Raw genomic sequence first — 57,671 nt, 5'->3', positions numbered from 1 at the left:
GAGGGATACACGCTGCTGATGACGGATAATGCCAACGTGCCGGTATCCCGCCAGAAGAAGGATATGGTCAAAGAAGAATTGCTGAAGAACTGATACGCCCCCTTATTTTTCGCCGTTTTTTTCCTTATCTTTAGAAACCGCCTCCCCAGTCATACACCATAAACATACCAGCCAAATCGTCGTATACCTGTTACTATAAACATGCTAAAACCTTGTATTTATGAGCAAACAAATCGTTTTCGTGACGGGCGCCTTTGTGATCAACAAATGCTGGGATGAATGGGAAGCGTATTTCCGGAACAAAGGCTACCAGACCATCGCCCCGCCCTGGCCTTACAAAGATGCCTCCTCCGCGGCAGAGCTCCGCAACCGCCAACCGAACGACACAGACCTGGCGCATTTAACGCTCGAGCAAGTCGTCAATCATTACGCGAACGTCGTCAAAAGTTTCCCTGAAAAGCCCATCATCATCGGTCATTCCCTGGGCGGACTGATGACCCAAATCCTCATCAACCGCGATCTCGGGGCCGCCGGCGTGGCCATTCATTCCGTTCCCCCGCAGGGCGTATTCCCCTACGAATTTTCTTTCCTCAAGGCAGGCTGGAAGGCGCTCGGGTTATTTACTTCCCTCCGGAAAACTTACCTGATGTCGCTGAAAGACTGGCAGTATGCCTTCGTGAACGATATGCCCCTGGAAGAGCAGAAAGCTTCCTGGGAAAAATTCACCATCCCCGAATCCAAAACGGTGGCCCGCGGTGGCCTGACCAGCGCGGCCCGGGTAGACTTCAACAAACCGCATGCACCGCTTTTACTGACGGCCGGCAGTACAGACAACATCATTCCCGCTCACCTCAATCGCCGTAACTTCAGGGCGTACCATCAAAACGGCTCCGTGCTGGAGTACAAGGAGTTCGAAGGGCGCAACCACTTTGTGCTGGGGCAGCCAGGCTGGGAAGGGGACGCTGATTTTGTGTACGATTGGCTGGTGAAACAGGGGCTGCAGGCGTAGTGGCGTGCAGGCTGCGCTGAAATGAATGCGCATTCGAAAGAAGCGATCGTGCCGGTAGTATTGGCGCCGGTATAGGAAGAAGCCGGGTGTGAGCCCGGCTTCTGTTGATTCCGCCTGTCCTATAAAAATATCCCGCCTGATGCTTCTATGCGTTGGGCATTCACCCATTTCGATTCGTCGCTGCAGAGGAACGCCACCACGCTGCCGATGTCGTTGGCCTGTCCCACGCGGCCCAGCGCGGTTTGCCCGGCCAGGAAGCCGTTCATCTCCTTGTTGTCCCTTACCGCTCCTCCGCCGAAGTCCGTTTCGATAGGCCCGGGCGCTACCACATTCGCACGGATGCCTCGGGCGCCCAGCTCTTTCGCCATGTAGCGGGTGAGGGTTTCTATCGCGCCTTTCATGGCCCCATATGCGGAGTAACCGGGTATGCTGAAGCGGGCCAGGCCGGAGGACAAATTGATGATCCCGCCGCCGTCCGCCATGAGGGGCAGCATTTTTTGCGTGAAGAAAAAGGTGCCTTTCAGGTGGATGTCCATCAGCTCGTCGAACTGGGCTTCCGTGGTATCTGTGAACGGCACATGGATACCGATGCCCGCATTGTTGACGAGGTAGTCTATCTTATCCGCACCCAGTTGCCGCAATGCGGCATGCAGCCGGCTACTGAAATCATCGAAGCTTTTTACATCCCCCACGTTTAATTGCAGCGTTGCCGCTTTGCGGCCCGTGTTGGCGATGGCCGCCGCTACATCCTGCGCGTCCTGCGCGTTGTGATGGTAGGTGAAAATCACATCCAGGCCTTTTTCAGCCAGCGCCAGCGCCATGTTTTTTCCCAGCCCGCGGCTGCCGCCGGTTACCAGCGCTATTTTTCTTTGATCGTTGCTCATGATTACATTGTTTTGAAGTAACGGTACAAAGGTCGGCACACGGCGGCTGGTAAAATTGTCAGCATCACACCAATAATGGTATAATTCCAATAATTGCCCGGCGTTATGTTTTTGTTTTCCGGTACGGCATCCCCGGAGCGTTATCGGGCGCAGGAAGGGCGCCACGCCAGTTGTGCGCCAGAAGGGCTTCCGCCGCGAATAAACGCCGGGGAATGGCCTAAAATGGCTAACTTGCGCGAAATTAGTGTTCCCGATGCCACTGAAGAAAGGAAAATTGGCGGGCTGGGGCAATTACCCCGTTGCCGAGTCTTATATCTTAACCCCCCGCAGCGAAAACGATTCCAGGGATGCTTTAAAAGACGGCCCCGTGATTGCCCGCGGACTGGGCAGGAGCTACGGCGACCAGGCGGTGAATGAAAACCGCAACGTGGTGCTTTGCACCCATCTCAACTATTTCATCGCCTGGGACGACACCACCGGCGTGCTGGAATGCCAGGCCGGCGCCAGCCTCGATGAGATCATCTCGGTATTCGCCCCGAAAGGCTGGTTCCCGATGATCTGCCCCGGTACGAAGTTCGTCACCCTCGGCGGCGCCATTGCCAACGACATCCACGGCAAAGCCCACCACACCGACGGTTCCTTCGTGAATTGCGTGCTTTCCTTTACCATCCTGCTGGCCGACGGCAGCATCGTTACCGCGTCGCGCACGGAAAATGCGGACCTTTTCTGGGCCAACTTCGGCGGGCTGGGCCTGCTCGGCATCATCCTCACCGTAAAAATGCAGCTGCGCAAAATAGAAACCACGTATTTCCGGCAGAAATCCGTGCGCATCAAAAACCTCGATCATATGCTGGCAGCGCTGGAGGAATATGATCACACGTACAACTATTCCGTTGCCTGGATCGACGCGCTGGCGAAAGGCAGCAAGCTGGGCAGCGGCGTACTCACCCTCGGCAACGGCGCTGCATTGCATGAATTACCGGAGAAGCTGAGACAGGAGCCGCTGAAACTGCACCGCTCCGGGAAACTGAGCGTTCCTTTCTTCCTTCCCGGTTTTGCCCTTAACGGCCTCACGGTGCGTATCCTCAACAAAGTGATCGCCTTCGTGCAGAACTCCCCGAAAGCGTTTGTGCATTACGATAAATTTTTCTTCCCCCTCGATGCCATCAACAACTGGAACAAAGGCTACGGTAAACGCGGATTTGTACAGTACCAGTTTGTGATACCGGAAGAGAACGGCAAACGGCATCTCACCGAAATCCTCAACATGATCGCCGATAGCGGTTGCATGCCGTTTTTGAACGTATTCAAGAAAATGGGCGACGGCCAGGGTATCCTGTCGTTCCCGTTCCGTGGCTACACGCTGGCGATCGATTTCCCCGTAACTCCTCAACTGCTGGCCTTTACCCCGAAACTGGATGCGAAAGTGCTGGAATACGGCGGCCGCCTGTACCTCGGCAAAGATGCGCTGCTCGATGAAAAAACGTTCAAGGCCATGTATCCCCGGTACACCGAATGGCTGGCCGTGAAACGGAAATACGATCCGCAGAACAAATTCAGTTCCGATATTTCAAGACGATTAGGGCTGGAATCATAGGGCTTTTCCAAGAAGTCGCAAACCGCCCCACAAATGTCGTGATAGCACACCATCGAATCCGGTGGACGGGCTTATGTTTGCATTGTTAAACCTGACTAAAACCAGAAAACAATGAAAAAGCTTTTTGCACTGCTGTTATCTCTTTGCACGTTCGCCGCCGTGAACGCCCAGACGCAACAACCCCTCGCCACTTTAAAATCGTCCGGTTATGCACCGGTGAACGGCCTCAAGCTGTATTATGAAATCCACGGCGAAGGCGAGCCCATCGTATTGCTGCACGGCAGCTTCATGACCATTAACCTGAACTGGAGCCAGCTGATCCCGGAACTGGCGAAAACCCGTAAAGTGATCGCGCTGGAAATGCAGGGGCACGGGCACACGGGCGACATCGACCGCAAGCCCACCTACCCCGCGCTGGCGGATGATGTGGCCGGCCTTCTCAAACACCTGAAAATTGACAGCGCCGATGTGCTCGGTTACAGCCTCGGCGGTACCGTTGCATTCCAGCTGGCCATCGCACATCCGAAAATGGTGAAAAAACTCGTGGCGCTTTCCACCGTATACAAAATGAACGGCTGGCGGCCGGAAGCGGTGGAGGCTTTCAAGACCTTCACACCCGATATGTTCGACGGCTCGCCGCTGAAAGCCGTATATGAGAGTGTTGCGCCCAAACCGGGCGACTGGAAAAAGTTCGTCACGAAGTACATGCAGCTGGACCAGGTAGATTTTAACCTCGGCGAAAACAATATCAAAGGCATCAAAGCCCCGGTATTACTGATCATGGGCGATAACGACGGGGTGGACATGACGCACAAAACCGACATGTACCGGCTGCTGGGTGGGGACATCTTCGCAGACATGGCCGGCGGTGTGCCGAAATCGCGCCTCGCCATTTTTCCCGCCACAGGCCACGTAACGCTCATGATGGAAACGGAAAAGATCATGAACGTCACCACGCCGTTCCTGAATAATACGCCACCTGCGGAAATCAAATTCTAAAAAAAAGAAACGCCCGGTACTGCCGGGCGTTTTTTATTGCTTTTGAAAATGCGGTGGTGGCCGGTGTGTTTTCCCGTTTACCAGGAACCGGTGAATATTGCCGGTTGTTCATTTTTTATATGCCAGCAGCCGCAGGGCATTGAACACCACTACGAGGGTGGAGCCTTCGTGGGCCATCACGGCCGGGCCGATAGACGCTACGCCGAAGATGGTGAGCGGCACCAGCATGGCTACTACGCCCAGGCTGATCACGAGGTTTTGCCGGATGATCTTTTTCGCTTTGCGGCTGAGGCCGATGGCGAAGGGCAGCAGGGTGAGCTGGTCGCCCATCAGCGCAATGTCGGCCGTTTCCAGCGCCACATCGCTGCCGGCCGCGCCCATGGCAATGCCTACGGTGCTTTTGGCCATGGCGGGCGCATCGTTCACGCCGTCGCCGATCATGGCGACTTTGTTTTCCTGTGCGGCCAGTTTCTGAATGGCGGCTACCTTCTGTTCCGGCAACAGGTTGCCCCAGGCTTCGGTGATGCCGGTTTGCGCGGCGATCGCTTCCGCCACCTGCTGGTTGTCGCCCGTGAGCATCACCATTTTGCGGATGCCTGTTTGCTGCAGTTTTTGGAGGGCTTCTTTGGCTTCCGGGCGGGGAGTGTCCATGACGGCGATGATGCCGGTGAACGTCCGGTTTTGCCGTATCACCATGGTGGTATTGCCGGCTGCTTCCAGTTTCTTCACGGCCTCCTGCAAGCTGTCCGGCAGGGGCACGTCTCCGAGGGAAGTGAACAGCGCGATGTTGCCGATGAAGATGTCGTCGTTGCCCAGCCTGGCTTTGATGCCTTTGCCGAGTACGGCTTCCATGCCGTGCGCGGGCGGGATGATTTCATTGCCCAGCCTGGTTTTCCCGTCGCGCACGATGGCTTTGGCCAGCGGGTGGTCGCTGAGGGCTTCCACGGCTACGACGGTTTTCAGCAGTTCGTTTTCCGTCAGGCCCGTGAGCGGCACGATGCTGGTGAGTTTCGGTTTGCCTTCCGTGAGGGTGCCGGTTTTATCGAATGCGAGGGCGGTGAGGGTGCCGAGGTCTTCCAGCGGCCGGCCTCCCTTGATCAGCACACCCGCGCGGGCGGCCCGCGCCACGCCGCTCAATACCGCGCTGGGCGTGGAGATGGCCAGCGCACACGGGCTTGCGGCTACCAGTACCGCCATTGCCCGGTAGAAGCTGACTTTGAAAGGCTCGTCGATCACCACAAAAGCAAAACACAATAACGCCACGAGTATCAATACGGCCGGTACAAAATACTTTTCGAATCTGTCGGTGAACTGCTGGGTGGGGGATTTTTGCGTCTGCGCTTCATTCACCATTTTGACGAGGCGGGAAAGCGTGGAGTCGCCGGCTGTTTTGGTGACTTTTATTTCAAGTAGTCCGTTGCCATTGATGGTGCCTGCGAATACCCTGTACTGTGCGTCGAGCTGCGCGGCGGCTTCGATACCGATGCCGGCGTCCGCTACCGCCACTTTATCGACAGGGATGCTTTCACCCGTGATGGGCGCCTGGTTCACGCTGCTGCTGCCGTTCACCACAACGCCGTCTGCCGCGATTTTGGTGTTCGGGCGTACGATGATGATATCACCTTGCCCGAGCGCTTCTATTTTAACTTCTTCCGGTTGCCCGTTCGTTTTCCGCAAGGCCGTTTTAGGGGCCAGTTCCGTGAGCGCGGCGATGGACTTCCGCGCTTTCTCCATCGCAAAATGTTCCAGTGCATGCCCCAGGCTGAACAAAAACAGCAGGAGCGCCCCTTCCGCCCAGCTGCCGAGGATAGCCGCGCCGATAGCCGCCACCAGCATCAGGAAGTCGATCTCAAAACCGCCCTTCCGGATAGTTTCCACCGCTTCTTTCGCTGTGAAAAAGCCGCCGAAAAAATAGGCGGCGATATAACAGACCAGCGGAACAAGGGCGGGCATGGCGGGGATGCGGGAAAGGGCAAACCCGATACCCAGTAACGCGCCGCAGGAAATACTGAATATCAGTTCCGTGTTCTTTCCGAAAATGCCGCCGTGTGCATGTTCGTGCCCGGGTTCCCCGTGATCGTGATTGTGGCCATGGGCATGGCGGTGGTCCGTTATCCGGAGCCCTTCTTTTTCAAGGAGGGTATATACTTTTTCTTCGCTGACCTGTTCCGTGTCGAATTCGATCATTACCTGTCCCGCCGCAGATACGGCAATGGAGAGAATGCCCGGCGTGCCGCTGATGGCGGCTTCGATGAGGCGCGTCTGCCGCTGATGGCGGATGCCTTCCACGGATGCCAGGATGTGGCCGTAGCGTTGCGAGATGCCGGCCCCTGCCTGCCGGGCCATGTTTTCCACCCGGTCTACCGTAATGATGTCAGGATTGTAGTGAAAGCACAGCTGCGGTTTGTCGCCCGGTATGATGTGCGCTTTTTCGATGCCCTGCCTGCCTTCCATGATGGCGATGATGCGTTGCACGCAGGCGTCTTTTTCGTCGGGGATGTCGGGGAGGATGAGGTCTATGTTGATTTTTAGTTTTTCCATAGCAGCAGATGGGTGGGTTCGTTGAAAATATATCCATGGCCGGTATGCCGCTAAAGTAAGACAATCGGCGCATTGGCTTCCCCGAAATCTTTGTATCACAGTTGCAAAGTAACCGCTACGGGTGGTTCTTCCGGGGCGGGGGATGCAGTGTTTCCTGTCGATGTAAGGGAACGGCGATGACATTGTTCTGGCGGATCTGCTTTGACGCAGGGGGACAGTGAAGTGACGGCCTCCTTTCATTGAACCGGGCGGCTTGCATACATCGAATCTTTGCACTATATTTAATAAGACCCTTTTGTTAGGCCCGTGCTTAAGACAACCCTGCGTTTTTTTTCACCCTAAATACAATTCCACTATGAAACGATTCACACTTGTTTTTGCATTGCTGGTATGCGGCCTGCTGATGCTGCCCGGAGCGGCCAATTGCATCTCTAAGAAAAAGTCCCTGAAAATTGCGAGGAACATCAAAACGGCGACCGGCACCATTACTTTTTTCGAGCTGATGTACGACCCTGCTTTTAATGAGGTATGGGTGTACTATTACTATGTGGGCACACCCTCGGCGGTCACCTACAATGTATGGGGCAACGGCCTGATCAACGGTTTCGCCACTTACAGCGACTACATCAATTACAGCGACGTGTACATCTCGCACCGCTTCGCGGACGATGACCTGTATTGTGCCGGCGACCTGGAGGGCGAAGTGGTATGCGACAATGGCGCGTACGCGTACGCCACCACGTCGTTTGAATGGCCCGACTGCTGTCCGGAATGCGTGACGGAATAGTTTTTACAGAGGCGCTCAACCGGGCGCCTCTTTTTATTGGTACCGATGCGGCACTTTAGTCCGGTATTCAAACCCCTGCACTTCAACGCAGTATCAGAACAGATTTTATAGCTGGCGGCGGATCACTTTGCCAAGCCCTGTGTTTTTGATCGTTCCTTGTATCCGATAATGCCTTAACCCGCAACTGATATGGTCAAATTTCATAAAACTGCATCTGTGCACCGAATTATATTTTGCCGAATTTTAAGCTGCACGAATATTGATAGCCATGAACGATCTGCAAAATATCTACATCATTGGCGCCGGTGCGATCGGCAAAACGCTCGCGGTAGCGCTGCGGCTGGAAAACAGGAAGGTGTACCTGCTGCGGGGCAGTGTGGACGACGGGTTGACGGAAACGCGTACCCTGCAGGTGATACCGGAAACCGGTGACACAATTGAAGCAGCGGTTGAAGTGAGCTCGTTCAGCCAGTTTTCCGAATTGAATGGTGTAATTGTGCTGACCAATAAATCTTACGGTAACCGGCGGCTGGCGGAAACGCTGCGGCAGAAAGCCGGCAATTCCCCGCTTGTTTTATTGCAAAACGGTTTGGAGGTAGAACAGCCCTTCATTGAGCTCGACTACCCGGCGGTTTACCGGTGTGTGCTGTTTGTGACGGCGCAGACGGTGAGTGAGAATGCGGTGCGGTTCAAGCCGGTGTCCGTATCTCCCATTGGAATCGTACGGGGAACAGTGGCGGGCCTCCATGAAGTGGTGTCGCTCCTCGATAGCGCCCGTTTCCAGTTCAAAGCGGACAATGACATTGAAACGATCGTCTGGAAAAAAGCGATCATCAATTGTGCATTCAATTCCGTATGCCCCTTGCTGGATATCGATAACGGCATATTCCACCGCAACGAAGCAGCGCTGGGCATAGCAAACCGCATCATCACAGAGTGTATGGCCATTGCCCGTGAAAAAGGAATTCACCTCGATGCCGGCGAAGTGGAGCAAAACCTGTTGCGCATCAGCCGCTCATCTGACGGGCAGCTGATTTCCACCTTGCAGGACATTAAGAACGGCCGCGAAACGGAGATCGATACGCTGAACCTGGCGATCGCCCGGATGGCGAAGGGGTTGGGGATGGAGGAGGCGGTGAGGGAAACGGCATTGCTGGGGGAACTGACGAAAATAAAATCAGGGTTGTGACAGCGGTGCTGATCACGTTGATATGCTCAACACCTCCATGCGTTGAAGGGATGTATTGCGCATTGATCGGGAGTTGAACAGGGGCAGTGCGTCTGTTTATTTCCTGAGCATCTTATCCACCCACTTATTGGTTGCATCCACCAGTAACGACATCACATCCGTTTTGCCCGCCTTAAAAGAATGGTCCGCTCCTTCAAATTTGACCAGTGTGGCTTTGCGCAGCGATTTGCACACGTTTTCTATCAGGTCCCATGTAGCCAGGGTGTCTTTGGAGCCCTGAAGAAAAAGCATCGGTATTTTCAGCGCTTTCAGATGGCCTGCCCGATCGATGGACGGTTTGCCTGCGGCATGCAACGGAAATCCGTAAAAGATGATGCCTTTTGCCGGACTTTCCGGGCGTTCTGACAGGTATTGGGAGCTCATTCTTCCCCCGAAAGATTTGCCGGACGCAAACAACGGCAGGCCGGGATTGAGCTCTTGCGCCTTTTTGATGGCGGCCTCAATGGTCGCATGTGCTACAACCGGTGAATCGGGCCTGCCTTTTTTATTTTCGGCGAAGGGGAAGTTGAACCGCAGGGTGGCGATGCCGACGGCTGAAAGGGCATTGGAAAGGGTTTCCATAAAGGAATGGTCCATCCCGGCGCCTGCCCCATGGGCCAGCGTAAAGATGCATTTAGCATTCGCCGGGGCGATGTACCGGGCTGAAACGGAGCCGATTACCGGAGAGACTTTTATTTTGAGAGATTTTGTGCTCATAGTGAGGGCGAATTTAATGCAAAGTACACATTAAATGGGTGTAGAAGGTGCATTGAAATGACCGGGCTTTTGTGTAAATTCATTGAACGGCGCAGTGTCCGGATTGTATCTGTCTTGCCCGTATGCTGTATAAAGTATGTGTGCAACATCAATATCTCTATCATGAAACCGACACTATCCCTTCCAGTCATCATGCGAAGGCTCATCATGGTTCTGCCGGCCCTGTTCAGCTGCTTGTTTTGTTACGGGCAGGCGGAGCTCAGGCCGGATTTCGAAAAGGCCGTGAAGTTATTGCGGGAAGAGAATTTCCGGGAGGCCGAAGGGGCTTTTTCGGATGTTCTGGGCAAAGCCACCGCAGATAAACTAAAAAAACACTGTTTTATCTACCGTGCATTTTGCTATAACGGGCTGGGAGAGTACAAGAAGGCCGTTTCGGATTTAGATCGGGCCATAGCACTGGATGCTTCAGATCTGGCTTCGTATATAGACAGAGGGAAATCCAAAGCATATGCAGACGATTTGGAAGGCGCTCAAAAGGATTTTCAATACGTATTGACTAAAGACAGTACTGAGAAACAAGGGCAGGCTGCCTTGTTTTACCTCGCCAGGATTTGCGGCCAGCAGCAGCAATTTGTACAGGCGGTGCGGTATTACGACAGGTGTTTGTCGCTCGATGCAAACGATGCCGAACCTTACTTCAACCGGGGCGCGTCAAAAAACATGTTGATGGACCTTGCAGGCGAAATTAAGGACTACGACGCTGCTATCCGGCTAAACCCGGACTACAAAGAAGCCTATGCAAACAGAGGCGTTGCGAAAATCAATCTGCTGACGGGGAAAGGGAATCTTAAACCCACCAAAAAACAAACTAAAGAGGCCTGTGAGGATTTACGGAAGGCAAAACAACTTGGCGATAACGCGGTCGATGATATGCTTTTCCTTTATTGTGACAAAGAATAGGATGGCGTTTGGATGGCAGAAACCAATGCCGGATAAAACAGCCGGTTGTTTGCCGCGAAGTTTAAGCAAGCACAAAAGAACATCAATATGCCCCGATCGGTGGAACTGAAAAACATTGAAAATGAATATCTGGCAGCAGTCAAACAGTTGATCGGGGCAGGCTCCGTATTAACGCCCGACGATGTTATCGGACTTTCAAAAACACTGTACGATGAAATCAAGGTCAAAAGTATTTCAAACGGGAAAAATCCGCATGATGACATGCTGCTGTTTCAATATGGTACTTACGATTGGGGTGACGAAACAGGCGAGCATTTCAGCTTTGATATCACCCGCCAGTTTTCGAAGCGGGACGATATGTATCAGCTCGCACTGACCTTAATTTTTGAACCGGGGCCCTTTAAGGGACTGAATAGTTACAATTCCTGGATCATTGATTTTGGCGGTACGGATGAGTGGATTGCCAATATCAGAACCACCCGGGGGTATCGCCTGGCCCAACTGCAAATTCCGAAAACGTATAAAGTCCACTTCACGGAAGTGTAACACGAACTAACCTTTGATATAGGTATTCACCACAATCCCGCTCCTGTAGACCACTGATTTTGCCAGTTTCAGGTATTTTTTCCCTTTGAAAATACTTAAACCATTACCCAGACTGATTGGGTTGATAAACAAATTGTATTCGTCAATGAGGTCATGTTCAATCAACGCGCTGACGAACTGCGCGCCACCATACACAATGATGTCTTTTCCATCCTCATTTTTGAGCTGGTTTACGGCAGAAACAATATCCCCATTTTCAACAGTTACATTTTTGCCGCTGATTGTTGATTGACGCTTGCTGAAAGCAATCTTGCGCATCCGGACCATTTTTTGGGCAACCGGCTGTTCCGGGCTGTCGGGTTCGTTTTCTGCTACATTTTCCCAATAGCTGACAATTTCATTAGTTGTTTTGCTGCCCAATATCATGGTGTCGCTTGTTTCGAGGAGATTGCCCATGAATTCGCCCAATGGCAGATCCGAACCAATTGTGCCGATCCAACCAGCTGTCCTTCGGGCCCTGCAACGAAGCCATCGAGGCTCATGTGCATCTGTAGTTTGAGTTTTCGCATAACGTGCTGTTTTGTGTATGGTAAAGATAGGTTCGTTCAATCAGGTAAACAGGGTATGATTCCGACATTATAGGGGACGTTTGCGTAATTATGCCTGAGACGTGCCGGGGCTGGGATATGCCTATTTCACCGGTTCTCTTAAAATGGTCTTCAATTTACCGGGCTCGGTTTTCCTGAAGTCCGATAAATAAATTTCGTGATGAAGCCCGTTCCGCGATAATTTGTGTGTTTCGATGAAGGCCCCTATTTGTTGCAGTGACTGAGGTTCCGTGGAAAAAGGCCCGACATGCAGCATTTGCACTGATTTTCCCTCACTCATCGTAAAGTATTCAACTTTCCCGGCAAGCGCCGTTTTCTTTTTAGCAAGAACGGTTTCTTTGGCTTTTTCAAGGTCATGTTCCGCAACAAAGTCCGGCAATCTTATCAACAGGCGGTATTCCCATTCGCTTCTCGGGACTTCTACGGACGAACTGGCAATGGTCTTGTTGCAGAATTTTTCTTCGTCAAACCACCAGAGCCCTTCCAGTTTCGAAACAACGAAGTCTTTTTCCTTTGCTTTGTAAATGAATTTTAAGGCATAGGCAACTGTATAAAGTGCTTCAATGTTGTCAGTGAATTGTTGGCCGGAGGGATCTCCTTTGCCGCATATTGATATGAATTGGGCATTTTCGATTTCCACCAGTTCCGGCTTGGGTTTAGCGGTAAAATATGACTTGTGCTTTTTTGCGAGATCGAGCTTTTCCATTTTGAGTGATTTTACATTACACAGTAAAGCTAAAATCGGGCTGTGACAACCCTATGTCAGGAGGGGAATATTCTCTCCGGAGCTCATTCTGCTATCGCCGGGCAAAGAAGTCTCCGGGATGTCAATTATTGGCGGCACAAAAAAACCGGAAGCTCTTTTTGAAAAAGCTTCCGGGTTTTAAATGCAGTCCCCCAAAAGTCTCAGGCTCGAATCTGATCTTTCCGGACTTGGGGGAATTAAGCGTATTGTCGGATAGTTCAGGTCTATGGAAAATACGGGATTACAGCAGCCTGCTTTTATATTTCCCGCGATGTTGGTGTGAATTCGCACCCTGGTTTTTGGGTCTGTTGAACCGAATGGTTGTTATCGCTTCAGGGTATATCAATACCGATGCGTTAACCGGTACACAAACCGTTCAGGCTCGCCTATTACCCCTGCTGCCACCATCCGGTTTTTGCGTACATCCGAATTCCAATAGGCATTGGCTTTGGCAGTATCGGTCTGGGCGGTAACCACTACTACTTTATGATTATCGTCCACATCATGACCGTAGGCTCTTACAATGATGCCATTGTCCAATCTGTTCTGCTTGCCTTCCTCAAATGCTTTCAGCCAGGTATCCCAGTCCTTGACTTGAAATGTTACCCTTGACCGGATGTCTGTATCGACAGGAGAGGTATCCTGGAAGGTGATCGTAATAAAACTGAATGAGGGAGTGCCTGTTACTCCGCCTTTTTGCATGGCCATTTTCAGACTGGCGTCTTTGGCAAAAGCTTTGGCTTTATCCATATCTCCTACTTTCACAACTACCAGTACCATATTGGAATCCTGTACGCCGCGGCCGATTATATAACTGTGTATCTGATTGGCCAACCGCATTGAATCGTGCGCATCGTAAGAGGCTTTCCACTTTGCAAAGTTGGCCACTTTATGTACTGCTGTCATCATACTTTGCGGTGTGTTAATGATGGTATTTGAGGCGGGCTCGACGTTAACGCCAGCATTGTCTGCTTCCATCGCAGTGTCTTTATCAGTTTTTTTTCCGCCTCCGTTACAGGAGGTCAGGAAAACTGCTGCTGCTGAAAAAAGCATCCAGGTAAATCGGAACTGTTTCATGATTTTGGTTTTAACAATTGAAAAATACGGGGATAGGAAGGGGTTGCCTGGGAGAGGAAGACCTAACAAAGGTAGCGTATATTACCGTGTTGGCCGCGATTTTGAATAAAAAAGGTGCCCGGATGGACACCTTGGGATGGTGAGGTTGTAGCCCGGACAAGAATCGAACTTGTATCTAAAGTTTAGGAAACTTCTATTCTATCCATTGAACTACCGGGCCATACCGCTGTTAGCGGGAGGGCAAAAATAAGCGTTTTTACCAATTTTCCTCAAATTTTATGCATAAATCCGCTCAATCGCGTCCCTGTACTTTTCCTGGATCACCTTTCGCTTGAGTTTAAGGGTAGGGGTCATTTCACCTCCATCCACCGTCCATTCGTGGGGCATCAGCTCGAATTTTTTCACCTGCTCGATGTGGTTGAAGAACTGGTTATACTGCTCCACCGACTGCCGGTACAGCTGCTGCACTTTGGTGTCGTGAAGGGCCTTTTCCGGGCCGGGATAGCTGTTGCCCTGTTGGGCGTACCAGTCTTCCAGGTTGCGGAAATTGGGCACGATGAGGGCGCCGGTGAACTTGCGGTCGGAACCAACCACCATGATCTGTTCGATTAACGGCGATTCCCGGAATTTGTTTTCGATGGGCTGCGGCGCCACGAATTTGCCCCCGGATGTTTTGAACAGTTCTTTTTTGCGATCGGTGATTTTGAGGAATTTGCCGTCGGCCAGCACCCCGATGTCGCCGGTATGGAACCATCCGTCGGTGATGGCATCTGCCGTGAGGTCGGGGCGTTTATAGTATCCCATCGTAATGTTGGGGCCTTTACAGAGAATTTCCCCGTCGTCCGCCAGTTTCACTTCTACATTGCTGATCACGGGCCCCACCGTACCGAACATCCTGTCTTTTTCAGGCATACGGTTTACGGCGATCACGGGCGAGGTTTCGGTGAGCCCGTACCCCTCCAGGATGGGAATGCGTGCGGCGGTGAAGACGCGCAGCAGCCGCACCTGGCAGGCGGCTGCACCGGTTACGATGCATTGCAGCTCGCCCCCGAGGGCTTCCCGCCATTTGCGGTACACTAGCCGGTCGGCCAGCGTCAGTTGTATCCTGTACCAGGGGGTGAGGGGTTTGTTGATCTCGAATTGCCTGGCCAGGTCGAGCGCCCAGAAAAAAATCGACCGGCTCATGCCGCTTAGCGCCATGCCGCGGGCATTGAGCTTTTCGTAGATTTTTTCGAGGAGGCGGGGCACGGTGGTGAAAATGGAGGGTTTTATTTCCTTCAGGTTTTCGGAGATCGTGTCCATGCTCTCCGCATAGTAAACGGACACGCCGGCGGTGAGGTACAGATAGGTGACCATCCTTTCGAAAATATGATTGAGGGGCAGAAAGCTCAATGCCCGGCCGTTGCTGCTGACGGGCAGCAGGGGCAGGCAGCTTTCCACGTTGCTCATGATATTGCGGTGGGAGAGCATCACGCCCTTGGGTACGCCGGTAGTGCCGGAAGTATAGATGATGGTGACGAGCTGTTCCGGCTCAATTGCCTCCCTGATGGCGATTATACGGTCTTTGTCGGCCTCCTGCGCGAGGGCGGTGAGGGCGGACCAGTGCTGCACATCCGGGATACGATCGTAGGAACAGATCTCGCGGAGCTGGGGGAGTTTGCTGCGCAACGCCTGCACTTTCCCGAACAGGTCTTTGTTGTTCACGAACAGCACACTGGCGCCAGAGTCGTTGAGCACAAATTCAAGTTCGGGCTCGCTGATGGTGGGGTAGATGGGCACCAGCACGGCGCCGATCTGCTGGCAGGCCATGTCGGTCAGGATCCATTCGGGGCGGTTGAAGCTGATGAGGGCGATTCTGTCGCCTGCTTTTACGCCCGCGTGCAGAAGGCCGGCGCTGAAACGCCAGGTGATATCGGCCACTTCAGCGGTGCTGTACAATTTCCAGGCGCCATCCTGTTTGGCGGCCATCATATCGGATTTGGAATAGTGGGTCAATTGATGCGTAATCACATCAAAAAGGCGGGTGGGGAGGTGCATGATGAAAAGGTTGAATTAAATGCCACGCTGTTGTTTTTCCTGCTGCAGTTTTTCGTATTCACGGGTTGCATCGCCAAACGGGTCCCGGTGAAAGGCGTTGTAATACGCAAACGCCAGGCCCAGTCCCCATCCAGCCATCGGCCATACCGGCCAGGGCACACCGTCGTGCTGGTCGCTGGTCAGAAACCATATGGCCCACAAAAACGCGTTAATGATAAGGTAGGTCATCAGGTGGGTGCGGAATCCGGCCCGGGCTTTGGCGATGCGCCACAGGCGTTCATCTCTTTTTTGATTCGTTTCCATAGTCGTGTATTTAGGATCGGAGATCTTACTAAATATACTGAAAAAAAAGGAGCGGGACAGCTAAAATGCCGCCCCGCCCGCTATTTTGTAACGATTTCGAAACGGATGTTGACGATGGAGTTGATCAGCTTATCCTGTACCGATTTGTCGGCCCGGTAGGTCATACCCCACTGGGTGCGATCGATGTTAAAATCGGCGGTGGCCATCACCTTGCCATCTTTCCGCACGATTTTGGCCGGGAAACTGATGTTTTTGCTCACGTCTTTGATGGTGAGGTTTCCCTTGATGGTATAATTGGCGTCTTTCAGCAACACATCTTTGCCGGCTGTGGCGGGATTGAATTCCTGTACCTCGGTGATCTCGAACCGGGCCGCCGGGAATTGCGCGGCATCAAAGAAATTGGGGCCGAGCAGTTCGGTTTCCAGCTTCTTTTTCATGTCGGGCTGCGTAGCCAGGTCGATATTGCTGAGGCTGCGGATGTCTATCACGAATTGCCCACTGGTCAGCACACTGTCTTTCATATGCAGTTCCCCGCTGCTGAACCTGAAGGAGCCCTTGTGTTCGCCGGTAGGTTTGGTGCCTATCCAGAACAGGTGGCTGGCGGCGGTATCGAGCCGGTGGTGATGTCCGTTTTCGTCGGGCTGTTTGACGGCCTGTACGTCGGTCACTTCCGCCTTGTCGGCTTTCGGAGCCTGCTGGCAGGCCGCAGCCAGGATTGCCATGAAAAAAAGTAGCCTGATGTGTGTGCGCATAATGTGGTTTTTATTCCATGTATGTTCTGTTGCCCACCCAAACAAATCGCTTCACAATAAATTCCTGGTTCGTAAAACTGGCATTGCCGGCCGGGTTGCCACCCGTAACGTGAAAATCGGAAAACGCGGCATGCTGGTTGACCCATATGAAGCCGGTAAAGTTGAAAGACACGGGCGTGAACACGCTGTTCATCGCATCGGCGATCCTGTCTTTTGCCGTTTCATCGGTTGTGTAAGCCGCGCAGGTAATGGCGCCGTGTTTGGCGGCCATTTGCCGGGCCAGCTGAATCGAGTGGTCGGTATCCCTGGTTTTGATCAGGAGGATGACCGGGCCGAACAGTTCCCTTTCGTAAATGCTGTTATCTGCCGAGCTGACCTCCACGATGGTGGGGGAGAAAGTGCGGGCGTTTTTATATTCTTCGTTCACAACCGGCGTGCCGCTCAGCACCACTTTCCCGCCGATGTTATGGGCTTCTTTGGCGCGCTGCACGGTGGCCTCATTCTGCAATGCGCCGAGCGTGCCGGCACCCATTTTCGGATTATTGACGAGGGCCGTTACGGCGTCTTTGAGCCGGGTTGCCACTTCATTAAACGGAATGTTCCCATTGGGCGTGCGGATGCCTGATTCGGGGATGAAGAAGTTCTGCGGCGCGGTGCACATCTGGCCGGAGTAAAGGCTCACGGAGAAGGCGAGGTTTTGTACCACGGCGTCGATGTCTTTCGCGGAATCGAGTATCACGGAGTTGACGCCGGCTTTTTCGGTGAACACGGTTTTGCCGTGAGCTGTGAGGGATTCGACGTAGTTACCGAAGCCGCTGCTGCCGGTGTAGTCGATCAACGCCACATCGGGGTGCTCGCAAAGCTCTTTGGTGATGAGGTGTTCGCTGGTGTCCGTTGCGAGCTGGCAGGTGTACGGGTCCTGCCCGTTTTCTTCCAGCACCTGCTGAATCACCGCCACCACGATGGCGATCGGCAATACGGCCCTGGGATGCGGTTTTACGAGCACGGCGTTACCGGTTATGAGGTCGGCATAAATACCGGGCAAAGAGTTCCATATCGGGAAAGTGGAGCAGCCGATCACCAGGCCCAGCCCTTTAGGCACGGCACGGAATGACTTTTCGAGGCGGATGCTGATTTTGCCCATAGGTTTTTCCCAGGTCTGTTTTTCAGGATAGGCCTGCAACTGCTGGTAGCCCATGGCGATGGCTTCAAGCGCGCGGTCGTTCGCATGCGGGCCGCTGGCCTGGAAGCTCATCATAAAACTCTGGCCGGTGGTGTGCATGGTGGCATGGGCGATCTCGAAGAAGTGATGCTGTATCTTCTCCAGCGTTTCGGTAAGGATGCCCGCTCTGTCTGCGACGCTCAGCTGCGCCCAGCGCTGGCCGGCACGTTTACCGGCTTTCACCAGTTCTTCCACGTCGACGAGCGGGTAGGTGATGCCCAGGGCTTCGCCGGTGTAAGGGGATACTTCTTCGCCCGCCCAGCCGGCAACGATCTTTTGCTTCAAACGTGGAAACGGCTGCTGCAGCAGGCTTTTGAAGGAGGCTTCGCCCTGCGGGGGCGCTTCTTCTCCATACGCTTTCGGGTGCTCGGGGTACTGGGCGTAAAAAGTTCTGTCGTGGTTGGCTTTAACCGCGTTGTCAATAATGTTTTGGTGTTTTGCGATCAGCATAAGCTCTATGTTTAGATGGTTGTTGTAATTAAACGCGGCCCTCTATGCTGTTCCTTTCGCCCGTGCTACTTGATCACCGCCAGTTTGCCGGTGTTGTAGAACTCATCTTCCCGCAGTTTCAGCGGGTGGTTGCGCTGCCATGTGGAGAAGGCGTCGTAGTTGGTTTTGTTCAGGGTGGTCCAGGCTTTGTATTCGGCCTGGTTCGCTACGGGACCGAACAGCCATTGGTTGTATGACTCGAACATACCTTCTTTCAGCAGGTTGCGCTGAAAATCAAAGAGGGCGTAAGGATAGCGCATCGCGTGAAAATTATACCAGTCGAGCAGGAAACGGGTGCGCAGCATGATGAGCGACTGTGGCTCGATGCCGTTGGCAATCACGCTCACCTGTTTGGCGATGGTGCTTTTGAAAGCATCCATGAACCCGCTTTCGGAACCGCTCTTTTTGGATTTTTTATCGTTTTCGGCCGGCACACTGTCGAAAATGGCCGGGTCGTCGAACAGTTTTTTATAGCACTCCACCACCACTTCCCTGATCTCGGCGGTCCTGGTGGTGTAACTTTCCAGGTTGACGAAGGTTTCGCCGTAGAGGATGGCCCAGATGGGCTCTTTGGTCCACAGATAGCTCCGCGCGGCATGGTAATAGTTGCCGGGGAAATTGGGGTCGGTTTCAATGCCCTTTACCCATTGCTTCAGCGCGCCGTCGAAGTTTTTCATGTTCTGCAGCAGGTCCCCGTAGTCGTTGTACAGCTCGCCGCTTTTCGGGAACTTTTTGAGACCGCGGATGTAGAGCTTTTCCGCTCCTTTCCAGTCCTGCTTGCTCTGGTAAATGTTACCGGCAATCTGGAACAGGTGGATGTCCGCGTCTTTTTTATCGACCAGCGGCGACACCACGGTGTAAGCGCGATTATAATCGCCCTTCAGGTAGTAGGCAAAAGCGAGGTTCTTTTTCAGCTGGATATCGTCCGGGGAGTTCTGGATAGCCTGGTTCAGTACCAATATCGCATTGGCATAATCTCCCGTCCGCAGGAAAGAATTGGCGGTTTGCTGGAGCTCGGCATTGTCCTGCGCCATGCTCCATTGTACCGTTAATATCCCTGCGAGCACAAGGGTCCACTTTTTAGCAACCTTTTGCCATTCCATCATTCAGTGCGTTTTATGTAAATGTAAGAAAAAAGCGCCGACCCCGGATCAAGGCGGGGCCAACGTTTCAGATGATAATCAGATCAAATGTGTTAAGAGGCCGTCGCGCAGCTTGGGCTCGAACCAGGTTGACTTCGGGGGCATTACGTTACCGCTGTCGGCGATATCGAAAAGCTGCCCGATCGTAACGGGGTAGAGGGCGAAAGCGACCTGCATCTCGCCGCTGTTGACCCTTTTCACCAGTTCGCCGAGGCCGCGGATGCCGCCCACAAAATCGATGCGTTTGTCGGTGCGGGGATCTTTGATGCCCAGCAGTTTGTCGAGCACGTTGTTTTGCAGGATGGTCACGTCCAGGATGCCGATCGGGTCTGTCGTGTAGGTGCCTTCCTGGGCCACGAGGCGGTACCAGGTGCCGTCGAGGTACATGCTGAACTCATGCAGCATGCTGGGTTTCTGCTCGTGGTGACCGATGGGCTCCACGATGAAGTCGTACTCGAGCTGCGAGAGGAAATCTGCCTTGCTGTGACCGTTCAGGTCTTTGACGAGGCGGTTGTAGTCGAGTATCGCCAGCTGGCTGGCGGGGAATATGGTGGTGAGGAAATAATTCAGGTTGGCGCTGCTGTGAATGTTTTCGTTGGTCGCTTTTTGCACCAGCGCGGCGGAAGCGGCACGGTGATGCCCGTCGGCAATGTACGTGGCGGGCACCTTGGTGGCGAACAGTTCGGTGATCTGCTCGCCGGTGGCAGCCTCGTCCACCACCCAGATGGTGTGGGCAATGCCGTCGTCGGCGATGAAATCATATACCGGCGCATGCCGTTGCTGCCAGTGATCGATGATGGTGTTCAGTTCGGGCACATCGTCGTACGCAAGAAACACGTTACCGGTCTGGGCGCGGGTGTAGGTAATGTGGTTGATACGGTCCAGTTCCTTGTCCGGGCGGGTGAATTCGTGTTTTTTGATGATGCCGTTGTTATAGTCGTCGATGGACGATACGCATACCAGCCCCGTCTGGGCCCGGCCGTCCATCACCAGTTTATAGATATAATAGCAGGGTTGGTCTTCATGGAAGAGTGTTCCCGCATCCCGGAGGGCCTGCAGGTTTTCGGCGGCTTTCAGGTATACAGCCTCGCTGTGCACGTCTGTGCCGTCGGGGAGGTCGATTTCGGATTTGGATACGTGGTAGAATGAGTTCGGGTTACCGGCAGCTTCGGCTGCCGCTTCTGCGGAATTCAATACATCATATGGCCGTGCGGCTACTTCTTTCGCCAGGGCTGGTTGTGGACGCAGCGCCCGGAAGGGTTTGATAATTGCCATGATCTTGTATTTGCGGTTAGAAGGGGTAAAAATAAGAAAAGCAGGTATAAAAAAGACTGCCACGGGAAAGTGGCAGTCTTCATATAATGAAATATTTTACTACTAAGCCTTTTTCAGTGAGAAGAATTTCATGGCTTCCACCATTACTTCCACACTTTCGATGGGCAGTGCATTGTACAGGGATGCGCGGAAGCCGCCGGACAAGCGGTGGCCTTTGATGCCCACGATGTCTTCTTTTTTGCAGAATTTCAGGAATTCTTCTTCCAGTTCGGGTTTGTCGATGGTGAAGGTCACGTTCATTTTGCTGCGGTCTTCTTTCACGACGTTGCCGCGGAACAGGGGGTTGTGGTCGATCTCGTCGTACAGGAGGGCAGCCTTTTTGTTATTGAGTTTTTCAATAGCGGCGAGGCCTCCCTGGCCTTTGAGCCAGCGCAGGGTGAGCATGGAGATGTATACGGCAAATACGGGCGGGGTATTGAGCATGGAGGCATTTTCAATATGCAGCCTGTAATCGAGTATGCTGGGTATTTTGCGGGTGATCTTGCCGAGAATGCTTTTGCGCACGGCTACCATGGTGGTGCCTGCGGCGCCCATGTTTTTCTGTGCGCCGGCATAGATCAGGGCGTATTTATTAAAATCCATCTGGCGGCTGAGAATGTCGCTGCTCATGTCCGCTATCAGGGGAACATCCGTTTCAGGCGTGGATTGCCACTGTGTACCGTAAATGGTATTGTTGGTGGTAATGTGCAGGTATTTGGCTTGCTGGGGTACCGTAAACTGCCTGGGGATGTGATTGTAGTTAGTTTCTTTGGAGCTGGCGATAACATCTACATAACCAAACAGCTTGGCTTCTTTAATGGCTTTATTGGACCATACGCCGGTATCGATATATGCCGCGGTATCCCCACTGTCGAGCAGGTTCATGGGCACCTGCATGAACTGCGTGGTGGCCCCTCCCTGGAGGTACAGGATTTCGTAGTCGTCCTCCAGCTGCATCAGCTCTTTGGCAAGACTGCGTGCTTCCTCCATTACGGCGATAAACGGTTCCGTGCGGTGTCCTATTTCCAGTATAGACATACCTGTCCCGTCAAAGTCAATAAGGGCTTTACTGGCTTTGTACAGTACTTCGTTTGGTAATACAGAAGGACCTGCATTAAAATTGTGCACCTTCATGTTGCGATCTAAGTTGAATACGTTTTCTTGTTCCACGTTCTATGGTTTTTCGAAGGAATTGGTAAAAAATCGCGGTCGAGTAATAAACCGGAAGGATTGGTCAGTGAGGACAGGTTAAAAATGATAGAAGGCCAAAGATAAGTTTTCTTTTGTTAATTCTCAGTGGTCCCTCCCAAATATTTTACCCGCCCGCCAGAGGCTGTCCAGCCGTCTTGCCGCCGCGTGTTCTTCGTCTGAAATGCCCGTTGCCCTTAGCTTTCCCAGGGACGGTTGGCCTGCGTTCACCCAGGCCGTGTACCAGCAGGCCGCTACGGCCTGAATGGATGCGCGCATCCGCCGTTCCACCATACCGCCTAACGCCTTGTGGTAGGCTTTCGTGTAATCAGTGGAGTAATTGTGTACCAGCCGGCCTTTCCGCAGCTCGTATGCAAACCGCCGGTCGGCCGGGAACCGCTGGCTGAGCTGCTTCTCGAACCGGAGCACCGTATCGGCCGCCGCGGCGCTCCCGGAAATGGCCTGCCAGAAAAGGCTGCGCACATCTTTGATATAGCCGGTGGCGCCCACCCAGTAATCGAACCCGGCATCGGCGACCAGTTCGGGAATGCGCGATTCCCACAGACCGTGAATCCCTTCCTGTCCCGTCTGCTGCCCGTTATGGTTGGAGCAGGCGTGGAGGGGAACATGCGCATCGCTCAGGTAATGGCCCAGCTCGGCAGACAGCCGCAGGATGCGCGAGGCGTCTCCCGCTTCGAATGCCGCCGTGAGCCAGCGCATTACCCGCTCCAGGTGCCAGGGCAATACCCCGTAACGTTCCAGGGTATCGGCGCTGTACCGGTGTACGGCCGCCTGCCAGTTGCGCGGCAGGCTGTCGAACGCCAGCGGGCCGTAATGGTCCGCATCCAGGTAATGGCGCGCGCCCTCCCCGGGTATCATATACCGTCGTTTATCCGGCGCCGTGGACTGCTGAACGATATATTCGATGTGAGGCTTGTAAAAGAGCAACATGTCCGGCGGCAGCGCAAACACCGCCAGGCGGTTGATGCGTTCGTGAGCGAAAAAGCCCCAGGCCTTTGCCCCGGAATAAGGTAACAATACCAGCAGCAGTGGAACTGCCGTGCGAAACAATGGATGCATGTGTGTGAATTTGAAGAAAACCGAATGTCGGGATAATGCCCGGTTCAATTTCCCTTGTTATTCACAGGTGGGTAAAATTTATTTCGCCGGTTGGGGGGCATGGCTTTCCGTGATGTGGGTCACCCCGCCGCTCACCGCGAACTTCATCGCTTCCCCGGCCGATATATTGTCCAAAGCCCGCACCTTCTCCTGCCGTACGATAAAAACCTTCCCCGTAATGGCGTAGGCGTGCGGGACGTACACCGCCATATATCCTTCCAGCCCCAAACTCCTTACATTTTCCTGCGTGATGAAACCCATCTCCCACACGTCTTCCCCATACACATTCACCAGCACCGGATGGTCGAACTTCTTCTTTTCCCCCACAAAAGCGTCGAACACGTCTTTCACGGAAGAGTAGATATATTTAATAAAAGGGGTGCGCTCCAGGATATGGTCAAACATGTCGATCAGCCGCCCCACAATGAACGAAGAGCTCAGGTAACCCACAAACACTATGAGTATCAATACAATAGCAAACCCTACGCCCTTGTACTTCAGGAAGTTCATCGGGTGGTCCACCGGCAGCAAATCCCGGGGCAGCAGGTTGTCTATCGTGATAAACCCCCAGTACAACGTGAAGGCCGTGATGCCAATCGGCGCCAGGATGAGCAACCCCTGGAAAAAATAGCGCAGCAGGCGCGATAACAATACCCGGAACCTCAGTTTTGGAGACATGTGCTTGCAGTGTTGAAAGGGCAAAGTTACTGCATTCAGGGGCATTCCTCCCACCGGAAAATGATAAATCCCATTCATGGACGGCTGTTTGGCCGGACAAACCCCGTTCGTCATAAAATCTAAAAAAATCGTACTGGAAACTTTGGCGGTTTAAATAGTTTCCATAGTTTTGTTCCAGTAATCAAGCAACACCCCTGTTTCAAAACCGATGGAAGTACAAGAACGAATATTGGATACGGCGTTCAACCTGTTCCGGCAATACGGCACTCGCTCCATTACGATGGACGATATCGCCCTTAAAATGGGGATTTCCAAAAAGACCCTGTATGCCCACTTTGCCGATAAAAGCGACCTGGTAGTGAACGTGATGAGCCGGCATCTGAAACTGATGCAGGACGAGTGCAATGAAAGCCGCATCAAGAGCAAAGACGCGATTGAAGAACTGTTCATGGTGATGAAAATGCTGGAGAACAAGCTGCGGAACATGAACCCCGTGGCCATGATGGACCTCCAGAAGTTCCACGCCAAGGCATTCCAGCTGTTTGAAAACCACCGGACCGTGTTTATGCTGGAGACCATCCGTGAAAACCTGGAACGCGGCATACGGGAAGGGCTCTACCGCGACGACCTGGACCTGGAGATTCTCAGCCACTTCCGCGCCGCATCGGCCATGTTCTGCTTCCAGCCCGAGCTGTTCCCGATGAACGGCTACGATATGAGCCGGGTGCAGCGGGTACTGCTGGAGCACTTCGTTTACGGGGTGGCCAGTCCCAAAGGGTACAGTGAAATCGAAAAATACAAGACCAAGGATTATTCGAAATAAACACACGAACTATGCAGTTTAAATGGAAGCTCGTCGCCCTCACGGGGTTGATGTTGCAATTATTAACCTACGCTAATGCCCAGCAGCCCGCCGTTTCTTCGGAAACGCTCCGGTTTTCGGTAACCGACGCGGTGGAGTATGCCAAGAAAAACCAATATGCCGTGAAAACGGCACAGCTGGCTGAGTTGCAGCAGATCGCAAAGAATAAGGAGGTGAGTGGTCTCGCCCTTCCGCAGGTTTCCGCGGCGGGCCTGTACCAGGATAACCCCATCATTCAAAAGCAGTTGATCGACGCCTCCAACTTTGACCCTAACGTGCCCAAGGGTACGCTCGTTCCTTTCGCTTTCGGGCTGAAATACAATGCGTCCGGAGATGTGAATGTGAACCAGACCCTCTTCGACCCCAGCGTTCTGGTGGCCCTTCAGGCCCGCGAAACGCTGGAGCTGCTGGCCCGGCAGGGAGTAGCTAAATCGGAGATCGATGTAAAGGCGGAAGTGTACAAGGCATACTACAATGTAGTGGCTTCGGACAAGGCGCTGGCCATCCTGAACGAAAACATCGCCCGCACGCGCAAAACACTGGACGAAACAAGGGAGATCTATAAAAACGGGCTGGTGGAAAAACTGGATGTGGACCGCCTGGTGGTGCAGCTTAACAACGCGCTGGCCGAGCAGGTGCGTATCCAGAACCTGCGCCAGGTAGGGCTCGCGATGCTCAAATATCGCATCGGCCTGCCTATCAAACAGCCGCTGGAACTGACTGACACCCTCAGCAACGAAGCGCTGAAGGCGGATATCCAGGACGCGGGCCAGTTCAACTACACCAACCGTATCGAATACCAGCTGATGCAATCGCAGAAACGGGCCAATGAATATAACCTGAAACGCTATCGCCTCGCCGCACTGCCGAGCCTCAACGCCTTCGGCAAAGTGGGCGCGTCACGGCAGACTAACTCATTCGACTTTTTCCAGTCGCAAATGTGGTATGGCTACGTGTCATGGGGGCTTAACCTCCAGGTGCCCATCTTCTCCGGCATGCAGCGCAGGAGACAGGTAGACCAGGCCATGCTCGTGGTGAAACAGTCGGAACTGGATATAGAAGACCTCAAAAACAACATAGATCTCGATCAGATCAATTCCACCACTACCCTGCGCAACAATATCAAAACGCTCGAGAACATGGAAGAGAACATGGCCCTGGCCAAAGATGTGTATGAAACAACCATGATCAAATACCGCGAAGGGGTGGGCTCCAGCCTTGAAGTGATCACTGCCGAATCCCAGTTGCTCACGGCCCAGAATAACTACTTCAACGCGTTGTACAACGTCATCGTTTCACGCGTAGATTACATGAAAGCATATGGCAAACTCTAATCTTAAAAATCAGCATCCGCCTAAAATCTATCATACAATGACCAGAAAATATTTCGTACTCCCCCTTTTAACGATCGTACTGGCTGCCTGCGGCGGCGGTGAAGGTAAACCGGAAGAGCAGATACAGAAAAAGAAACAGGAGATTGCCAAACTGCAGCAGGAAGTGAAGGAGCTGGAGAAAAAAACCAAAGGCACGGATACCGTTCAGAAAATGAAAACGGTGTCCATCGCGTCCATCACGGATACCGTATTTGAACATTACATCGACATCCAGGGAACGGTGGACGCACGTGAAAACGTAGACGTGTCTCCCCAGGTGCCCGGTGTGATCAGGAGCATCAGCGTACGAGAAGGCCAGGCTGTATCAAGAGGCCAGGTGCTCGCCCAACTCGACGATGTGGTGATCCGCGCCGGCATCGCCGAACTGCAGACGCAGATCGACCTCGCCAGAACTTTATTCAACAAACAGGCGAACCTCTGGAACCAGAAAATCGGCTCCGAAGTACAATACCTGAACGCCAAAAGCCAGGTGGAAGGCCTCGAAAGAAAGATGGCGACCATGAAAGAACAACTGGCGCAAGCCCGCATCGTATCTCCCATCAATGGTACCGTGGATGCGGTGATCGCCAAACTGGGCGATGCAGCCTCCCCGGGCGTAGCCGCCTTCCGTGTAGTAAACAGCAGTAACCTCCGCGTACTCGCCAATGTGGCTGAATCTTTCGCCGGTAAAGTAAAAACGGGCGATGAAGTGATCATCACTTTCCCCGATATCAATAAACAGATGAGAACAAAAATCGGGTTTGCCGCGAAAGTGATCGACCCGGTGAGCAGGACCATCAAAGTGGAAGTGCCGCTGAAAGGATCGGGAGACGTACGCCCGAACATGACCGCACAAATGAGGATAGTGGATTATAAAGCGTCAAACGCCATCGTGGTGCCGGTAAAAGTAGTGCAATATTCGCTGGGCAAGCCTTATGTGATCACCGTAAAAGGAGAGGGCAACAAACTGCAGGCAGTGCGCCGGGATGTTGAACTGGGCCGCACCTACAACGATCTGGCTGAAATCAAATCCGGCTTAACGGCAGGAGACAGGATCATCACCGCAGGGTTCCAGGGCGTGAACGATAACGACCCGGTGAAACTGTAAGCATCCACTTTAAAAAAACTACCCGATGAAGGACTTAGAAAAAGAGTTTAAACCCACCAGTTGGGCAATTGATAACAAGGTCAGCATCTATGTGGCCACGCTTATCATTTGCGTGATGGGTATCCTGAAATATAACGCCATGCCGAAGGAACAGTTTCCCGAGGTGGTATTCCCGCAGTTCTATATCAGTACGATCAACGACGGTACGTCGCCGGAGGATATGGAAACGCTGGTGACGAAGCCCCTTGAAAAGGAACTGAAATCCATTCCAGGCGTAAAGAAAATCAAAAGCACGTCCATTCAGGACTTCTCTGCGATCATTATCGAATTCAACCCCGATCAGGATATGGAGGAGGCGAGAATGGAGGTGCGTGAAAAAGTGGATGATGCAAAAAAAGACCTGCCCAATAACCTGACGGAAGAGCCGCAGATCACCAAGATCGACGTTTCGCAGATTCCGATCATGAACGTGAACATGAGCGGCGATTTCGACCTGCAGACGCTGAAGAAGTATGCGGACGAAATGCAGGACCGGATCGAAGCCCTCAACGAGATCACCCGCGTGGACATTGTGGGCGCGCTGGACAGGGAAATTCATATCGACCTGGACAAATACAAAATGGACGCTGCCCGCATCAGCTTTGAAGACGTGATGGGAGCGGTATCCAGCGAAAATAAAACCACTTCGGCGGGCCTCGTGACCGTGGACGGTCAGAAAAGATCGCTCAGCGTAAAAGGCGAATATAAAGACCCCCTCAAGCTGAGAGACCTCATCATCCGCGGCAGTTCCGGCGCGGTGGTGTATCTCCGTGATATCGCCGATGTGAAAGACAGTCATAAGGAACAGGAAAGTTACGCCCGCCTGAACGGCAAGAGCGTAATCACCCTGAACGTGATCAAACAAAGCGGGGAGAACCTCATCAATGCTTCCGACAAGATCTTTAAGATCGTGGAAGACATGAAGGCGAACTACCTGCCCAAGGGGCTGGACGTGACCATCACGGCCGACCAGTCCGAGTCGACCCGCGTAACCCTGCACGACCTGATCAATACCATCATCATCGGGTTCATCCTGGTGACCGTGGTGCTCATGTTCTTCATGGGTGCGGTGAACGCCATCTTCGTGGCGCTGTCTGTGCCCATCTCCATGTTCATCGCCTTTACCATCCTGCCCGCCTTCGGCTTTACGCTGAACATGATGGTGCTCTTCTCGTTCCTGCTGGCGTTGGGGATTGTGGTGGACGATGCGATCGTGGTGATCGAGAACGTGCACCGTATCTTCTATGAACGGAAAGACCTCGGTATCAAGAAAGCCGCGAAGATAGCGGCCGGGGAAGTGTTCCTGCCGGTATTCTCCGGCACCATGACCGTACTGGCGCCGTTCTTCCCGCTGCTCTTCTGGCCGGGCATTATCGGTAGTTTCATGTTCTTCCTGCCCGTAACGCTGATCGTTACGCTGACGGCTTCACTGGTGGTGGCTTATCTCATCAACCCCGTGTTTGCCGTGGATTTTATGGACCGTCACGAGGGCGAGAACCACCCCAAACCGAAGTTCGACAAGAAATTTGCGATACTCACCGGCGTGTTCGTGTTCATCGCCCTGCTGGGTTACATGGGCGGCAGTGTGGGAACCGGCAACCTGGTGCTGTTCATCTACCTGATGATCGCGCTCGAAAGATTCTGGCTCGGCGGCGTGGCGCGGAAATTCCAGACCAACTTCTGGCCGCGCGTACAGAACAGCTACAGACGCATATTGAGCTGGTGTATCCTGGGCTGGAGGCCCGTGTACATCCTGATTGGTACTTTCGGGCTGCTGGTGTTCAGTATTGTATTGACCGCCATCCGGAACCCCAAAGTGGTGTTCTTCCCCACTTCCGATCCGAACTTTATTTTCGCTTATATCGAACTGCCCATCGGTACGGACCAGAAATATACCGACTCCATTACCCATATGATCGAAGACAGGATCACCAAAGTAGTGGGCGGCACTAAGAACCCGCTGGTGAAATCCATTATTTCCAACGTGGCGGTAGGCGCCGGCGACCCCTCGCAGATGGACCTCAGTACGGCTTCCAACAAGGGTAAGGTAACCGTGGCCTTTGTGGAGTTCGCCAAACGTAATGGTCAGTCTACCGTAGAGTACCTAGACAAAATCCGCGAGGCCGTAAAAGGCGTGCCCGGCGCGGACATTGTGGTGGAACAGGAACAGGGCGGCCCGCCGACGGGCAAACCCATCAACATCGAAATTTCCGGTGATGATTTTGAACTGCTGGCCGGCACCTCGGACCGCCTGAAGCGCTACCTGGACAGCTTGCAGATCGGCGGTGTGGAAGAGCTGAAAAGCGACTTCCAGGCCAATAAACCGGAGATTGTGCTGAATATAGACAGGGAGCGGGCTAACCGCGAAGGGATCTCCACTACGCAGATTTCCAACTCGCTCCGTGCGGCGCTCTTCGGTCTCGAGGTATCCAAGTTCCGTGATCCGGACGACGATTACCCGATCATGATCCGCCTGCAGGAAGACCAGAAAAACAACATCAACACCCTGATGAACCTGAACCTGACCTACCGCGATATGAACATGGGCGGCCAGATCAGACAGGTGCCGCTGAGTGCTGTGGCAGACATTCACTATTCCAACACATACGCGGGCATCAAACACATCGACGAAAAACGCGTGGTGACCCTGTACTCTAATGTACTGACGGGTTTCAACGCCAACGAAGTGGTGATGGCCATCAATGCGGCAGTGCTCGAATTCTCACCGCCGGACGGTATCACCGTTAAAATGACCGGTGAACAGGAAGACCAGATGGAAACCATGAACTTCCTGCTCATGGCGATGCTGGGCGCGGTAGGCCTCATCTTCATGATCATGGTGACGCAGTTTAACTCCGTTGGCCGTTCATTCGTGATCTTCCTCGAAATCCTGTTCAGCATCATCGGTGTGTTCCTTGGTTTCGCCATCTTCGGTATGGACATCTCCATCGTAATGACCGGCGTGGGCATCATGGCCCTTGCAGGTATCGTGGCCAGGAACGGTATCGTACTGGTGGAATTCACCGACCTGCTGGTGATGCAGGGTGTGCCGATGAACGAAGCAGTGGTGGAAGCCGGCAGAACGCGTATGACGCCCGTACTGCTCACCGCCATCGCCGCCATCCTCGGCCTGATTCCGCTGGCCGTGGGCCTCAATATCGACTTCTGGAAGATGTTCGACGAACTGAATCCGCACCTCTTCTTCGGCGGCGACAACGTGGCCTTCTGGGGACCGCTGGCCTGGACGATGGTGTTCGGCCTCATCTTCGCCACCTTCCTCACGCTGGTGCTGGTGCCCGTGATGTATTACATGAACAAACGCTGCATCGACGTGCTGGACTACTATGGCTGGCCGCGCGGTCTCAAATATGTACCGTTCCTCGTGCTGATCGTGAAACTCTTTACGAAAAAAGAAGTCATCCGGAAACTGCACGACCCGAATTATATTTCTCCCCGCCCTTATAACTTCTTCAACGGCCAGGCCCATGGAGAAGATAAAGAGCAGGCTAAATCCGCCAAAGGAGTAGTAATGCATTAAAACGTACTGTTTTCTGGTAATAATAAAAGCAAACAGTGTAACAGTTGTAGGTTAACTATTGCCGTCCCGATGTCTATCAGGACGGCTTTTTTTTGTCCATATGCCATTTCGTTTCAGGGAGACATTTACTGATGGAGCATGGCTGCTAGGGCCGGCCGGCGGGCGTTGTGTCGGGAAGTTTGCGGGCCGGCTAGCATCTTCCGGAAATTTCGGTTATTTTTCGAAGCTCATTTGCCCGCGAAGGGCCACTTAAAAAAACGACAATGCGATATTTACTGCTTTTATTATTCCCGTTTACCTGCGCCTTTGGCCAGAACAAAGACAATGCCCGCTACACGGATGCCCGCTCCCTGATGATCATCGGTAAGGGCGTACCTACCAATCCCGTTTATGTGCGGCTCGACACCACGCAGACCAAACCTTTCCCGCAATCCGTACGGTACCTCAGCACCCACAGCGCCGGTATCGCCGTGCTGTTCGAGACGAATTCGCCGTACGTACGCGCCAAATGGGGGCTGCGTGGTAAAAAGTATTATGCCAACATGACCCCGATCGTGCACAGCGGCCTTGATCTGTATGCCCACAACAACGGGAAGTGGCAGTGGGTGGCCGTAGGGCGGCCGCTCGATAAGGATACCATCAATACCCAGGCGCTGGTGGAAAATATGGATAACAGCACCAAACAGTTCATGCTGTACCTGCCGACCTATAATGAACTGACATCACTCGAAATCGGCGTTGCGCCGGAGGCGACACTGGCGGCCCCTGCGCGTCCGGCCATCGATACCAACCGGCGCGTGGTGATTTACGGGTCCAGCATCCTGCAGGGCGCGTCTGCCAGTCGTGCGGGTATGACCTACCCCGGCATCATCAGCAGGCGCACTGGCTGGGAGGTGATCAACCTCGGTTTCAGTGGCGCCGGTAAGATGGAATTCCCGGTTGCCGAGCTGCTGGCTACGATGAAAGCATCCTGTTTTGTGCTGGATTGCATTCCCAATCCTTCGCCCGCAGAAATAAAAGAAAGAGCTTATCCTTTCATCAAACACCTGCTCACCAAACGGCCCGAAGTGCCCGTCCTGCTGGTAGAGAGCCGTATCCACGAAACCGGGTATTTCGACAGCCGGATTGGCGCAGTCACCACGGAGAAAAACAACCTCATCAAGGAAGTGTACACCCGGCTGAAGCAGGAAGGTTTCAAACAGTTGTATTACCTGCCCGCCACCAACCTCACCGGTCACGATCATGAGGGCACCATCGACGGGTCGCACCTGACCGACCTGGGCTTTATGCGGCAGGCCGATGAGGTGCAGCCGCTGCTGGAGAAACTGATGAAAAAATCCGGTGCGGGCAGATAGTCATTTTATGTAACTTGCCATTATTAAACAGCAAGAACAACCTATGCTTAAGAATCATGAGATCGACTACCGCATTCACGGTGAGGAGATGCAAATAGTAGAAATAGAGCTGGACCCGCAGGAAAGCGCCGTGGCAGAAAGCGGCAGTTTTATGATGATGGACCAGGAGATCAGGATGGAAACCCTGTTCGGCGACGGATCCGGGGCGCAGCAGGGCTTTTTCGGCAAGCTGATGTCGGCCGGCAAACGCTTGATCACCGGAGAGAGCCTGTTTATTACCGCCTTTACGAATGTGGGGCAGGGTAAAAAACGGGTGAGCTTCGCGGCGCCTTATCCCGGTAAGATCATTCCGATGGACCTGCGCCTGCTCGGGGGCAAGGTAGTTTGTCAGAAAGACGCGTTTCTCTGCGCGGCGCGCGGGGTCAATGTGGGTATCGAGTTCCAGCGCAAGCTGGGCACCGGTATTTTCGGCGGTGAAGGATTTATCATGCAGAAGCTGGAAGGCGACGGCCTGGCTTTTGTGCATGCCGGCGGTTATGTAATCGAGAAGGAACTGCAGCCCGGTGAGGTACTGAAGGTAGATACGGGCTGCGTTGTGGCCTATACCCAGCAGGTGGATTTCGACGTGGAATTTGTGCGGGGCGTGAAAAATATGGTGTTCGGGGGCGAAGGCCTCTTTTTTGCCGTGTTGCGCGGGCCGGGCAAGGTATGGCTCCAGAGCCTGCCCATCAGTCGCCTGGCCAGCAGGGTACTGGCCTATGGTACCGGCACCCGGAAAGAAGAAGGCAGCATCCTGGGTGGGCTGGGCAACCTGCTCGACGGTCGGGAGTAAGCTATTGGCAGGCTCCGCGGGGTTTTCCGGGGAGCCTGCTCCTGATAATTGTCACAAAATCTTCCGTTTATCCTTTTTTTGCAAATAATTAACGAACAGATTGCTACTATTGTATTAATATTGCCCGGAGGCTTAACCAGATACACCGGATTTTTTGTATATTAGAGTCTGATAACAGCGGCTGGCACTGTGTGGGTGCCACTACAGTATTCACTGGCGCAGGCGAAAGACAAATATTTATCCCCGGTGCTATGAAAAAATATGATTAAGATTGAAAAACTTACTCATGTCAACATTCAGGTGAATCCGAGGCAAATGTAATTTCCCAGGTCTTCTAACGGTAGCCCTGAAAGCATTCCAAAGCGCAATTGTGGCTGGCGTGCCAAGGTTTAGGATGATGAGATTCCGGTTAACCAAACTACCTTAAATGCCTGTCGAGACGGCGAAAAAAAGAATTTTATTTAAACTGGACGTTAAAATTGTAATGCAGCTAGCTAAATTATCTTTGCGGTTCCAGAAAACAGAGTTTTAAACAATTAGTATCAGACAACGGAAGCCGGTATAATTTTTATTGAAAAATGAAACATCCTGATGTTATGCAAGGATCGCCCCGGCGCCTGAGTATTATAAAACCTAAAAAAGTAGGTGAATTTTATTTTTATGAAATCACTGAAAATTCCTTCAACACGCTTTAATCAAGTAAGATGAATTTTGAGAGAAACGAACGCCCCCGAAAGTATTCTCCTGGCTACAGCAGAGACCAGCAAGAACCCAACCAAGACCAGGAAGGCGGCAATTCCAAGAAACCCGAATTTGGCAAAGACGAAGATCGTCTTTACACTCCACGCTCTGAAGGCGGTTACGCTCCACGTGAAGGCGGGTATCGTCCGCGCAATGAAGGCGGCTACACGCCCCGCGGAGAAAATAATTTTAATCGCGAAGGCGCTTACAACCGCGAAGGCGGCGGGTACACGCCCCGGAACGAAGGCGGTGGCTACCGCGATCGTGACGGTGGTGGTGGTTACAACCGCGACCGTGGTGATGGCGGCTATAACCGCGAAGGCGGCGGCGGATATGACCGTGGTGGTGGCTACAATCGTGGCGGCGGCGGTTATGATCGCGGCGGCGGTGGTGGTTACGACCGTGGCGGCGGAGGCTACAACCGTGACGGCGGCGGCGGATACGATCGCGGCGGTGGTGGCGGAGGCTACAACCGTGGCGGCGGCGGTTACGATCGCGGCGGCGGTGGTGGTTATGACCGCGGCGGTGGCGGCGGTTACGACCGTGGCGGCGGTGGCGGAGGCTACAACCGCGGCGGTGGTGGCGGTGGCTACGATCGCGGCGGTGGCGGCGGTGGTTACAACCGTGGCGGCGGAGGCGGAGGCTTCAACCGTGGCGGTGGAGGTGGCGGCTTTAACCGCGGTGGCGGCCAGGGCCGTGGCCAGGGTGGCCCCAGAGGCGGAAACCGTCCCCCGAAAGTGGATAACAAGATCTATTTCATTGCCCTCCTGCCCACTGCAGAAGTAGGTAAAGAAATTATCAAAATCAAACAGGACTTCGCCGAACAATACGGACCGATGTACGCACTGAAAGTGCTTCCTCATATCACCCTGCAGGTTCCGTTCACCGCAGATCCCAGCCTCGAAAGAGCTTTCTGCGAAGAACTGACGGAATTTGCCAAAACCCAGGCGCCTTTCGAAGTGTCGCTCAACGGTTTCGGCACCTTCCCGAACAAACAGAACCGCGTGCTGTTCATTAACGTGGAGAAAAGCGAAACCATGAGCGCCATGCACCGCCAGCTGATCAACTTCCTGCGTAAGGAGTTCGGATTCAGCACCATGCTGGCCCGCACAGGCTTCACGCCTCACGTAACCGTGGCCTTCAAAGACCTGGAAGATGCTCAGTTCGAAAAAGCATGGCCGGAGTACGAAAACAAAGAATACAAAGCTTCCTTTAAAGTAAACAACCTCTACTTCCTGCGCCACAACGGCAAATCCTGGGAAGTACTGCAGAAATGCAAACTCGGAGGCGCGTGATTTAAAGCAGCTGTCTAATATTAAGAATCCGGACTCGTTAAGGGTCCGGATTTTTTTTTGCAAGTCTGGCCGGGGAATGCAACATAATTGCATCCTGGGTGTCTATGCTTCAGTTATGCTGGGGCTATGCCGAGGCTGCCGTAAAACATGTTTATCAATTCATTGATGCAGGCATGGGTGTGTGGTTCTTTTTCCTGAAAATCCATTCTGTATAGGTTATAAATCAGCTATTTGCAAGGCTACTTAGCATATTGCCTTATGCCCGGTAGAAAACTTTCATCCTTGCTTGTGAACGTTGCCGTTCATGTAGTTTTCCCTTTCGCCGGGAAACAAAAAAGCCCGGAGCCAATCGGCCCCGGACTTTTATCTATAGCATGTTGGCAAGTTATGCAGCTTTACCGGCTGATGCGGTACACCCCGTTCCCCTCATCCGTCACCTTCACTTCCGCCGCAACGGAAATAACATCGAGCAATTCCTTCAGGCCCGGGTGGTCGTATGTTCCGGTATAATCGAGGTTCAGGATGGAAGAATCGTTCACCACAATCCGGATGTTGAAGTATTCCTCCATTGCCGTCAGGACTTTATGCAATGGCACCTTGTTAAAAGAGAGCCGGTTTTCCTTCCAGGCCATAAAGTTCGGGTCGTTGTTCTGGATTTGCTGTGGAGCCTTGTCTGACTGGAGAATGGCGGAGTGCCCGGCAGTGAGCACCAGCGCTTCACCCGTCTTATTTTTCCCGGAGAAAGCGACTTTACCCGTTACCACGTTCAGCTGGATGGGTTTCTCGTCATACGCCTTGATGACAAATGAAGTACCCAGTACTTTGGTGCTGGAGGCGCCGGCTTTTACGGTAAAAGGCTGGCCGGCATCGGGTTTCACGTCAAAGAACGCTTCTCCTTCCAACACCACGTCGCGGTTGCCTTTGGCGAAATCCTTATTGTAGCTCACCTGGCTGTGGCGGTTCAGGAACACCTTGCTGCCATCGGGCAATATCACTTCTTTTTTATCAGCGGCCGCGGTGAGGGTGACTGTTCCGTCTCCACGGAGCAGGAAAAAAGTGAGGCCGGCAGCGGCGACGATGGTAACCGCGGCGGCAGACAGGCGCCACCAGCTGTTGCGCCGGGTGATGATCCGGAGGGTAGCCGGAACATCCATGGTGGTGCGGCTGAAACGTTGCCAGTTGGCCTCCACATCAGGTTCCGGTACGGTTTTGTAACCGTCGGCGGTAAGGTCCCAGGTATCTTTCAGTGCCTCATAATACTGCCGGTTGGCAACATCCTGCTGCAGCCAGTCTTCCAGCTGAACCCGCTCTGCGGCAGTGATCTCCCCTTCGATTTCCCGGGCAATCAGCGTGTCTATGTGATCGTTGTTGAACATGCTTAACTTCTCTTACGAATTGCTAAATGATTTGTTGCTTTTGGTTGATAACGGTGCGTGTCATTCCAGGAATTCCCGGAGGGAGACGCGTAGTTTTTTCAGCGCGGTGATCATCTGGTTCTCTACCGTTTTCACGGAGATCTGCAGTGTTTGCGCTATTTCTTTATAGCTCATTTCTTCATACCTGCTCAGTACAAATATTTCACGGCATTTTTCCGGCAGGGCGTCTACCGCCTGTTGAATGCGGGCTTTGGTTTCCTTCACGTGCACCACGGGGGCCGTGGCTACCAGTTCTTCCTGAGCCGGGCTGATCTCCTGTGGCGCCCCGCCGCGCCGTTTGTTTTTGTCGATATGGTCGAGGGCCATATTCACCGCCGCCCTGTGCAGGTAGGCTTTGAAATAGACTTCGCCTAACTGGTCGCGGCGGTTCCATATCTTGATAAACACTTCTTGGGCCAGATCTTCCGCCGTCGCCATGTCTGGGACGAGGCGGTAAATGGCCTTGCATACCAGCGGGAAAAAGGTTTTGAAAAGCGCCTCCATGAACTGGCGCTCATCCTCCTGCAATAGTTTTTGTAACCGGGCATTTTCGGGCATGGTACAAAAATAGCCTTTACTGTAATTAACAGCGGGGGCATTCATGCCTAAAGCAGTGGGTGACAGTATTCCGATAGCTTTCATGTGCGAGTCCGTTCCTATAACTTAGATATCTTTCCTGAGCCGGTCACCGAGCTGTTGACGGTGGCGGGCGTTCCTTTGTAGCGAATGTCGCCGCTGCCGCTGATGCGGCCGTCGAGGCGGTTGGTGACCCAGATGTGATGGTCGCCCGAGCCGCTGATCCGGATATTGGCGTTGACGGTTTGCAGGCCGGCCGCCTCGATGTTGCCGCTGCCGCTGATTTCAGACGAATATTCGTCTCCGCGCCCGATCAGGCTCACGTCACCGGAACCGTATATCCCTGTTCTCACCTCGTTGGCGTCTACCCGCAGGCTAGCATTGGCGCTGCCGTTGATTTCCAGGCCGAAGTAAGTGGCCCGGATGGTATCGGTGCCGTTGCCGGTAATGGAACCGGAACCGGAGAATACCACCTTGCGGTATTTTTCGCTTTCTACGTATACGCGGATGGTTTTGAAACGTTTGAGATTCACATTGTTACGGATTTTTATCCGCAGGGTGGGGCCGCTGGAAACGGTTTCGACGAAACGCATCACGTTGTCTTCCGCTTCTATCACTACCGGCCGGTGCAGGCCCTGTTTCAGGCGCACTTCGAGGGGACCGTCGAGGATGAGGTCTTCAAACCGCTCTACGGCCCGCTCCTCCGTGATCACGCGGCCGGAACCGTGGACATTTTCTTTTACACAGCCCGTGAGGATGAAGCCGAAAATAGCCAGAAGGCAAAGCAGGAGCCAGGCGCTGAGCCCGCTGTAGGTTACGATGGTCTCTTTTTTAGCCGTCATTTTCATGTGTATGTCGTTTTTTAGGGCATCCAGTCACAATGGGTGATTGGTATACATTGAAAACGGCAGAAGGAGCGGCCACCCCTAGATAAGGATAAAAAAAATGAGCCGGCCTCTGACTTGCATCAGAGACCGGCTCGATTAACCCCTATGAAAACCAACTATTGCGCTAATTTGATTTCGCCGAGATCGGTAGCTTTACCGTCTTCAACTTTCACGTCAGTAATAGTGGCGTCTTTAAATGGTTCTTTCGCGTCAACGATTACCGTGTAAGTTCCGGCTTTTGCATTCGTGAAGGAGAATGCACCCTCTGCTACTGCTGTTTTCAGCGTGTCGGTACCAGATACGGCCCAGGCTTCAGTAGCACCGTCTGCGGGAACTACTTTACCAGCGATAGATCCACCGTCAAATCCTTTGAAGGCGAAGGCGCCGAAAGCTACGGCCGCCACTGCTAACAGGCTCATTTTTGTCCTTTTCATAGCATACAATTTTAAAAGGTTTAATAATAAAGAAATGGTTCAGGTAGTGTTTTTCTCGATACTTAAATTTTAGAAGTGTGTTATGAAAGAATAAGGTTCTGCGAAAAATTTTGCAATTACCATGCCACTTCAGCCGCTCAGCACTATTTAACATTTCTTTAAAGATCCTTTAACAATCAGGGTTTGCGGGGATTCTGCTGTTTTAACATTTTCGTGTATCCCTACCAGTTACTATTTCAGGATCCTTGGCCGTGGCCGGTTCTGTCGTTTCAAATTCATTCGCGCAGCGCTTTTTTCTGCGTTGCGGTATAACACAAATATTTTGCCAAACATAACAGCAGTAAGGGTTTTGGAGCCTCGAAAGCCTTTGCTGCAGGGCGTTTGAGGATATTTTCATAAAAGTCTACTGGTTTTGTGTACTTTTGCGCCGGGGAAGGATGGGAAGTTACCGGCCGATTCCCTAATTTTACAGATCTATTTATATATATATTCATTATAAAGAATCCATCGATGTCCAATAAAACGATTCAACAGATAGAGGATGTAGTGATCAAATTCGCCGGGGACAGCGGGGACGGGATGCAGCTGACGGGCACCCAGTTCTCCAACAATACGGCGCTGATCGGGAACGACCTCAGCACATTCCCGGATTTCCCGGCGGAAATCCGCGCCCCGCAGGGTACCCTGCCCGGGGTGAGCGGCTTCCAGCTGCACTTTTCTTCCAATCGCATATTCACCCCCGGAGACGCCTGCGACGTGCTGGTGGCCATGAACGCCGCCGCCCTCAAGGCCAACCTCAAAGGGCTCAAAAAGGGCGGTATCATTATCGCCAATACAGACGGGTTTGATTCCAAGAACCTCCGCCTGGCCAACTATCCCGAGGGAGTGAACCCGCTGGAAGACGGCTCCCTGGTGAACTACCAGCTCCATACCATGGACGTGACCAAAATGACCCGGGAGGCCCTGAAAGAGTCCACCCTCGGCATGAAGGAAAAAGACCGCGCCAAAAACATGTTCGTGCTGGGGTTCCTGTACTGGCTGTACGACCGCGACATGACCAGCACACTCAACTTCCTCACGGAGAAATTCGGTAAAAAGCCGGAAATCCTCGACAGTAACCTGAAATCCCTGCAGGCCGGTTATAACTTCGCCGACACGGTGGAGGCCTTTTCCACCCGCTTCAGGGTGGAGAAAGCCCGCATGGAGCCGGGCACGTACCGCAGCATCACGGGGAATACGGCGCTCTCTTACGGACTGATCGCCGCCTCGCAAAAGGCCGATCTCCCCATTTTCCTGGGCACTTATCCCATCACCCCGGCCTCAGACATCCTGCACGAGCTGAGCCGGTACAAAAATTTCGGCATCCGTACCTTCCAGGCGGAAGATGAGATTGCCGGCATCACTTCGGCCATCGGCGCCTCTTACGGCGGCCACATGGGGGTGACCACCACCTCCGGCCCCGGCATGGCCCTGAAAGGCGAGGCCATGGGCCTGGCGGTGATGCTCGAAATTCCCCTGCTGATCATTGATATTCAACGTGGTGGCCCCTCTACCGGGTTGCCTACCAAAACGGAACAGTCGGATCTGCTCCAGGCCTACTACGGCCGGAACGGGGAATGCCCGATGCCTATCGTATCGGCCTCCACGCCTTCCGATTGTTTCGACGGGATTTACGAAGCCTTCCGCATAGCGGTTAACCATATGACGCCGGTTATTTTCCTCAGCGACGGCTACATCGCGAACGGCGCGGAGCCCTGGCGATTCCCCAAAAGCGACGATCTGAAGCCGATTACGGTGAAATTCAAAAAGGGCCTGGAAGAAGGAGAAGACCAGTTCCTGCCTTATCAGCGCGATGAGAACCTTGTGCGCCCCTGGGCGGTACCCGGTACCCCGGGCCTGGAGCACCGCATCGGCGGCCTCGAAAAGCAGAACATCACCGGTAACGTGAGTTACGACCCTGAAAATCACCAGATGATGGTGAAAATCCGGCAGGAAAAGGTAGACAGGATTGCCGAACACATTCCCCTGCAGAAAATAGAAGTAGGCCCGGAGAAAGGCAAAGTGCTGGTACTGGGCTGGGGCTCCACTTATGGCGCCATCAAAAGTGCCGTGCTGGAGCTGGTGGCCGAAGGCCATGAAGTGGCCCACGCCCACATCCGTCATCTGCGCCCCTTCCCGAAAAACCTGGCTGAAATCCTGCACAGCTACGAGCAGGTGCTCATACCGGAAATCAATAACGGCCAGCTGATTAAGATTATCCGCGACCAGTTCCTGATTCCTGCGCAGGGATATAATAAGATTATGGGGGTGCCGATCACCAAAGGTGAACTGGTCGCCCGTATTAAGGAAATGTTGTAATTGCAGCCTTTCCGCAATTTATCCGTAACGGAAAGCGTTTGAATATAAACTATGCAATACGCGTTTCGTTACGGATTTTCGTATATTGCTATACGTAATATGTGACGCTTTATACATGCACATGGCCCAAAAGCAATACCGCCTTCGAAGGATCATCCTTATACTCATGTTTCCCCTGCTTACGGCGGTTTCCGCCGCCGGGCAGTCGCAGACGTACGAAATCCTCTTTGGGAATAATGCTGTTGGTTTGCTCGAAGTAAAACAGGACCCGTCCGGTGCCTCCCGCCGCATTCACATCCGCAGCCGCGTTCAATCGAAGTTGTTTTCACGGATGGAAACGGACATCGAGGCGGTGTACCAGCACAACATATTGATCAGGGCCCGGGTTACCCGCGTGCAGGCGAAGGCCAACGACGACAACCGCGAAACTCTCACCGAAAAGGCGGAAAGAGGGTACAATGTAACCCGCAAGGGCGTAAAAGCCCCTTTCCCCGTTCCGCAGATCACCTTTTGCGTCAGCGACCTTTACTTCGCCGAACCGCACGATATCAAAGAAGTTTATTCCGAAACGATGGGCCGCTTCCTGAAAATCAGGCAGCTGGAGGACGGGCGGTATGCCCTTGTGATGCAGGACGGCAAACAGAATTTCTACACCTATAGCAAGGGCCGGCTGGCGCTCGTAGAGATCAACCACGCGCTGGGCAAAGCCTCGTTCCGGCTGCTCGAAAAGAAATAACAATCCTTTGGGGTTCACATAAAAAAGCGGGTGCACCAACCGGTACACCCGCTTTTTATTATGGTGTGGGGCCTTATATCACCTGTTCCACAATCTGCCCTGTTTTTTTGTCTTTCAGGATGAGCTTGCGGCTGCCGAAGTGGGTCACTTCGTCTTTGATGAGATAGAACTGCTCGTTATAGCTGGTGAGCGCTTTTTCTTTGTCCACGCCTTCTTTCCCGCGCCAGATGTCGAGCTTGACGGGCTCCCACTGTTTGGACGTTGCGGATTTATAGGCGGCGTCCAGGATGGCGTTCACCACGTATCCGTCGTAGAAGCTTTCCTGCGGCGCTTTGCCGGCTTCCACCGCGTTGAACATATCGGCAAACATATGATTGTAGCCCAGCTCGTTCAGTTCGTCGCCCACGGGAAACAGCCAGCCGGTATTGCTTTCCGCTTTTTCCGCTACGTAATCGGCGCCTTTGCCGGTGGTGAACATATCGAAACCCGTACGCAGGAAGCTGTTGAGCCAGATGGTGCCTTCGGAGCCCATCACCTCGTCGCGGAGGTCGAGGCCGCCGCGGAAGGTCCAGCTCACTTCAAACTGCCCGATGGCGCCGTTCTCGTATTTCACCAGGCCGATGGCATGGTCTTCGGCGTCGATGGGTTTCACCTGGGTGTCTGCCCAGCACATCACTTCCACGGGCCTGATATCCTTGCCGATGAAACTGCGGGCGATTTCCACGCAGTGGCAGCCGAGGTCGAGGATACACCCGCCGCCGGCCTGTTCCTTATCCCAGAACCATTCGCTGTGCGGGCCGGGATGCGTTTCGCGCGATTTGGCCCAGAGGATGCGGCCTAGGGCGCCGCTTTTTACGCTGGCCAGCGCTTTCAGGAATTTGGGTGTATACACCAGGTCTTCGAGATAACCGTTAAAGATGCCGGCTTTCTCCACCGCTTCCAGCATGCGTTTGGCTTCTTCCGCATTTCTGCCCAGCGGCTTGGTGCACATCACGGCCTTTTTCGCCTTGCAGCAGGCCAGTACGGCCGCTTCGTGGAGGTTGTTGGGCAGTGAGATACAAACCATGTCCACATCAGGATGGTTGATGGCTTCTTCCATATTGGTGGTCCAGTGGGCGCAGTTATAATCGTCCGCAAACTTTTTCGCACTCTCTTCGCGGCGGGAGTAGATGCTCACGATCTTGTCCCGGCTGCGCTGCCCCTGTAAAGAATCTGCATAGAACCGGCCTATGAACCCGGAACCCAGCATTGCAATTTTTGCCATAATCGATGTAAATTTTTATTGGTCAGACGTGTTTTTTGTCTCTGTCTCTGAAGGCCAGCATGAAATAAATCATCACGGCCGCGGCGATGTACACCGGCACCATCCAGATGCTCTGCCACTGGCGCGCGCCGTTGATCATATAGAAGTCGGCCACCATGCCGGAAAACCAGGTGCCGATCACCATGCCGAGCCCGTAGGTGGCGAAGGTGAACAGGCCCTGCGCGGCGCTTTTGATTTTTTCGCCGGCCCGCGCTTCCGTATACATATACCCGGTCACGAAAAAGAAGTCGTAGCAGATGCCGTGCAGGATAATGCCGGCATAGAGCATCCACAGGTTGGCGCCCGTATCGCCGTAGGCGAAGCAGATATACCGCAGCACCCAGGCGGCCATGCCGATCAGCAGCATTTTTTTAACCCCGATGCGGCCCAGTAATAACGGGATGGCCAGTATGAAGATGGCTTCCGAAAGCTGCCCGTAGATCATCTTGCCGGCGGCGTTTTCCATGCCGCTTTCGTTGAGATACAGGTTGGCGAAGCCGTAATAAAAACTGAGGGGGATGCAGATGAGCACCGCGGAAATAAAGAATACGAGGTACGACCTGTTTTTGAACAGTACGAAAGCCTCCGTCCCCAGAACTTTTGAGGCCGACAGGTCGCCTTTGCCTTTAGGCGGCACGTCGGGCAGGGTGAAACAGAAAAGTCCCAGCGCGGCCGAGGCGGCGGCGGCGATATAAAAGATGTTGTGGGTCTGTTCGATGGAAAGATACCCGATCAGCAACCCTGCGATGATCCAGCCCACGGTGCCGAACGTCCGCACGGCGGGGAACTGTTTGCCGGGGTCGGCCATCTGGCTGAAGGCGATGCTGTTGCTGAGTGCGATGGTGGGCATGTACATCAGCGAATACACCAGCACGATGCCGATGAACACCCAGGTATCGCCGGTATACGAAGCGAGCAGCAGCATTGCGGCGCCGGCGAGGTGCAATACGCCCATGACTTTCTGTGCGGAAAAATACCGGTCGGCGATCATACCTACAAAAAACGGCGAGATCATCGTGGCGATGGCCAGCGCCATATATGCATAGCCAATCTCCTGGCCGCTGGAGCCAAGATTGGTTTTCATGTAACTGTTCGTGCTAACATACCATGCCCCCCATATAAAGTATTCAAGGAACATCATGAAGGATAACTGAAGTCGGATGCTGTTATTCACGTGGCGAAGGGTTTTGTTTTCAAGATAGGGAAAACAATTTATCCTTTTATCCGTTGATAATCGATTTTTTCATGGGCGGGGCGAAGCCTCACATTCGCTTCAGGCTGCTTACATGCCCGTCTTAACCAGCGTTTTATAGTATTTGCAAACCGGCCGCAAGCCGCATTCCCCGCACTTGGGGCTTCGCGCCAGGCAGATGTAGCGACCATGCAGGATGAGCCAGTGGTGGGCGATGTGCACCTTTTCTTCGGGAATATATTGGAGGAGCTGCTGCTCCGTTTGCAGCGGGGTTTTGGCGTTGGTGGTGAGCCCCAGCCGGGCGGATACCCTGAACACATGCGTGTCTACCGCCATGTTAGGCTGCTGGTACACCACGCTGGTGATCACGTTGGCTGTTTTGCGGCCCACGCCGGGCAGCTTGACCAGTTCGGGAACGGTGGACGGTATTTCGCCATGGAAATCTTCCATCACCATCCGGGCCATGCCGATGAGGTGTTTGGTTTTGTTGTTGGGATAGCTGATGCTTTTGATCAGCGGGAAAAGATCATCGAAGGTGGCGCGGCTCAGGGCCTCCACATCGGGGTACTGCGCGAAAATAGCGGGAGTGGTCATGTTCACCCGTTTGTCTGTGCATTGTGCAGACAGTATAACGGCTACCAGCAGCTGATACGGATTGTCGTAGATAAGCTCTGTCTCTGCATTGGGGGCATGGTGCTCAAAATAATCGATTACGAAAGCGAACCGTTCTTTTTTCGTCATGCCTGCAAAATAATAAAACTAACGCTGTTCTTCTTCCTGAACGTTGCGCGCATGCTCGAATATCGTCACCAGCGTGCTGGTACGGGGAGCATATTGCAGCGAGTTCAATATTTGCAATGTCTGCAGTTCTTCACGGGTCATTTCCTGTTTCTCTTGCATAGTTTTCCCTTGCGGGTCGGTTACAGCACAGTTAGATGTTGAATAGGGGAGTGTAAAATTGCTCATGCGATTGATTTGTTAGTATAAATGGAATTTATGTAGATACAACACTTAAATAACGACGAATGACGGGATAGTATTGTTAATTTAAGCCATTTTTTTGAAAAATGCAATTTTTTAACAATCCATTAGGGGTTATATCAGCTTGAAAACCAGGGAATTATTTCTTTTGAGCAGGCAGGGGCACGATGAACAGGTCTTCGTCGTCCTTTTTCATCCGGTATTGTTCCCGGGCGAATTTTTCCAGTTTTTCGGGGCTGGAAAGCAGTTCGAACTGGTCTTGCCGGGCGCGGTCGATTTCTTGTTTGTAAAAGGTCTTTTGCGATTCCAGCTGGTTAACTTCGGAATAGAGCTGGTACTGGGAGAAGAAATTGTGCCGGTCTAAAAAAACGAGCCAGCCCAAAAAAAGCGCTCCGCAAATGATGTATTTGTTGCGGAGGTAAGAGGGGAGAGTAAAGCGCTTCTTCGTTTCCATGCCCTGCTGTTTTTTTAAAAGTCCGGGTACCGGTAAAACCGGCACCCGGAAAAATTTGTATTGACCACTAAAAAATAAGCGAGGTTATTTTTTACCAAATTTAATTGAATTTTTCGGATAAAAAGCGCTGCTGTCCAACAGTTCTTCGATCCGGAGCAACTGGTTGTACTTGGCCATACGGTCGGTACGGCTGGCGGAACCAGTTTTGATCTGGCCGCAGTTCAGGGCAACGGCGAGGTCGGCGATGGTAGTGTCTTCCGTTTCGCCCGAACGGTGGCTCATGATGGAGGTGTAGCCGGCTTTGTGGGCCATGCTCACGGCGTTGATGGTTTCGGTCACGGTGCCGATCTGGTTTACTTTTACCAGGATGCTGTTGGCAATCTGCTGGTCGATACCCTGTTTCAGGCGTTTTACGTTGGTCACGAACAGGTCGTCGCCTACCAGTTGCACGCTGCCGCCAACTGTTTCGGTGAGTTTTTTCCAGCCGTTCCAGTCGTCTTCGGCCATACCGTCTTCGATGGAGAGGATGGGATATTTTTTGCACCATTCGGCCCAGTAAGCCACCATTTCATCGCTGCTGATGATCTTCTGGGAGCTTTTGTAGAACTTGTAGGTGTTGTCCGCGTCGTTGTACATTTCGCTACTGGCGGCATCCAGGGCGATGCCGATCTGGGAGCCGGCTTTGTAGCCTGCTGCTTCGATGGCCTGCAGTACGGTTTCGATGGCTTCTTCGTTGCTCTGGATTTCAGGAGCGAAACCGCCTTCGTCGCCTACGTTGGTGCTATAGCCTTTTTTCTTCAGTACGCTTTTCAGGTGGTGGAAAATTTCCACGCCCCAGCGGAGGCCTTCGGAGAAGGTATCTGCGCCTACGGGAACGATCATGAACTCCTGGAAGTCGATTTTGTTATCGGCATGCGCACCGCCGTTCACGATGTTCATCAAAGGAATAGGGAGGGTGGTGGCATTTACGCCGCCGAGGTAGCGGAACAGGGGCAGGCCGAATGCTTCTGCAGCGGCTTTGGCCACGGCCATGCTCACCGCCAGGGTGGCGTTGGCGCCCAGTTTGCCTTTATTTTCAGTACCGTCCAGTTCGATGAGCAGTTTGTCGATGCCGGCCTGGTCGCTGATGTCCCAGCCAATCAGTTCGTCGGCAATCACTTCATTCACGTTTTTCACCGCTTTGATCACGCCTTTCCCCATGTACACGCCTTTGTCGCCATCGCGCAGCTCAACAGCCTCGTGCTTGCCTGTGGAGGCGCCGGAGGGCACTGCAGCGCGGCCAACGTGACCGTCTTCTGTGGTTACGTCTACTTCTACCGTAGGATTACCACGGCTGTCTAAAATCTGTCTGGCATGGATCTCTGAAATGATACTCATGGGTAAAGTTTTTTATTGTTTAATCTTGAAAAAGTGAATTGTCTGGCCGCCGGCGCCTCTCCGGCTGCGTTACCACTAATTTGTCAGCTCCCTGAACACCTCCTCGAGCGACTGCGAATTGCTGTGCAAAGAAAGGATGTTCCGGTTATTATTCAAAGAGAATTGAAGCAGGTTTTTCCGGACTGTTTCAGGATCAGCGGTATAAAGCCGGAAAACGTGCCCTTCGGCGGCCGCCACGCGGCTTACGCCGGGGAGCTGCTCCAGTTCGCCGGCCGGTACGGCATCGCTGAACTGCACCTGGATGTAGGCGCTGTTGCCCTGCTGGAGGGCGCTGATGGCGTCGTCGGCGATGATCCTGCCTTTGTTAATGATGATCACCCGGCTGCAGAGGGCTTCTACCTCCTGCATGATGTGGGTAGACAGCATCACGGTCTTATCCCGGCCCAGCTGCTTGATCAGGGCCCTGATCTCTGCCAGCTGGTTGGGATCCAGGCCGGAGGTGGGCTCATCGAGGATGAGCACCTCGGGGTTGTGCAGCAGCGCCTGCGCCAGGCCCACCCTTTGTTTGTAGCCTTTGGACAGGGCACCGATTTTTTTGTGCTGCTCCCGCTCCAGGCCGGTGAGGCCGATCATTTCCCGGATACGCGCCTCGCTGTTGCGGCCCAGCTGGTGCATCCCGGCCATGAACCCCAGAAATTCCTTCACATACATGTCGGGATACAGTGGATTGGCCTCAGGGAGGTACCCTACCCGCTTGCGCACTTCCATGGGCTGTTTGGCCACATCAAACCCGCAGACGCTGGCCTGGCCCTCGCTGGGGGGCAGGTAACCGGTGATAATCTTCATGGTAGTGGATTTACCGGCACCATTGGGCCCCAGAAAGCCGACAATACCGCCCTTCTGCAACTCGAACGAGATGCCGTCTACTGCTTTCTGCTGCCCGTACAGCTTGGTAATCTGCGATACGATGATTGACATGGATAGTTTTTGCGGAGACTAAAGTAAGACGAAAAAAAATAAAGCGGTAATTACCACGGTACAATTCGAAAATTCAAAAAAAACGGCCCGCGCCCGTGGGCACAGACCGCTGAAGGCGCTCGTGAATGAATTAACAGTTGTAGGTCGACATTACGGCGAGGCCCGATGACTTAATATGTGACAACCGGTTCCAGGTCTTTGGCCTGATTGATCATCCCCGTGATTTCGGCCAGCGAAGGCGCCCGGCCGCTCAGGTTTTTGAGCGTATTCAGTTCCACCACTTTCGCGTGCAGGTTTTCGGGGATGCGGTTACGGAGTTCCTTGACGGTATCTACGCCGGCGGCTTCCAGCAGCTCGGCGAACTGATCGCCTACCCCGTTGATGCGCATCAGGTCGGCATGATTGATCCATTTGAGCAGCAGGCTTTCCGGGATGCCGGTGGTCTCGGCCAGACGCATACGCCCGGTGCGGGTATTGCCGTCTTCCAGCAGCTTGGCCACGGTATCAATGCCGATGCCCAGCAGCTTGCTCGCATAGTTGGGGCCAATGCCCTGAATTTCGTGAATCGGATAGCTCATAATTGTTGTTTTGGTAGTCGGAAATTAAGGAAAAGGCATCACCTGTGATTTAAAAATATGTTAAATCATTGTCTTTCATCGTAATTTTAGCCCTTCAGCGTTTATCTATTACATTTACAGATGAAACCGGGCATGATACATGTTCTTACAAGCAGGATGATTCATGTGAAGTTGCGTCGGGCCATCAAAAATCAGTTATTTATTTGCAGATGAAAAGATCGTTTGTTTGGTTGCTCCTGTTGCCACAACTTGCGCTGGCACAGGCTTTACCGGAAAGGCAGTACCCTAAAGGATATTTCAGGAATCCGCTGAACGTGCCGATTGAACTGGCCGGGAACTTCGGGGAATTACGTCCCAACCACTTCCATTCCGGCCTGGATTTTAAAACCCAGCAACGCGAAAATCTGCCCGTGCATGCCGCGGCAGACGGGTATGTGAGCCGCATTGGCGTTTCCCACCTGGGATTCGGTAACGTGCTGTACATTACTCACCCGAATGGCTACACGACCGTATATGCGCACCTGAACCGCTTTTACCCGCTGGTGGAAGAATACGTAACGCGCAAACAGTACGAACAGGAAAGCTGGGCCACCGACCTGGTTTTGCCGCCCGGCCTTTTCCCGGTAAAAAAAGGGGATTTTGTGGCCTGGAGTGGCAATACGGGTGGCTCCGCCGGCCCGCACCTGCATTTCGAAATCCGCGATACGAAAACGGAAAAGCCACTCAACCCGATGCTGTTCGGTTTCAGCATTCCCGATACCCGTGCCCCGGAAATCCAGCGGGTGGTGGTATACGACCGCAACCGCAGCCTGTATGAACAAACGCCGCTGGTAGTACCGGTCAAAAAAACAGCAGCCGGCTACACGGCCACGCGCCCCGTGATCACGGTGGCAACGGATAAAGTAGGCCTGGGATTGTCTGCGCTCGACCGGCAGAGCAATTCCATGAACCCCAACGGTATCTACGAAGCGATGCTCATCCGGAACGGGGAAGTTGACTGCGGTTTTCAGCTGGACAACATCGGGTACGACGAAACGCGGTATCTCAACGCGCATATCGACTATAAAATGAAAAAAGGCGGCGGCCCTTACGTACAGCTGTTGTTTGCCCTGCCCGGCAACCAGCTGGATATTTACAAGGAAATGGCGGGCGACGGCACCATCGATCTGTCCGACAAACAGCCGCACCCGGTAACGCTGCGGGTGACCGATGCGTACGGCAACCACTCCGATGTGCAGCTCACCCTGCAGCAGGAGGGCAATCCTCCGGCCGTGCCTGTTTGCGCCAACACCATGTATGCGGATTCCCGGAATATTTTTGAAAATAATGCAGTGGAATTCTATTTAGAAGAAGGAACTTTGTACGACGAAATCTGTTTCCGGTACCTGGAAATTCCGAATGCAACGGCATATTCCAATACATACCGGTTACATACGGCGCTGGTGCCGGTGCATGCATATTTCGGATTGCGCATTAAACCCACCCGTGCGGTGCCGGCGGAATTGCAACAGAAAATGGTGATTGTGCGGAAAGGACTTGGTGAAAGCATTTCTGCAGCCACTTATGAAAACGGCTGGTTCAACGGCTCCTTCCGCGACCTCGGCGATTTCTACCTGACTGCCGATACCGTGCGGCCGAAAATCACCCCGATGGGAGGCCTCAGGTCCGGTATCAATCTGTCCAAAGCCGGCAAGATGTCGTTTGCCATGAGCGATGCGAGCGGCATCAAATCCTATCGCGCGGAGCTCGACGGCCAGTGGCTGCGGTTTTCCAGGAGGGGAAATGTGTTGACATATGCTTTTGACGAGCATTGCTCCGCGGGAAACCACACCCTGAAACTGACCGTCACCGACATTGCTAATAACGAAACCACATATACTTTGACGTTTAAACGCTAGAAACCGTGAAGCATCTAAAACCCGGGGACATTGCTCCCGCATTTACAGCTAAAGACCAGCATGGCCAGGATATTTCCCTGGCAGATTTTTCTGGAAAGAAAGTGATCCTCTATTTTTATCCGCACGACATGACCCCCGGATGCACGACCCAGGCCTGTAATCTCCGGGACCATCACGCGCGCCTGTTGCAAAAAGGCTACGCGGTGATCGGTGTGAGCGAAGACGATGAAAAGAGCCACCGGAAGTTTGCGGAGACGTACGACCTTCCTTTCCCGATACTGGTAGACGAAAGTCATGATATCCTCAACGCTTATGGTGTTTGGGGCGAAAAAACATTCATGGGCCGCACTTACGACGGCACACACCGCACCACCTTCCTGATCGGTGAAAACGGAGAAATTGAGCACATTATCGAGCGCCCGGACAACGGCGACCATGCTGCGCAAATCCTGGAGATATGGGAAGGCGAAGCGGCGGCTGAGCCGTTCAGAAGCGCTCCCGCAGCAGAAGGTAATGGCGATGTTGTTGCAACGGCCGAAGCCGAAACTGAAGGCCAGCAGCCCGATGCGGAAGCGATCGAGGAAATCCACGACGTCATGAGCAAGGCGAAAGCAATTGCCACAGCGGCATCGGAAGAGAAAGCCGAAGAAGAGAAGGCCGAACTAGCGGCCGCCAAAGCGACTGCAAAGAAAGCTGCGCCGAAGAAAACCAAACCGGCAGCCAAGCCCGCCGCTACGACTGAAAAACAAGCAACCAAACCCGCCGTCGTAAAAGCTAAACCGGCCGCAGTGAAAACTGCTCCCGAAAAGGCAGCCGCGAAGGCGAAACCAGTTGCAAAAAAGGCAACCGAGAAGGCGAAACCCGCTGCAAAAAAAGCTGTTGCCAAAGCTAAGCCCGCCGCCACGAAAGCTGCGCCCCAAAAGGCTGCTGCGAAGGTTAAGGCAGTGGCAAAGAAAGCGGTCCCTAAAAAAGCAGCCGTTAAAGCCAAGCCCGTGGCAAAGAAGGCAGCATCCAAAAAAGCAGCCGCGAGGGCTAAGCCGGCGGCTAAAAAGGCCGTTGCTAAAAAAGCCGTGGGGAAGGCCAAACCGGTTGCCAAGAAAGTTGCAGCTAAAAAGGCAGCAGTGAAAGCCAAGCCCATCGCAAAGAAAGCAGCCGTAAAGAAAGCTGGAGTAAAAGCAAAACCTGTCGCAAAGAAAGCTGCAACTAAAAAGGTGGCGGTCAAAGCAAAACCGGTCGTAAAGAAAGCAGCTGTTAAAAAAGCTGCAGTTAAAGCAAAACCGGTCGCGAAAAAAGCAGCCGTTAAAAAAGCTGCGGTGAAAGCGAAACCAGTTGCAAAAAAAGCGGCTTCCAAAAAAGCAGCTGTGAAGGCCAAACCCGTGGCTAAAAAGGCCGCCGCTAAAAAATCGGTAGTGAAAGCAAAGCCGGTTGCAAAGAAAGCAGCTCCTAAAAAGGCCGCGCCCAAAGCGAAGGCAAAATCAAAGCGCTAAACAATGCGCCGCTATAAATGCAAAACGGGAAAGAAGATCATCTTCTTTCCCGTTTTTTTATACTTGAAATTGTATGCTGCTATCTTTTCTGGCGTTGTTTCTTGAACACCTGGCCGGTTTTGAACTTGTTGCCTTCGGGGCTGCCCACACGGTCCATCGCGCAACGGAAGCCTACGGTGTTGGTAGCCATATCTTCCTGCATGTGACGGCGGTTGCCGGGTGAAAGCCAGTAAGCACGGTCGTTCCAGCTGCCGCCTTTTACCACCCTGGATTTGTCGTTGATCAGGGAAGTGATGCCGTAGCCATATTCAACCAGGGAAAGGGTGTCACCGTCGAGGTAGTTGATCACATCACCTTTCTGGTAGTTCAGGCGGCTGGCGGATTCTTCGTCAGTCACGTCACGCATTTTCAGTGCTCCGAGGCTGTCTTTTTCGAATTCTTTTTCAGCATTCTGGTACACCGTCTGGAATTTATTACCGCGGAAGTAGTTGAAGTCGTCGCCGTCGATGGTGGTCAGCGGCCTGTACACGTCCTGTACCCACTCGCTCACGTTGCCGGACATGTTATAGATGCCAAACGTGTTCGGGAAGTAAGACTGCACCGGGGCGGGGATGGATGCACGGTCGTTCAGGCCGCCTGCCATACCCATGTTATCGCCGGATCCGCGTTTGAAGTTCGCCAGGAACTGGCCTTGCCAGTTGCCGCGGCGGATGTCGCGCAGGCCGCTGTTATTGGTGCCCCAGGAATAGATCTGTTTGTTGAGGATGAGCTCTTCCCCACGTTTGCCTTCTTTTTTGGAAGGGCTGGGGTTTTGCCCGATATAGCCGAGGGCGGCATATTCCCATTCCGCTTCTGTCGGGAGGCGGTAGTTCGGCAGCATGATGCCGTCTTCGAACTGGGCCCCGCGGGGAGAACCGTCGGGATTGCTGAATTGTTTTTTCGCGCTTTTCGACAATTTACCCGGCGTGCCCTCGTAAAGGCCGGCCATGTAAGATTTGCTGTCGAACGTATTGTCGTCTGCCTGGTTCATGATGTCGGCCTTGGAAAGAAGTCCGGCATCCATCAGCAGTTTTTCGTTTACGCGGTTGGAACGCCATTTGGAGTAGTCGGTCGCCTGTTTCCAGGTTACGCCCACCACCGGATAGTCGTTATAAGCGGGGTGACGGAAATAATATTCCACCAGCGGCTCGTTGTAAGCCAGCTCGCTACGCCATACCAGCGTGTCGGGCAACGCACCACGGTACACGTCCGGGAAAGATTCCCCGTACATACGGGTGAGCCAGTACAGGTACTCACGGTAGTTCACGTTGGAAACTTCCGTTTCGTCGATATAAAACGAAGACACCGTGATACGGCGCGGTATGTTGTTCCAGTCAGACATCACGTCCTGCTCGGTGGCACCCATGGCGAAAGTACCGCCCTGAACAAACACCAGACCTGGACCGGTGAACTGGTCCTTGTTCTTGGCAACGGAAAATCCGCCCATTTTAGGGTCGTTGTAGGTCCATCCGGTTGCGGAGGAAGATTCTTTCTTCTTTCCAAACAAGCCACCATTCTTACAGGCCGACATCGACAACATCACACCGGTGCCTACAATCAAGGATAAGGAGGTTAATCTGCGCATGCGAAAACAGCTTTTGATCGATACAATTTAGGTATTCAATTAGGTAAACGCAAATGTATGCTTTTTTATTTTATAGCGAAAATAATTAATTTGTAAACAAGTGGTATTTCGGAACTCCCCGGCGGTTGCGAAATACCCTGAGATACATTAGGTTTGTATCAAATATACAAATCCGGCCATCCTTATGCGAACCGCCCGTTCTTTTATGCTTGCCACAGCCTGCCTGCTTTGCTGGCTGGGCGAGGCTTACGGGCAACGTTCCTATGCGCAGCGCTCGGTACTGGCCGACGGCAGCTGGTACAAACTGGCCGTCCGTGAGCCGGGCGTATACCGGATAGACCTGCCCCTGCTGCAATCCATGGGCATTCTCACTAACAACCTGGCTTCCAATACCCTGCGCATTTACGGTCATGGCGGCGGCATGCTGCCGGAAGACAATGCGGCCCCCCGCCCCGACGACCTCCCCGAGAACCCGGTGGTGGTGCTGGATGGGGGCGACGGGATTTTAAACGGGAACGACTGTATTTTATTTTACGCCGAAGGCCCCCATATCTGGCGGCCCACCCCGGAAGGTTTCCGCCACACCCGGCACTTGTATGCGGATTCGATCTGTTATTTCCTGCAGTTAAAACCGGGCAGCCTGCGGGTAGGCGAGGCGCCGGCCGGCATCTCCGGTACGGCCGTCACCACTTACGATTACAGGGCCTTCCATGAAAAAGACCTTTACAATATTTTATCCAGCGGGAAAGAATGGTTCGGGGAAGAACTGAACGCCCCCCAGCCCGAACGCTCCTTTACTTTATCAACACCCGCAGCGGGCCTGACGGAGATGCATATACGGTTCCGCGCCGTAGCCCGCAGCACCGGCGGCTCCCAGTTCGAACTGGCGGGCCAGCGCTTTGCGCCGCTGCCGGTGAGCGGCAATATTTTCGACCAGTATGCCACGGCGGTGGAAGGATATTTTCCCTATACCGGCGGCGGCACGGTATCGTTGCGGTACCAGGGCAATGCCGCCGCCCGCGGCTGGCTTGATTACCTTGAGATACAGGGGCGCAGCCCGCTGGTGTTGCCGGCGTCTGGCACCCTGCTTTTCCGCGACAGCCGCTGTGCGGGCGCTTCCACTTTTGTGCTGGCTAACGCCGGGGCCCAAACGCAGGTGTGGGATGTCTCCAATCCCCTGCAGCCACTGCGGCAGCAAACACAACTGAGCGGGAGCACGCTCCGTTTTAACGGCGACTGCGGCATACTGCGGGAATATGTGGCCTTCAACCCGGATGCTACCCCCAAACCGCAGTTCGTAAGCGCCGTGGCTAACCAGAACCTGCATGGTGTGAACGTGAGTGGCATGCTGGTGATCGCCCCTGCGGCCCTGAAAGCCGAAGCGGAACGCCTCGCCGGCTGGCACCGCAGCCGGCAGCTCGATGCGGTGGTGGTAACGGTGGAAGATATCTACAACGAATTTGCGTCCGGCTCACCGGATCCCACGGCCCTGCGTGATTTTGTAAAGATGCAGTACGACCGCAACGGTCTGCGTTACCTGCTGTTGTTCGGCCGGGCCAGTTTCATGTATAAAGACGCGTCCAACATGGTGCCTACCTGGCAGAGCCCAGCCTCGCTGCACGGCATCAATACCTATATGACCGACGATTATTTCGGTTTCCTGGGCGATAACGATCACATCGGGGGAAACCCGCTGCTGGATGTGGCGATCGGCCGGTTGCCCGTGCGGAACGCGGCGGAAGCGGCCGCTGTGGTGAACAAGATCAAGCGGTACCAGTCGCCCGAAAGTTTCGGCGCCTGGCGCAATGAAATGACCTTCACGGCCGACGATGAAGATGGCAACCTCCACTTCAATGATGCGGAAAAAGTCAACCGCATCATCGAGCAGGAGCAGCCCGGTTTCAACGTTACGAAACTCTACCTGGATGCGTTCCCGCAGGTATCCGGCGCTTCCGGCAGCCGCTATCCCGCGGTGAACGATGCCATCAACCGGAAAATGTTCAACGGTACGCTGGTATGGAATTACAACGGCCACGGCAGCTTCACCCGGCTTGCGGAAGAAGCGGTGCTAGACGATACCTCCCCGGATGCCTGGAACAACGCCAACCGCCTGCCTTTGCTGGTCACGGCCACCTGCGATTTCGCACCGTTCGACAATCCGCAGTTCCATTCCCTGGGCGAAAAGCTCCTCACCCGCGAAAGAGGCGGCGCCATTGCGCTCATGACCACTACCCGCGCAGTGTTCGCCTCTTCCAATCTCGTGATGAACGCCAACTATTTCAGGCTCGCCTTCCAGCCGCGGGCCGGCGGCCAAATGCCTACGCTCGGCGAAGGCGCGATGCTGGCCAAAAATGAAACTTATGCCGGCTTGGGGGATGTGGTGAATAACCGCAAATTCCAGCTGCTGGGCGACCCGGCGCTGTCGCTCGCCTTCCCCAGGTGGCGGGTGTACACCGATTCCGTCAACGGCGTAGCGGCCGGTACGGCCGACACCCTGAAAGCCCTCGGCCGTTACACCATCGCGGGCAGCGTGCGTGATGCAACGGGCAACATCCGGACGGGCTACAACGGGACGCTGGATATTACCGTGTTCGACAAACCCGTTACCCGCCGTACTTTGGGTAATGACCCCGGCAGCGCGGCAGTGGATTACCAGCAGCAGGACAGGGCGCTGTTCCGCGGCACACAGGCGGTGCAGAACGGGCGGTTCCGCTTCACGTTCGTAGTGCCCAAAGATATTGCCGCTATCGGCGGTAAAGGGAAGATCAGTTATTACACCCATAACGATACCGAAGACGGTGGCGGCACCTATGCCAACCTCGCCGTAACGGGCACGGCAACAGGCGTTCCGGCAGATAATCAGGGCCCGGTCATCAAAGCCTGGATGAACCACGAATCGTTCCGCGACGGGGGCGTAACGGCCGAAGATCCGCTGCTGCTCGTGCTGCTACAGGACGAAAACGGTATCAACGCCACCGGCAACGGCATCGGGCACGATATTGTGGCCGTTCTCGACGACAGTACGCAGTTCTATAACATGAACGAATTCTATATCACCACGCCCGGAAACTTCCGGGAAGGACGCGTCGTTTTCCCCCTGGCCGGCCTCGCTCCGGGAAAGCATTCCCTCACCATCCGGGCCTGGGATAGCTTCAATAATTCTTCGACCATTAACATATCGTTTACCGTTGTCCCCAAATCCTTGCTGGCAGTGGAAAATGTATATAATTACCCCAACCCGATGCGCCACCAGACCCGTTTTGTGTTCAATCACAACCAGCAAAACGCTGATCTTGATGTGCTTATACGTATCTTTACATCCGCCGGGAAACAGGTGGCAACCATCAGAAACACAATAAACACGACAAACGGCCGTTATTCTGGCATTCCGTGGAACGGAACAAACGATTCGGGAGCAAGATTGACCCCTGGCATCTACTTTTATCAGTTTGTAGTAAGGAGCACAGGAAGGGAAAAAGTGTTTGGCGGTAAATTAATATTATTGTAATTTATATATTAAGGAATGTGTAAATTTGAAATGTAATTATGATGTGTTTTTGCGCCCCTTCACTTGTAATTCATAATTTAGACATTATTTTTACATTTAGCCATTAAATAAATTTTGCATGTTTTCAAGGATTACGACAGCTGTTATTTGCGTATCTGCCCTATTCCTCAGCCAGCGTGTTTCTGCCCAACAAGACCCACCGACAAGGAATGAGCTAGATGGACGTATCAACACAATCAATACAGCCGTACCTTTTCTCCGCATATCGCCTGACGCCAGAAGCGGCGCCATGGGTGATGCAGGGCTTGCCATTTCACCTGACGCCAATTCCGTTTACTGGAACCTTTCCAAATTACCTTTCGCTCCAAAAAAATCGGCGGTAGCCGTAACATATACGCCCTGGCTGAAAGAGCTCGTGAACGATGTGTTCCTGGCGCAACTGGCCGGCTATACCCAGCTCGACGAACTGCAGGCCATCGGTGGCTCGCTTCGTTATTTTTCACTGGGCGACATCGATTTTGTGGACATGGGCGGCGCTTCCAACGGCACCTTCCGCCCGCGCGAGTTCGCCATCGATGCAGGGTATGCCCGCAAGCTGAGCGACAACTGGTCGCTGGGTGTGGCGCTCCGCTATATTCACTCCAGCCTGGCTTCCGGCGTAACGCCCGATCAGCAGACCATACGTCCCGGACGCGCCGTGGCGGCGGATCTCTCCGGTTTTTACACCAAGGATTTCGAGAAGGATAACGGGGTGATGAACAACTGGAGCTTCGGTTTCGCCGTTACCAACATCGGTAACC

The 57,671-nt window shown here is 53.4% G+C and carries 49 protein-coding genes and 1 tRNA gene (2 of these 50 cut by a window edge); 21 read left to right on the top strand and 29 right to left on the bottom strand.

What is annotated here, in order from left to right:
* On the top strand, positions 1–93 hold the final stretch of the coding sequence (locus EGT74_RS05855) for a LytR/AlgR family response regulator transcription factor (protein ID WP_123845585.1). It extends 660 nt beyond the left edge of the window; the window shows 93 of its 753 coding nt (coding positions 661–753); its start codon lies beyond the left edge, outside the window; the stop codon is at positions 91–93.
* A 127-nt stretch (positions 94–220) separates the two neighbouring features.
* Entirely contained in the window at positions 221–1,009 is a 789-nt protein-coding gene (locus tag EGT74_RS05850) for an alpha/beta hydrolase (protein WP_123845584.1), read from the top strand.
* 119 nt (positions 1,010–1,128) lie between these two features.
* Here EGT74_RS05850 and EGT74_RS05845 read toward each other — a convergent pair whose 3' ends face one another.
* A complete protein-coding gene (locus tag EGT74_RS05845; protein ID WP_123845583.1) occupies positions 1,129–1,893 on the bottom strand; it encodes an SDR family NAD(P)-dependent oxidoreductase in 765 nt (254 codons plus the stop codon).
* Between the two features lie 253 nt (positions 1,894–2,146).
* On the opposite strand from EGT74_RS05845, the gene EGT74_RS05840 reads away from it, so the two are divergent.
* Positions 2,147–3,490, top strand: a complete 1,344-nt coding sequence (locus tag EGT74_RS05840; RefSeq protein ID WP_123845582.1) for an FAD-binding oxidoreductase — start codon at positions 2,147–2,149, stop codon at positions 3,488–3,490.
* A gap of 111 nt (positions 3,491–3,601) precedes the next feature.
* Positions 3,602–4,489, top strand: coding sequence for an alpha/beta fold hydrolase (locus EGT74_RS05835; RefSeq protein WP_123845581.1), 888 nt, complete (start codon positions 3,602–3,604; stop codon positions 4,487–4,489).
* Positions 4,490–4,597: 108 nt separating this feature from the next.
* On the opposite strand, the gene EGT74_RS05830 is transcribed toward EGT74_RS05835, so the two are convergent.
* Positions 4,598–7,030, bottom strand: a complete 2,433-nt coding sequence (locus EGT74_RS05830; RefSeq protein ID WP_123845580.1) for a heavy metal translocating P-type ATPase — start codon at positions 7,028–7,030, stop codon at positions 4,598–4,600.
* 355 nt (positions 7,031–7,385) lie between these two features.
* On the opposite strand from EGT74_RS05830, the gene EGT74_RS05825 reads away from it, so the two are divergent.
* Together EGT74_RS05825 and EGT74_RS05820 are read left to right on the top strand one after the other, a co-directional pair.
* On the top strand, positions 7,386–7,817 hold the full coding sequence (locus tag EGT74_RS05825) for a hypothetical protein (RefSeq protein WP_123845579.1): 432 nt from the start codon (positions 7,386–7,388) through the stop codon (positions 7,815–7,817).
* 268 nt (positions 7,818–8,085) lie between these two features.
* Positions 8,086–9,006 (top strand): ketopantoate reductase family protein, encoded by a 921-nt coding sequence (locus EGT74_RS05820; protein ID WP_123845578.1) that lies wholly within the window; start codon positions 8,086–8,088, stop codon positions 9,004–9,006.
* Between the two features lie 96 nt (positions 9,007–9,102).
* Here EGT74_RS05820 and EGT74_RS05815 read toward each other — a convergent pair whose 3' ends face one another.
* The gene (locus EGT74_RS05815; protein WP_123845577.1) at positions 9,103–9,762 is read right to left on the bottom strand and encodes an alpha/beta hydrolase family protein; all 660 of its coding nucleotides are present in this window, start codon (positions 9,760–9,762) and stop codon (positions 9,103–9,105) included.
* Between the two features lie 162 nt (positions 9,763–9,924).
* Between EGT74_RS05815 and EGT74_RS05810 the strand changes: the two genes are divergently transcribed.
* Together EGT74_RS05810 and EGT74_RS05805 are read left to right on the top strand one after the other, a co-directional pair.
* Entirely contained in the window at positions 9,925–10,722 is a 798-nt protein-coding gene (locus tag EGT74_RS05810; protein ID WP_158618020.1) for a tetratricopeptide repeat protein, read from the top strand.
* A gap of 45 nt (positions 10,723–10,767) precedes the next feature.
* Positions 10,768–11,268 carry a hypothetical protein gene (locus EGT74_RS05805; RefSeq protein ID WP_123845575.1) on the top strand — a complete coding sequence of 167 codons (501 nt, stop codon included), beginning with the start codon at positions 10,768–10,770 and terminating at the stop codon, positions 11,266–11,268.
* Positions 11,269–11,274: 6 nt separating this feature from the next.
* Here EGT74_RS05805 and EGT74_RS05800 read toward each other — a convergent pair whose 3' ends face one another.
* The 13 genes from EGT74_RS05800 to EGT74_RS05740 form a co-directional block, all read right to left on the bottom strand.
* Positions 11,275–11,877 carry a dihydrofolate reductase family protein gene (locus tag EGT74_RS05800; protein ID WP_220392816.1) on the bottom strand — a complete coding sequence of 201 codons (603 nt, stop codon included), beginning with the start codon at positions 11,875–11,877 and terminating at the stop codon, positions 11,275–11,277.
* An 81-nt stretch (positions 11,878–11,958) separates the two neighbouring features.
* Entirely contained in the window at positions 11,959–12,582 is a 624-nt protein-coding gene (locus EGT74_RS05795) for a GyrI-like domain-containing protein (RefSeq protein ID WP_123845574.1), read from the bottom strand.
* A 381-nt stretch (positions 12,583–12,963) separates the two neighbouring features.
* Positions 12,964–13,698, bottom strand: coding sequence for a hypothetical protein (locus tag EGT74_RS05790; RefSeq protein ID WP_123845573.1), 735 nt, complete (start codon positions 13,696–13,698; stop codon positions 12,964–12,966).
* Between the two features lie 148 nt (positions 13,699–13,846).
* Positions 13,847–13,918, bottom strand: a tRNA-Arg gene (locus tag EGT74_RS05785).
* 56 nt (positions 13,919–13,974) lie between these two features.
* Positions 13,975–15,735, bottom strand: a complete 1,761-nt coding sequence (locus EGT74_RS05780; protein WP_123845572.1) for an AMP-dependent synthetase/ligase — start codon at positions 15,733–15,735, stop codon at positions 13,975–13,977.
* Positions 15,736–15,750: 15 nt separating this feature from the next.
* On the bottom strand, positions 15,751–16,038 hold the full coding sequence (locus tag EGT74_RS05775) for a 2TM domain-containing protein (protein WP_123845571.1): 288 nt from the start codon (positions 16,036–16,038) through the stop codon (positions 15,751–15,753).
* A gap of 80 nt (positions 16,039–16,118) precedes the next feature.
* Entirely contained in the window at positions 16,119–16,790 is a 672-nt protein-coding gene (locus EGT74_RS05770) for a YceI family protein (RefSeq protein ID WP_123845570.1), read from the bottom strand.
* 10 nt (positions 16,791–16,800) lie between these two features.
* Entirely contained in the window at positions 16,801–18,462 is a 1,662-nt protein-coding gene (gene paaN / locus EGT74_RS05765) for a phenylacetic acid degradation protein PaaN (RefSeq protein WP_123845569.1), read from the bottom strand.
* A gap of 65 nt (positions 18,463–18,527) precedes the next feature.
* Positions 18,528–19,607, bottom strand: a complete 1,080-nt coding sequence (locus EGT74_RS05760) for a tetratricopeptide repeat protein (RefSeq protein WP_123845568.1) — start codon at positions 19,605–19,607, stop codon at positions 18,528–18,530.
* Positions 19,608–19,682: 75 nt separating this feature from the next.
* A complete protein-coding gene (locus EGT74_RS05755; RefSeq protein ID WP_123845567.1) occupies positions 19,683–20,918 on the bottom strand; it encodes a DUF1015 domain-containing protein in 1,236 nt (411 codons plus the stop codon).
* Positions 20,919–21,020: 102 nt separating this feature from the next.
* Positions 21,021–22,091, bottom strand: coding sequence for a 3-phosphoserine/phosphohydroxythreonine transaminase (gene serC, locus EGT74_RS05750; protein WP_123846835.1), 1,071 nt, complete (start codon positions 22,089–22,091; stop codon positions 21,021–21,023).
* A gap of 159 nt (positions 22,092–22,250) precedes the next feature.
* On the bottom strand, positions 22,251–23,225 hold the full coding sequence (locus EGT74_RS05745) for a zinc dependent phospholipase C family protein (RefSeq protein WP_246008127.1): 975 nt from the start codon (positions 23,223–23,225) through the stop codon (positions 22,251–22,253).
* Positions 23,226–23,303: 78 nt separating this feature from the next.
* Positions 23,304–23,942, bottom strand: a complete 639-nt coding sequence (locus EGT74_RS05740; RefSeq protein WP_123845566.1) for a DUF502 domain-containing protein — start codon at positions 23,940–23,942, stop codon at positions 23,304–23,306.
* Positions 23,943–24,150: 208 nt separating this feature from the next.
* Between EGT74_RS05740 and EGT74_RS05735 the strand changes: the two genes are divergently transcribed.
* The 7 genes from EGT74_RS05735 (at position 24,151) to EGT74_RS27145 (ending at position 35,085) form a co-directional block, all read left to right on the top strand.
* Positions 24,151–24,765, top strand: coding sequence for a TetR/AcrR family transcriptional regulator (locus tag EGT74_RS05735; protein ID WP_123845565.1), 615 nt, complete (start codon positions 24,151–24,153; stop codon positions 24,763–24,765).
* Positions 24,766–24,776: 11 nt separating this feature from the next.
* A complete protein-coding gene (locus tag EGT74_RS05730) occupies positions 24,777–26,138 on the top strand; it encodes a TolC family protein (RefSeq protein WP_123845564.1) in 1,362 nt (453 codons plus the stop codon).
* A 37-nt stretch (positions 26,139–26,175) separates the two neighbouring features.
* Positions 26,176–27,285: an efflux RND transporter periplasmic adaptor subunit gene (locus EGT74_RS05725; RefSeq protein WP_123845563.1), complete on the top strand. Its 1,110-nt coding sequence runs from the start codon at positions 26,176–26,178 to the stop codon at positions 27,283–27,285.
* A 25-nt stretch (positions 27,286–27,310) separates the two neighbouring features.
* Positions 27,311–30,862 (top strand): efflux RND transporter permease subunit, encoded by a 3,552-nt coding sequence (locus EGT74_RS05720; protein ID WP_123845562.1) that lies wholly within the window; start codon positions 27,311–27,313, stop codon positions 30,860–30,862.
* Between the two features lie 263 nt (positions 30,863–31,125).
* Positions 31,126–32,217: an SGNH/GDSL hydrolase family protein gene (locus EGT74_RS05715; RefSeq protein ID WP_123845561.1), complete on the top strand. Its 1,092-nt coding sequence runs from the start codon at positions 31,126–31,128 to the stop codon at positions 32,215–32,217.
* A gap of 43 nt (positions 32,218–32,260) precedes the next feature.
* Entirely contained in the window at positions 32,261–33,049 is a 789-nt protein-coding gene (locus EGT74_RS05710) for a TIGR00266 family protein (RefSeq protein ID WP_123845560.1), read from the top strand.
* A gap of 704 nt (positions 33,050–33,753) precedes the next feature.
* Positions 33,754–35,085, top strand: coding sequence for a 2'-5' RNA ligase family protein (locus EGT74_RS27145; protein ID WP_246008126.1), 1,332 nt, complete (start codon positions 33,754–33,756; stop codon positions 35,083–35,085).
* 395 nt (positions 35,086–35,480) lie between these two features.
* Here EGT74_RS27145 and EGT74_RS05695 read toward each other — a convergent pair whose 3' ends face one another.
* The 4 genes from EGT74_RS05695 to EGT74_RS05680 form a co-directional block, all read right to left on the bottom strand.
* A complete protein-coding gene (locus tag EGT74_RS05695; protein WP_123845559.1) occupies positions 35,481–36,461 on the bottom strand; it encodes a FecR domain-containing protein in 981 nt (326 codons plus the stop codon).
* Positions 36,462–36,521: 60 nt separating this feature from the next.
* A complete protein-coding gene (locus tag EGT74_RS05690) occupies positions 36,522–37,058 on the bottom strand; it encodes an RNA polymerase sigma factor (protein WP_158618019.1) in 537 nt (178 codons plus the stop codon).
* A gap of 98 nt (positions 37,059–37,156) precedes the next feature.
* Complete coding sequence (locus EGT74_RS05685) at positions 37,157–37,924, bottom strand: head GIN domain-containing protein (protein WP_123845557.1); 768 nt, start codon at positions 37,922–37,924, stop codon at positions 37,157–37,159.
* A 155-nt stretch (positions 37,925–38,079) separates the two neighbouring features.
* On the bottom strand, positions 38,080–38,397 hold the full coding sequence (locus EGT74_RS05680) for a carboxypeptidase-like regulatory domain-containing protein (protein ID WP_123845556.1): 318 nt from the start codon (positions 38,395–38,397) through the stop codon (positions 38,080–38,082).
* A 510-nt stretch (positions 38,398–38,907) separates the two neighbouring features.
* Between EGT74_RS05680 and EGT74_RS05675 the strand changes: the two genes are divergently transcribed.
* Both EGT74_RS05675 and EGT74_RS05670 read left to right on the top strand, forming a co-directional pair.
* On the top strand, positions 38,908–40,755 hold the full coding sequence (locus tag EGT74_RS05675; RefSeq protein ID WP_123845555.1) for a 2-oxoacid:acceptor oxidoreductase subunit alpha: 1,848 nt from the start codon (positions 38,908–38,910) through the stop codon (positions 40,753–40,755).
* A 166-nt stretch (positions 40,756–40,921) separates the two neighbouring features.
* A complete protein-coding gene (locus EGT74_RS05670; protein ID WP_123845554.1) occupies positions 40,922–41,491 on the top strand; it encodes a DUF6134 family protein in 570 nt (189 codons plus the stop codon).
* Positions 41,492–41,564: 73 nt separating this feature from the next.
* Here the strand turns inward: EGT74_RS05670 and EGT74_RS05665 are convergent, their stop codons facing one another.
* The 8 genes from EGT74_RS05665 to EGT74_RS05635 all read right to left on the bottom strand — a co-directional run bounded on the left by EGT74_RS05665 (position 41,565) and on the right by EGT74_RS05635 (position 48,354).
* The gene (locus tag EGT74_RS05665; protein ID WP_123845553.1) at positions 41,565–42,755 is read right to left on the bottom strand and encodes a Gfo/Idh/MocA family protein; all 1,191 of its coding nucleotides are present in this window, start codon (positions 42,753–42,755) and stop codon (positions 41,565–41,567) included.
* 22 nt (positions 42,756–42,777) lie between these two features.
* Positions 42,778–43,968 (bottom strand): nucleoside permease, encoded by a 1,191-nt coding sequence (locus EGT74_RS05660; RefSeq protein ID WP_123845552.1) that lies wholly within the window; start codon positions 43,966–43,968, stop codon positions 42,778–42,780.
* A 108-nt stretch (positions 43,969–44,076) separates the two neighbouring features.
* Positions 44,077–44,727, bottom strand: coding sequence for an endonuclease III (nth, locus tag EGT74_RS05655; protein ID WP_123845551.1), 651 nt, complete (start codon positions 44,725–44,727; stop codon positions 44,077–44,079).
* Positions 44,728–44,745: 18 nt separating this feature from the next.
* Positions 44,746–44,886, bottom strand: coding sequence for a hypothetical protein (locus EGT74_RS26845; RefSeq protein ID WP_158618018.1), 141 nt, complete (start codon positions 44,884–44,886; stop codon positions 44,746–44,748).
* Between the two features lie 220 nt (positions 44,887–45,106).
* Entirely contained in the window at positions 45,107–45,421 is a 315-nt protein-coding gene (locus EGT74_RS05650) for an FtsB family cell division protein (RefSeq protein ID WP_123845550.1), read from the bottom strand.
* An 84-nt stretch (positions 45,422–45,505) separates the two neighbouring features.
* A complete protein-coding gene (gene eno / locus EGT74_RS05645; RefSeq protein ID WP_123845549.1) occupies positions 45,506–46,798 on the bottom strand; it encodes a phosphopyruvate hydratase in 1,293 nt (430 codons plus the stop codon).
* 75 nt (positions 46,799–46,873) lie between these two features.
* Positions 46,874–47,776 (bottom strand): gliding motility-associated ABC transporter ATP-binding subunit GldA, encoded by a 903-nt coding sequence (gldA, locus tag EGT74_RS05640; RefSeq protein WP_123845548.1) that lies wholly within the window; start codon positions 47,774–47,776, stop codon positions 46,874–46,876.
* A gap of 170 nt (positions 47,777–47,946) precedes the next feature.
* A complete protein-coding gene (locus EGT74_RS05635; protein ID WP_123845547.1) occupies positions 47,947–48,354 on the bottom strand; it encodes a DUF4332 domain-containing protein in 408 nt (135 codons plus the stop codon).
* A 209-nt stretch (positions 48,355–48,563) separates the two neighbouring features.
* Between EGT74_RS05635 and EGT74_RS05630 the strand changes: the two genes are divergently transcribed.
* Together EGT74_RS05630 and bcp are read left to right on the top strand one after the other, a co-directional pair.
* Entirely contained in the window at positions 48,564–50,252 is a 1,689-nt protein-coding gene (locus EGT74_RS05630) for a M23 family metallopeptidase (protein ID WP_123845546.1), read from the top strand.
* Positions 50,253–50,257: 5 nt separating this feature from the next.
* Entirely contained in the window at positions 50,258–51,739 is a 1,482-nt protein-coding gene (gene bcp, locus EGT74_RS05625; RefSeq protein WP_123845545.1) for a thioredoxin-dependent thiol peroxidase, read from the top strand.
* Between the two features lie 79 nt (positions 51,740–51,818).
* Here bcp and EGT74_RS05620 read toward each other — a convergent pair whose 3' ends face one another.
* Complete coding sequence (locus EGT74_RS05620) at positions 51,819–53,363, bottom strand: SUMF1/EgtB/PvdO family nonheme iron enzyme (RefSeq protein ID WP_123845544.1); 1,545 nt, start codon at positions 53,361–53,363, stop codon at positions 51,819–51,821.
* 184 nt (positions 53,364–53,547) lie between these two features.
* Between EGT74_RS05620 and porU the strand changes: the two genes are divergently transcribed.
* Positions 53,548–56,871 (top strand): type IX secretion system sortase PorU, encoded by a 3,324-nt coding sequence (porU, locus tag EGT74_RS05615; RefSeq protein ID WP_123845543.1) that lies wholly within the window; start codon positions 53,548–53,550, stop codon positions 56,869–56,871.
* Between the two features lie 118 nt (positions 56,872–56,989).
* Positions 56,990–57,671: the 5' portion of a type IX secretion system outer membrane channel protein PorV gene (gene porV, locus EGT74_RS05610; protein WP_123845542.1), read on the top strand. It continues 482 nt past the right edge of the window; only the first 682 of its 1,164 coding nucleotides appear in the window; the start codon lies at positions 56,990–56,992; the stop codon falls past the right edge of the window.

This window comes from Chitinophaga lutea, from assembly GCF_003813775.1.
Classification (GTDB): Bacteria; Bacteroidota; Bacteroidia; order Chitinophagales; family Chitinophagaceae; genus Chitinophaga; species Chitinophaga lutea.
The sequence above is the reverse complement of the archived record's forward strand: the minus strand, read 5'-3'. Positions and strand labels throughout refer to the sequence as shown.

What these genes read in the sequence shown, in the direction of transcription:
- nth (WP_123845551.1), bottom strand. Translation starts at nt 44,727, where the DNA reads ATGACGAAAAAAGAACGGTTCGCTTTCGTAATCGATTATTTTGAGCAC.
- EGT74_RS05720 (WP_123845562.1), top strand. Translation starts at nt 27,311, where the DNA reads ATGAAGGACTTAGAAAAAGAGTTTAAACCCACCAGTTGGGCAATTGAT.
- EGT74_RS27145 (WP_246008126.1), top strand. Translation starts at nt 33,754, where the DNA reads ATGAATTTTGAGAGAAACGAACGCCCCCGAAAGTATTCTCCTGGCTAC.
- EGT74_RS05830 (WP_123845580.1), bottom strand. Translation starts at nt 7,030, where the DNA reads ATGGAAAAACTAAAAATCAACATAGACCTCATCCTCCCCGACATCCCC.
- EGT74_RS05770 (WP_123845570.1), bottom strand. Translation starts at nt 16,790, where the DNA reads ATGCGCACACACATCAGGCTACTTTTTTTCATGGCAATCCTGGCTGCG.
- EGT74_RS05810 (WP_158618020.1), top strand. Translation starts at nt 9,925, where the DNA reads ATGAAACCGACACTATCCCTTCCAGTCATCATGCGAAGGCTCATCATG.
- EGT74_RS05815 (WP_123845577.1), bottom strand. Translation starts at nt 9,762, where the DNA reads ATGAGCACAAAATCTCTCAAAATAAAAGTCTCTCCGGTAATCGGCTCC.
- EGT74_RS05695 (WP_123845559.1), bottom strand. Translation starts at nt 36,461, where the DNA reads ATGTTCAACAACGATCACATAGACACGCTGATTGCCCGGGAAATCGAA.
- EGT74_RS05685 (WP_123845557.1), bottom strand. Translation starts at nt 37,924, where the DNA reads ATGAAAATGACGGCTAAAAAAGAGACCATCGTAACCTACAGCGGGCTC.
- EGT74_RS05755 (WP_123845567.1), bottom strand. Translation starts at nt 20,918, where the DNA reads ATGGCAATTATCAAACCCTTCCGGGCGCTGCGTCCACAACCAGCCCTG.
- EGT74_RS05820 (WP_123845578.1), top strand. Translation starts at nt 8,086, where the DNA reads ATGAACGATCTGCAAAATATCTACATCATTGGCGCCGGTGCGATCGGC.
- EGT74_RS05620 (WP_123845544.1), bottom strand. Translation starts at nt 53,363, where the DNA reads ATGCGCAGATTAACCTCCTTATCCTTGATTGTAGGCACCGGTGTGATG.
- EGT74_RS05760 (WP_123845568.1), bottom strand. Translation starts at nt 19,607, where the DNA reads ATGATGGAATGGCAAAAGGTTGCTAAAAAGTGGACCCTTGTGCTCGCA.
- EGT74_RS05710 (WP_123845560.1), top strand. Translation starts at nt 32,261, where the DNA reads ATGCTTAAGAATCATGAGATCGACTACCGCATTCACGGTGAGGAGATG.
- EGT74_RS05675 (WP_123845555.1), top strand. Translation starts at nt 38,908, where the DNA reads ATGTCCAATAAAACGATTCAACAGATAGAGGATGTAGTGATCAAATTC.
- EGT74_RS05790 (WP_123845573.1), bottom strand. Translation starts at nt 13,698, where the DNA reads ATGAAACAGTTCCGATTTACCTGGATGCTTTTTTCAGCAGCAGCAGTT.
- EGT74_RS05725 (WP_123845563.1), top strand. Translation starts at nt 26,176, where the DNA reads ATGACCAGAAAATATTTCGTACTCCCCCTTTTAACGATCGTACTGGCT.
- paaN (WP_123845569.1), bottom strand. Translation starts at nt 18,462, where the DNA reads ATGCTGATCGCAAAACACCAAAACATTATTGACAACGCGGTTAAAGCC.
- EGT74_RS05635 (WP_123845547.1), bottom strand. Translation starts at nt 48,354, where the DNA reads ATGAGCTATCCGATTCACGAAATTCAGGGCATTGGCCCCAACTATGCG.
- EGT74_RS05745 (WP_246008127.1), bottom strand. Translation starts at nt 23,225, where the DNA reads ATGCATCCATTGTTTCGCACGGCAGTTCCACTGCTGCTGGTATTGTTA.
- EGT74_RS05775 (WP_123845571.1), bottom strand. Translation starts at nt 16,038, where the DNA reads ATGGAAACGAATCAAAAAAGAGATGAACGCCTGTGGCGCATCGCCAAA.
- EGT74_RS05670 (WP_123845554.1), top strand. Translation starts at nt 40,922, where the DNA reads ATGTTTCCCCTGCTTACGGCGGTTTCCGCCGCCGGGCAGTCGCAGACG.
- EGT74_RS05740 (WP_123845566.1), bottom strand. Translation starts at nt 23,942, where the DNA reads ATGTCTCCAAAACTGAGGTTCCGGGTATTGTTATCGCGCCTGCTGCGC.
- EGT74_RS05835 (WP_123845581.1), top strand. Translation starts at nt 3,602, where the DNA reads ATGAAAAAGCTTTTTGCACTGCTGTTATCTCTTTGCACGTTCGCCGCC.
- gldA (WP_123845548.1), bottom strand. Translation starts at nt 47,776, where the DNA reads ATGTCAATCATCGTATCGCAGATTACCAAGCTGTACGGGCAGCAGAAA.
- EGT74_RS05715 (WP_123845561.1), top strand. Translation starts at nt 31,126, where the DNA reads ATGCGATATTTACTGCTTTTATTATTCCCGTTTACCTGCGCCTTTGGC.
- EGT74_RS05630 (WP_123845546.1), top strand. Translation starts at nt 48,564, where the DNA reads ATGAAAAGATCGTTTGTTTGGTTGCTCCTGTTGCCACAACTTGCGCTG.
- EGT74_RS05850 (WP_123845584.1), top strand. Translation starts at nt 221, where the DNA reads ATGAGCAAACAAATCGTTTTCGTGACGGGCGCCTTTGTGATCAACAAA.
- EGT74_RS05840 (WP_123845582.1), top strand. Translation starts at nt 2,147, where the DNA reads ATGCCACTGAAGAAAGGAAAATTGGCGGGCTGGGGCAATTACCCCGTT.
- serC (WP_123846835.1), bottom strand. Translation starts at nt 22,091, where the DNA reads ATGAAGGTGCACAATTTTAATGCAGGTCCTTCTGTATTACCAAACGAA.
- EGT74_RS05795 (WP_123845574.1), bottom strand. Translation starts at nt 12,582, where the DNA reads ATGGAAAAGCTCGATCTCGCAAAAAAGCACAAGTCATATTTTACCGCT.
- EGT74_RS05690 (WP_158618019.1), bottom strand. Translation starts at nt 37,058, where the DNA reads ATGCCCGAAAATGCCCGGTTACAAAAACTATTGCAGGAGGATGAGCGC.
- EGT74_RS05845 (WP_123845583.1), bottom strand. Translation starts at nt 1,893, where the DNA reads ATGAGCAACGATCAAAGAAAAATAGCGCTGGTAACCGGCGGCAGCCGC.
- EGT74_RS05680 (WP_123845556.1), bottom strand. Translation starts at nt 38,397, where the DNA reads ATGAAAAGGACAAAAATGAGCCTGTTAGCAGTGGCGGCCGTAGCTTTC.
- EGT74_RS26845 (WP_158618018.1), bottom strand. Translation starts at nt 44,886, where the DNA reads ATGCAAGAGAAACAGGAAATGACCCGTGAAGAACTGCAGACATTGCAA.
- EGT74_RS05730 (WP_123845564.1), top strand. Translation starts at nt 24,777, where the DNA reads ATGCAGTTTAAATGGAAGCTCGTCGCCCTCACGGGGTTGATGTTGCAA.
- EGT74_RS05825 (WP_123845579.1), top strand. Translation starts at nt 7,386, where the DNA reads ATGAAACGATTCACACTTGTTTTTGCATTGCTGGTATGCGGCCTGCTG.
- porU (WP_123845543.1), top strand. Translation starts at nt 53,548, where the DNA reads ATGCGAACCGCCCGTTCTTTTATGCTTGCCACAGCCTGCCTGCTTTGC.
- EGT74_RS05780 (WP_123845572.1), bottom strand. Translation starts at nt 15,735, where the DNA reads ATGCACCTCCCCACCCGCCTTTTTGATGTGATTACGCATCAATTGACC.
- eno (WP_123845549.1), bottom strand. Translation starts at nt 46,798, where the DNA reads ATGAGTATCATTTCAGAGATCCATGCCAGACAGATTTTAGACAGCCGT.
- EGT74_RS05650 (WP_123845550.1), bottom strand. Translation starts at nt 45,421, where the DNA reads ATGGAAACGAAGAAGCGCTTTACTCTCCCCTCTTACCTCCGCAACAAA.
- EGT74_RS05665 (WP_123845553.1), bottom strand. Translation starts at nt 42,755, where the DNA reads ATGGCAAAAATTGCAATGCTGGGTTCCGGGTTCATAGGCCGGTTCTAT.
- EGT74_RS05735 (WP_123845565.1), top strand. Translation starts at nt 24,151, where the DNA reads ATGGAAGTACAAGAACGAATATTGGATACGGCGTTCAACCTGTTCCGG.